The sequence below is a fragment of the Acidovorax sp. CF316 genome, assembly GCF_000276605.1.
Taxonomy (GTDB): Bacteria; Pseudomonadota; Gammaproteobacteria; order Burkholderiales; family Burkholderiaceae_C; genus Acidovorax.
Genome location: NZ_AKJX01000276.1, coordinates 1 through 45526, shown reverse-complemented (window position 1 = coordinate 45526; position 45526 = coordinate 1). Strand labels below are relative to the sequence as shown.

Here is a 45526-nt window from a genome sequence, read left to right as displayed (position 1 = left end):
TTTTTTTAATGATACGGCGACCACCGAGATCTACACTCTTTCCCTACACGACGCTCTTCCGATCTCTGCCGGTGACGGACGACACGGGCAGGCTCACCGGCTTCATCTCGCGCACCGACATCCTGCGTGCCGTGGCGGCCGACCCGCCGCTGGACCTGTGGAGCGGCCCGGCCGTGGCACTGTAGACGTTGTGAGCGCCTACTTTCCCGATGTCAATGACCGGCCGGCCCGGTTTCGGGCTGGCGCTCCTTGATCTCGAAGCCGGTGGCGGCGTCAATCTTGAGGCCCTTGGGCAGCGGGAACTTGATGGTTTCCTCGATGCCGTTCATGCTGCGCACCGACACGGCGCCGAGCGCCTTGATGCGGTCGATGACCTGCCGGACCAGGATCTCGGGCGCCGAGGCACCCGCCGTGAGGCCCACGCGCGCCACACCGGTGAACCACTCGGCCTGCAGCTCCTCGGCACTGTCGACCATGTAGGCCGTGGTGCCGAGCTTGGCCGCCAGCTCGCGCAGGCGGTTGCTGTTGGAGCTGGTGGGGCTACCGACCACGATCACCAGGTCCACCTGGGGGCTCAGCACCTTGACGGCGTCCTGCCGGTTCTGCGTGGCGTAGCAGATGTCCTGGTGCTTGGGCTCGCGCACCTGGGGAAAGCGCGCACGCACGGCGGCCGAGATCTCCGCCGCATCGTCCACGCTCAGCGTGGTCTGGGTGACCACCGCGAGCTTGGCGGTCTGCCCGGGTTGCACATGGGCCACGTCCTCCACGTCCTCCACCAGGTGGATGCCGTGGTCGAGCTGGCCCATGGTGCCTTCCACCTCGGGATGGCCCTTGTGGCCGATCATGATGAACTCGTAGCCTTCCTTGGCCAGCTTGGCCACCTCGACGTGCACCTTGCTCACCAGCGGGCAGGTGGCGTCGAAGATGGAAAAGCCGCGCGCCACGGCCTCTTCCTGCACGGCCTTGCTCACGCCGTGGGCACTGAAGACCAGGGTGGCGCCCGGAGGCACGTCGGCCAGGTCTTCGATGAAGATCGCGCCCTTTTCCTTGAGGTCGTTGACCACGTAGGTGTTGTGCACGATCTCGTGGCGCACATAGATCGGGCGGCCGAACTTCTGCAGCGCGCGCTCGACGATCTCGATGGCGCGGTCCACGCCGGCGCAGAAGCCGCGCGGCTCGGCCAGCAGGATTTCCTGGGGGGTCTGCATCAGAGGATTCCGATCACATGCACTTCGAAGGTCACGGGCTGACCGGCCAGCGGGTGGTTGAAGTCGAAGCGCACGGCGCCATCCTCGCGCACCTGCATCACCGCACCGGCATAGCTGCCCATGCCGTCGGGGGTGGGGAACTGCACCACGTCGCCGGGGCTGTATTTTTCGTCGGCACTGCCCAGGTCGCTGAGCAGCTTTTTCGCCACCCACTGCTGCATGTCGGGGTTGCGCTCGCCGAAGGCCTCGCCCGCGGCCAGCTCGAAGGTGGCGCGCGTACCCTCCACCAGGCCCAGCAAATGCTGCTCCATGGCGGGCGACAGCTCGCCCGTGCCCAGCGACAGCGTGGCCGGTTTGTCGGCAAAGGTGTTGATCACATCCCCCGCCGGACCTGCCAGGCGATAGTGCAGCGTGAGAAAGGAGCCCGGCTGTACGGTGGGAAGGGCGGTGGCGGTAGAGGTCATGAAAGTCCCGATAAACTGGCCTCTATTGTAGAAAAACGGGCAATCCCCCATGGCTGGGTGTCCGAGACCCCTTATTTCCTGCACGCCATGGCCATCAAAGACCTCCCACCCGACGCCCAGCCGCGCGAAAAACTGCTCGCGCGTGGCCCTGCTGCGCTGGCCGACGCGGAGCTGCTGGCCATCCTGCTGCGCACCGGCATCGTGGGCAAGGGCGTGCTGCAGATGGCGCAGGAACTGCTCGACCCACCGGTGCTGGACGCCGCCAGCGGCAAGGTCACGGGCGGTTTTGGCGGCATCGCCGGCCTGCTCCACGCCAGCGCGGACGATCTTTCGCGCATCAAGGGCCTGGGCCCGGCCAAGCGCGCCGAGCTGGTGGCCGTGCTGGAGCTGGCGCGCCGCGCCCTGGCCCAGCAATTGCGCGAGCGCGAGGTGTTCGACTCGCCCGACACCGTCAAGCACTACCTGCAGCTGCACCTGGCGGCCAAGGGGCACGAGGTGTTCGCCGTGCTGTTCCTGGACAACCAGAACCGCCTCTTGGCGCTCGAAGAACTGTTCCGCGGCACGCTGACCCAGGCCAGCGTGTACCCGCGCGAGGTGGTGCTGCGCGCCCTGCACCACCAGGCCGCCGCCGTGGTGCTGGCCCACAACCACCCCAGCGGCAGCGTGCAGCCCAGCCGCGCCGACGAGGCCCTGACCCAGACCTTGAAGACCACGCTGGCGTTGATCGACGTGCGCGTGCTCGACCATGTCATCGTGGCCCCGGGTCAGGCCCTGTCGATGGCCGAGAAGGGGCTGCTGTGAGCCCTGCACCGCCGGCGCGCCCGCCCTCACCCACTACACCACCCGCAGCACCCACCGCGCTGCAGACGGCACTGGCCCGCGCCGCCGACAGCGCGGGCAAGGAGGCCCTGCCCCCCGCCCTGGCAGCCGCCCTGCCCGCCCCGGTGCCACCGGTGCCCGAGCCCACGCGCGCCGCCCGGCGTGCATCGGCGGCGGCCCGCCTGGCGGCCGCCCGGCCGGCGCGCGTGCCCCGGCCGCCGGCCACCGCCCCGGCCCCTGCGGCAAAGCTCCCGCGGCGGACCGCACCCGCGCCCCGGCGCGCCGGCCAGCGCATCGCCGACCTGCAGGAGCTGGCCACGGTGGCGCGCCAGTTGCGCGAGCAGCACGAACGCGAGCAGGCCGAAGAGAAAGCCCAACGCGAAGCGGCCGCCCGGGCGGACTCGGAGCGCCAGCTGTTCAGCCGCAGCGTGGGGCCCATCACGCCCCTGCGCGTGCGCAACCTGGCGCGGCTGCAGCGCCGCCTGCCCCAGCCGCTGCCGCTGCAGCACTGGCTGGACGAGGAGCGCGTGCTGCTCGAATCCATCAGCGACGACTTCGACGTGAGCACCCTGCTGGACACCGACGACGCGCTGAGCTACCGGCGCCCCGGCATCGGCGTGCAGGTCACGCAGCGGCTGCGCTCGGGTTACTGGAGCATCCAGGGCCAGCTCGACCTGCACGGCCTGCGCGTGGACGAGGCGCGCGAGGCCCTGGGCCAGTTCATCCGCCAGTCCCACCGCAACGGGCTGCGCTGCGTGCGCGTGGTGCACGGCAAGGGCTTGGGATCGCCCGGCAGGAGCCCCGTGCTCAAGGGCCGGGTGCAGCGCTGGCTGGTGCAGAAGAACGAGGTGCTGGCCTTCGTGCAGGCCCGGCCCGTCGATGGGGGTGCAGGCGCGCTTTTGGTACTGTTGCAGCCTGCAGGACCGCGGAACGCTTAGCCGCGGGCGACGGCTTAGATCATTTGCAGCTATGCAAGTGACAAAAGGATCGTTCCTGTTTGCAAGGCGCCGCTCCAGAATCGCGGCCTTCCTCGACTCCCTTGCGAACCAGCCATGCACGCTGCTGCCTCTCTCAAATCCATCGCCGTGGCCTGGGCCACCGCATGCGTGGCCCTCACGGCCGCGGCGCAGCAGCCACCGGCCGCCAATGCGTTTCCCGCCAAGACCGTTCGCCTGACCGTGCACAACTCGCCCGGCAGCGCACCCGACGTGCTGGCACGCTACCTGTCGCAGCGCCTGGCCGAGCAGTGGAAGCAGCCCGTGGTGGTGGACAACCGCGGAGCGGCCGGCGGCATCGTCGCCGCCGATGCGCTGGCCAAGTCGCCCGCCGATGGCTACAGCCTGCTCGTGGGCGGTGACGGCCCCATCACCATCCTGCCCAACCTGCAGCACAACCTACCCTACAACGCCCAGCGCGACCTGGTGCCCGTGGTCTCGCTCGGGCATGTGGACTTCGTGCTCGTAGCCAACGCCAAGACCGGGTTCCGCGCCCTGGGCGATTTCGTGCGGGCCGCCAAGGCCGAGCCGGGCCGCTACAGCTACGCCTCGGCCGGCAACGGCAGCGCACTGCAGTTCAGCATGGAGCTGCTCAAGCAGCAGGCCGGCTTCTTCGCCACCCACATCCCCTACCGCGGCGGCCCCCTGGGCCTGCAGGACGTGGTGGCCGGCCAGGTGGAAGTGATGTTCGTGGCCCTGGGCCCTGCCCTGCCGCACATCCGCAGCGGCCGCGTGGTGGCCCTGGCCACCACGGGCGAGAAGCGCAACACGCTGCTGCCCGAGGTGCCCACGGTCGGCGAGACCTACGCCGGCTACCGCTCAGGCACCTGGTTCGGCCTGTTCGCGCCGGCAAACACGCCCCAGGCCGTGCTCGACACCATCGCCGCCGATGCCGCTCGCATCGTGCAGACGCCGGCCGCGCGGGCCGAGCTGGCGGCACAGGGCATCGACGCCACGGGCACGCCGCAGCAGCAGTTCCAGCGCCAGGTGGCGGCCGAATACGGGCGCTATGCCCAGATCGTGAAGACCGCAGGCATCAAGGCGGAGTGAAGCACCGCTGCGTCAGCCGGTGGTCGCGATGAGGTCCACCTCGACGGTCGCGTTCTTGGGCAACTGCAGCACCCCTACCGAGGTGCGGGTGTGCGCGCCCACCGGGCCGAGCACGCGGTAGAGCACTTCCGAGGCGCCATCGGCGACCTCGCTCTGCTGCGTGAAACCCGGGGCCGACTGCACGTAGACGGTGATGCGCAGCACGGCGCTGACGGCGTCGAGCGTGCCCAGCGCGCGCTGCAGCAGCGCCAGGGCGCGCATGGCGCAGACCTTGGCGGCACGCTGCGCGTCCTGCAGCGAGGCATCGGCGCCGGCCGCACCGGTGACCACCACGGTATCGCCCACGCGCGGGATCTGGCCGCTCAGGTAAAGGTGGCGGCCATCGCGCACCAGCGGCACGTAGTTGCCGCCGATCTTGATCTCGCCGTCGAAGGAGTAGCCCAGTGCCTGGGCCTCCTGTGCAAAACGTTCATCGCAGGACATGGACAGCCGTTCTCCCGTCAAAAGATTCATTCGGGCGCCACGGCGCCCTCGAAGCCCAGCGACATGGGCTGTTTGAGATCACCCGTGTTGCTCATTCCCACGGGCGCCAGGCGCAGGTTGCGCGCGGTGAAGTACAGGTAGCCATTCACCTTGGACACCGCCACGGTGCCAGCCTTGTCGCCGCTCTGCCAGCCCAGCAGCTTGCCGCCCGAGGCGTCGACCAGCGAGACCCGCACCTTCTTCTGGGCCGGGTCCGGCTTGGCCGCCACCTCGTAGGCCCCTGGTGCGGGGCGGTCGGTGCCAAAGTCCACCTCGACCAGTTGCGTCTGGGAGTTCGTGGCAAACACGAAGGCCTTGGGGGTCGAGAGGTAATTGAGACCGGTCTTGAAGGCATAGCGGCTCTTGGCCGCATTGGCCACCTCGGCCCGCACCTCGCCGAAGTTGTGCCAGCCGTTGGGCCCGGCGTAGAGCTTGCTCTTGGGGTTGGTGAAGCGGTCGTCCGATGCGGGCGGCACATTGCTCCAGGTGTCGCCAGCGGCGGGGGCCGGCTGGGCATGCGACAGGGCACAGGCCAGCAGGCTGGTGGCAAGCACAAGGGAAGGCTTCATGGCGCGGGTTCCTCGGGTGGAATGGACAGCCGCAGTATGCCTGCGGCCGCAGCCCGGGGGTTCAGGCCCGTGCGCCCCCGCGGCCGCTCACATCAGCTTCTTGGCCACCAGGGGCTGGTTGACCATCCAGTCCGCCGTGCCCGTGAAGCTTTCGCGCAGGCGCGTGCGCAGCGCCTCGGGCACGCCCGTCTCGCCCATGGCCTGGTCCATGCAGGCCACCCACTGGCGGCTCTCCTCCGGGCCAATGGCAAACGGCATGTGCCGCGCCCGCAGACGCGGGTGGCCGAACTGGTCGGTGTAGTAGGACGGCCCGCCGAGCCAGCCGCACAGGAACCAGAACAGCTTCTGCCGCGCGCTGGCGAGGTCGCTGCCATGGGCAGCACGCAGCGCGGCGTAACCCGGCTCCAGGTCCATCAGGTCGTAGAAGCGCTCGACCAGGGCGCGCACGCGCTCTTCGCCGCCGATCCAGTCGAAGGGCGTGGTGGCGGGGGTGGTGTTTTCGGGGGTGTCTTCGTCCATGGGGTAACAGTCTGCGCCAAGCACGTTTGGCGAGTTTGATTATAAGAAATGCGATGTTCATATCTCTCGGTTGGAAGCGTAGCCTTTGGGCTTCAACAAGTCTGGAGAGAGAGAAATCATGCGCATCCGTTTCATTGCATCCCTGGTCGCCGCCGCGTCTGCCGTGTCGGGCATCGCCCACGCCGATCAGCTGGCCGACATCAAGAAGAAGGGCGAGCTGGTCGTCGGCGTGCTGGGCACCGACGAGCCCAACAGCTTCATCGACCCCAAGACGCGCGAGCTGATCGGCTACGACGTGGACCTGGGCAAGGCCATCGCCAAAAAGATCGGCGTCAAGCCCGTGTTCAAGCAACTGGCCGTGGCCGCGCGCATCCCCGAGCTGCAGCAGGGCCATGTGGACATCCTGGCCGCTTCGCTCACCCACAACAAGGAGCGCGAGGCGCAGATCGACTTCTCGCTGACCACCTTCGTCACGGGCCAGAAGGTGCTGGTCAAGAAGGCCAGCGGCATCAAGGACGTGGCCGACCTGGCCGGCAAGCGCGTGGTCACCGTCAAGGGTGGCACGCAGGAACCCAATGTGCGCAAGGCCGTGCCCACCGTGGAGGTCGTGACCTTCGAGACCACGCAGCAGGCCTTCCTGGCGCTGCAGCAGGGCAAGGGCGTGGGCTACGTGAACGACGAGTCCTCGCTGATCGACGACTTCGGCAAGCTCGGCGAGCGCAACAAGGACTACGCCATCCTGCCCACCAACCTGAGCGTGGAGCCGCTGGCCCTGGGCATCAAGAAGGGCGAGACCGCCGTGAAATCCATTGTGGACGACACGCTGCGCGAACTCGAGAAGTCGGGCGATGCCGAGAAGATCTTCTTCAAGTGGTACGGCCCCCAAACCAAGATCAAGTTCACCACCCGCCCCTTCAAGTTCGAGTCGGACAAGATCGACGGTTGATGGATGGAGAACCCACGGCGGCGTGATCGCCGGGGCTGGGACGGGGATGGCGCGCGGGCCATTGGTGCACGCGCTACGCCGCTTCCCCGTGCCTCCCGGCTGGCATGCCGCCGCGCACGCCTGCCGCGTGCCGCTTTTCTGAACGACTGGCATGCATGCCCCTGTTTGACTATTCCCTGCTGCTGAGCGGCAAGTACCACCTGATGATGGTGGGGGGTCTGCTGCTGTCGCTGCAGTTGCTGGCCGCCGCGCTGCTCGCGGCCCTGCCCATCGCGCTGGTGGTGGCGCTGCTGCGCCTGGCACCGGCGGCCCCTTTGCGCTGGGCCGGTTTCGCCTTCGTCGAAGGCATTCGCAACGTGCCGTTGCTGGCGCACATGCTGTTCTGGTACTTCGGCGCGCCCGAGCTGCTGCCAGAGGCGGCCAAGCAATGGCTCTACGACAGCGGCCATGCCGAGGCCGCGGCCGCCATCGTGGCGCTCGCGCTCTACACCGCGGCCTTCATGGCCGAGGACATCCGCAGCGGCATCCGCTCGATTCCCACGGTGCAGATGGAGGCGGGCCGCGCCCTGGGCTTCGGCTTCCTGGCCACCATGCGCCGCGTGGTGCTGCCGCAGGCACTGCGCGTGACCGTGCCGCCGCTGATCTCGCAGGCACTGAACCTCTGGAAGAACACCTCGATCGCCACCGTGATCGGCGTGGCCGAGCTGATGTACCAAGCCGCCAAGGTGGAGAGTGCCACCTTCCGCAGCATCGAGGCCTTTGCCTTCGCGAGCGCGGCCTACCTCACGGTGTCACTGCTCATCACCGCCTTGGCCAGCTGGTACCACCACCGTTACCCCGTACGCACGATCTGATCCCCTGGCATGCTGGAACTCATAGACACCTACTGGCTGTACTTCCTGGTCGGCCAATACCCCAATGGCCCCCTCGGCGGGCTGGCGCTCACGCTGCTGCTGGCGGCCGGTGCCCTGCTGCTGGCGCTGCCGCTGGGCGTGCTCTTCGGCCTGGCGCGCGTGAGCCCCTGGCGCGCCCTGCGCTGGCCTGTCACGGGCATCGTCTTCGTGGTGCGCGGCACGCCGCTGCTGATGGTGATCTTCTGGGCCTATTTCTTCCTGCCCAGCGTGACGGGGGTGAAGACCGGCCAGTTCACCACCATGCTGCTGGCCCTGGTCATCTTCAACGCGGCCTACCTGGCCGAGATCGTGCGCGCCGGCATCCTGGGCGTGCCGCGCGGGCAAATGGAGTGCGCGCGCGCCCTGGGCCTGTCCTACCCGCGCGCCATGCGCCTGGTGGTGCTGCCGCAGGCGCTGCGCAGCATGCTGCCTTCGCTGGTCAACCAGTTCGTCTCGACCATCAAGGAGACCTCGCTGGGCTACATCATCGGCCTGACCGAGGTGTCCTTCATCGCCACCCAGATCAACAGCCAAGTCTTCATCCGGCCCGCCGAGGTCTTCGGCATCCTGGGCTTCACCTATTTCGTGCTGTGCTTCGGCCTGTCGCGCCTGGCCTACGCGCTCGAGCGCCGGCTGGCGCGGCGCGGCGCAGCGCCATCGGCCCCCTCCGCCTCTTCCTCCACCACCCAGCCCCTCGCAACATGATCGAACTGCACGACGTCAACAAGTGGTACGGCAGCTACCACGCCCTGGTGGACGTGACCGAAACCATCGAGCAGGGCGAGGTGGTGGTGGTCTGCGGGCCCTCGGGCTCGGGCAAGTCCACGCTGATCCGCACGCTCAACCGGCTCGAACCCATCCAGGGCGGGCGCATCCTGATCGACGGGCACCACATCTACGGGCCGGGCGTGAACGTGAACACGCTGCGCTCGCGCATCGGCTTCGTGTTCCAGCAGTTCAACCTGTTCCCGCACCTGTCGGTGCTGGACAACTGCACGCTGGCCCCGATCCAGCTGCGCGGCCTGTCGCGCCCGCAGGCCGAGCAGCGCGCCCTGGCCCTGCTCGAGCGCGTGGGCCTGGCGCACAAGGCCCATGCCTGGCCCAGCGAGCTCTCGGGCGGGCAGCAGCAGCGCGTGGCGATTGCCCGCGCCCTGGCCATGGAGCCGCCGCTGATGCTGTTCGACGAGCCCACGAGCGCCCTGGACCCCGAGATGGTGGGGGAGGTGCTGGTGGTCATGCGCGACCTGGCCCGCGACGGCATGACCATGGTCTGCGTGACGCACGAGATGGGCTTCGCCCGCGAGGTGGCCGACCGCGTGCTCTTCATGGACGAGGGCCGCGTGCTGGAACGCGCCACGCCCGGCGAGTTCTTCAACCGCCCGCAGCACCCGCGCGCGCAGCAGTTCCTCTCGGACATCCGCACGCCCTTCGCCAAGGCGGCATAAGCCGCCTTGGCGGCCTTACTCCGAGGCGCGGCGCAGCGTTTCCACCACGGGTCGGCGCAGCACGTCGCGCAGCCCCCACCAGCCCGCAGCCAGCGCCAGCACGGCACCGGCGACGGCACCGGCCAGCGGCACCCAGGGCGATGCCGTCCAGGTGAAGTCGAACACGAAGCGCGCCAAGGCCCAGCCCACGACCACGGCCACCGTGCTGGCCAGGAAGCCCGCGAGCAGGCCCACGCCCATGAGCTCGGCGCGCTGCACCTGGCGCAACAGGCTGGCGCGGGCGCCCACGGCGCGCATGATGGCGAACTCGCGCGCGCGCTCCTCGCGCGTGGCGGTGACGGCCGCGAACAGCACCACCAGGCCGGCAGCCAGGGTGAAGGCGAACAGGAACTCCACCGCGCGGATCACCTGGTCGAGCACGCGCTGCACCTGAGTGATGGTGGCACCCATGTCCACGTTGGTGATGTTGGGGAACTGGCGCACCAGCGCATTGTCGAAGCCTGCCTTGTCGGGCGCACGGTAGGCCGCCAGGTAGGTCACGGCCACGCCTTCGAGGTGGTCCACCGGGTACATCACGAAGAAGTTGGCGCGCATGGAGCCCCAGTCCACCTTGCGCAGGCTGGTGATTCGCGCCTCGTTCTGCACGCCGCCGATGTCGAACTGCAGCGTGTCGCCCATCTTCAGGCCCAGGGTTTCGGCAATGCCTTCTTCCACGCTGATGGTGCCCTGCTCGTTCTCGGTCCATTTGCCGGCCACGACCTGGTTGTGGGGCGGTTGCTGCACGGCGGTGGACAGGTTGAACTCGCGGTCCACCAGGCGCTTGGCGCGGTCGTCGGCATAGTCGGCCGGGCCCACGGCCTTGCCGTTCACGGCCAGCAGGCGGCCGCGGATCATGGGGTACCAGTCGTAGCGCTTGACGCCGCCATCCTTGAGGCTCTGCTGGAAGGCGTCGGCCTGCTCGGGCATGACGTTGATCACGAAGCGGTTGGGCGCATCGGGCGGCGTGGCCTGGCGCCAGCTGCTGATGAGGTCGGTGCGCAGCAGCACCAGCAGCACCAGCGCCAGCAGGCCCACGGCCAGGCTGCTGACCTGCACCACGGCATAGGCCGGGCGCGCGGAGATCTGGCGCGTGGCCAGCACCAGCCAGCGCGGTGCGGTGGCCTCGTTGACGCTGCGGCGCAAAAGTTTGACGGCAACCCAGCTCAGGCCCGCGAACAGCGCCACGGCACCGGCAAAGCCGCCCACCGCGATCAGGCCCAGCTTGATGTCGCTGCTCACGGCCAGCAGCAGGGCCGCAAAGCCGGCCACGCCCACGCCCAGCACGGCCATGGAGGCCGGCTTGAGCCCGCCCACGTCGCGCCGGATCACGCGCAGCGGCGGCACCTGGGCCAGCTGCAGCACGGGCGGCAGGCCGAAGGCGAACAGCAGGGTGAGCCCCATGCCCAGGCCGAAGGCCACGGGCCACAGGCTGGCGGCGGGCAGGGTCGATTCCACCAGGCCCGCCAGCAGCAGCACGAAGACGTAGTGCACCAGGTAGCCCACGGCCACGCCCAGGGCACTGGCGAACAGCCCGATCAGTGCGAACTCGGTGGTATAGGCCCCGGCGATGGTGCGCTGGCTCTGCCCCAGCACGCGCAGCATGGCCGAGGCATCGAGGTGGTCGGTGGCGAAGCCGCGCGCGGCCAGCGCCACGGCCACGGCCGAGAGCAGCGCGGCCAGCAGGGCCACGAGGCTCAGGAACTTCTGCGCCCGGTCCAGCGTCTGGCGCATCTCGGGGCGGCCGCTTTCGAGCGACTCGACGCGCACGCCGTGCTGCTCGGGCTTCTTGGCCTCGTCCGCGGCCCATTGGCTGAAGGCCTTGACCGCGGCGGCCGGCCCGGCCACGGCAAAGCGGTAGGTCAGCCGGCTGGCGGGTTGAACCAGGCCGGTGGCCGGCACGTCGGCCGCGTTGAGCATGACGCGCGGCGCAAAGCTCATGAAGCCGGCACCCCGGTCGGGCTCGATGACGATGATGCGGGCGATGCGCAACTGCGAATCGCCGAGCAGCAGCATGTCGCCCATGGCCAGACCCAGCGATTCGAGCAGCGGTGCATCGACCCAGACCTCGCCGCGCGCCGGGATGTCGCGCGTGGTCTGCTCGGCCGCGCCCGGGCCCACGGCCACGGTGAGGGTGCCGCGCAGCGGGTAGCCGGGCTGCACGCTTTTCAAGGCCACCAGCTTGCTGGCGCCGCCCTTGTCGTCGCTGGCCCGCCCCATGGTGGGGAAGCCCATGGTCGTCACGCTCTGCAGGCCCAGGGCCTTGGCGCGCTCGGCGAACACCGCGGGCGTGGGGTTGTCGCTGGCCACTACGGCGTCGCCGCCCAGCAGTTGCAGGGCATCGCGCTGCAGGCCGCCCTGCAGGCGGTCGGCAAAGAAGCCCACGGAGGTGAGCGCGGCGACGGCCAGGGTCACGGCCACGACCAGCAGGCGCAGCTCGCCCGCGCGCAGGTCGCGCAGCAGGGTGCGCCAGCCCAGGCGGATAAAAGAGAGGTTCATGGGCGTGACATTAGCGCAAAAGGGCGCCAAACCACGGCAATGAAACATTTCCAGCCGGCGCGCAGGCCCTTTCGGGCCGGCGGGCTCAGCGTGGCGCGGTGGTGAGGCGCTCTTCCAGCCCCTTGAGCACCGGCCCGATCTCGGCCCCCACACGGATCTGCGGGTTCGAGAAGCCATCGGTCTTGCCGGCCTCGACCTCGCGCTGCTGGATCAGCGGCAAGGCTTTTTTGAACGCCTCCTCGAAGGAATGCGTGCTGCGCAGCTGTTCGTCGAACACCGCCCGGCCGAAGAAGGTCAGCTCCGACAACGCGCCGCAGCCATACGAGGTGTGGGTGGCATCGGCCGCCGTCATGATCAGCGTTGAGGGCGTGGCCAGGGTGTCGATCCAGCCGCCGGAGTAGCAGGCCGAGATGGCGATCACCCGGTGGCGGATGCCCGCCGCGTCCAGCACTTGGCGCAGCATTTCGGGGCTGATGGGCGGCACCTCCAGCGGCCAGTGCGAGGCCGCGAGCTGGTGGTTCCTGGCGCCGTGCGAGGTCATGTAGACCATGAGCACGTCGTTCTCCTTGTCCATGCGCTCGGCCAGGGCGTGCACGGCACGCGTGAGGTTCTCGGGCGTGGCCCAGACATGGGTGTCGGCAGTTTCGGCATGGTTGAGCAGGTGCAGCACCCGGCCCTGCGCGTCGAAGCGCTCCTGCAGGACCTGGCTGACCATGGTGCTCTCGCGGCGGAACACGTTCTCGCGGGCGTAGGGGGCGAACACCAGGGCGTAGACGTCGGTCACGCCGGGGCGCTCGGCCACCAGGGCATCGGCCTGCTGCTGCATCAGGTCCTGCTGCGACTCGAACAGCGACTGGGACAGGTGCAGGCGGGCAGGCTCGGGGGTATCGTCATCCGCAGGGGCCGGCACCCAGGACCGGCTGGACGCATACTGCATGCCCCCCACCAGCACGCCCACCAACAACAGCCCGTAAACCCCCGTGCGCAGGGGTGAGCGCACGAACCGGGACAACACCCGGACATCGGCCGCCAGCATCCACAGCACCGTGGCGACGTAGAGGACCCAGAAGACCATGGGGCCGCGCCCGGTGGACCAGCGATCGGGCTGGTGCGCGCCCCAGGCCATCAGCGCATAGGCCAGGGCAGAAGCAGGCAACACGGCCACGCTGGTGAGCGCAAGCCAGGCGGCCAGGCCACCGGTCACCGGCGCTGGCGCGCCCTGCCCCCGGGGGGCCGACATGGCCCACCAGGCACACCAACCCAGCAGTGGCAGCGACCACCAGGTGAGCAGCCAGCCACGCAGGTTGAAGGTGGCTGGCCCCGCCACGTGCAGGCGCTCCAGCCCCAGCAGGACCGCGCTGGCCAGCAGCACCAGCACGATCAGCTGCAGCGGTGCGGGCACGGCGGCGCCGGTGCGCGGCACCTTGAGCACCGACGCGCGCAGCCCCTCCTGCAGCCACCGGCCCAACGGCAGGCGCTGCGGTTGCGGCAGCACGTGCGTGGCGCCGGCCTCTGCAGCGGGTGCCGGGGCCGCAGGCTCGCCCGGTGCCTGCGGCGAGGGCGTGCGATGGGTTTCCGGCACCTCGTCGAGGTCATAGGGGCCAAACTGGCTGGGCAGCGTGTCCGGCCATGTGTGGGTGGATTTCTGGTCGCGCATCACCCAATCATGCCATCGCCGTGCGGCGGCCCGGTGTCAGCTCGAAGAGGAAGCAGCAGTTGCCTGCGCCAGTTCGGGCTGCAGCACCAGCCGCTGCACGCCGCTGTAGCAGACGAAGCGCCGGTTGGTGGCGCGGCCGATGGCGCACAGGCCCAGTTGCTCGGCCACGGCGTGCCCCATCTGCGTCATGCCGCTGCGCGAGACCACGATGGGCACGCCCATCTGGGCGGACTTGATGACCATCTCGCTGGTCAGCCGGCCCGTGGTGTAGAACACTTTGTCGGCGCCCGCCATCGGTGCCGCGTCACCCGCGGCCATCCACATCCACCCCGCGATGGTGTCGATGGCATTGTGGCGGCCCACGTCCTCGACGAAGACCAGCAGCTCCTCGCCCTGGAACAGCGCGCAGCCGTGCACCGAGCCGGCCGACTTGTAGGTGCTCTCCTTGAGGCGGATGGCGTTGACGATACCGTAGAGCTGGCCCTGCGTGAGCCGAGCCTCGGGAAGCACGATGCGGTCCACCTCGTCCATCAGGCCGCCGAACACGCTGCCCTGGCCGCAGCCGGTGGTGACCACCTTGCTGGCCGTGCGCTCCTCGATGCGCGCGATGCCGTGGCGCGTGCGCACGGCAGCGGCGTTGACCTCCCAGTCCACGGTGATCGATTCGATGTCCTGCACCGACTCCACCAGGCGCTGGTTGCGCAAGTAGCCCAGCACCAGCAGCTCGGGGTGCGCGCCCAGGGTCATCAGCGTGACGAGCTCGCGGTTGTCGACATACACGGTCAGCGGCCGCTCGGCGGGGATGGACAGCTCTTCGCGCTCGCCGTGTTCGTTAACCACCTCGACGCGGTGGGTCAGCGGCGCCCGTGCCTGGGTCAGGCGCGGCAGGCGAAGGTCGGTGGCAGGCAGGGGCGTGCTCATGGGCACAGCGTACCCCATCCCCGCAGGGTGCAGCGGGGGCATGCACGCCGATGCCGTGCGGTGCTCAGGACTTGGGGGCCGAAGCGGCCGCCGCGGGTGTCTGGGTACTGGGCGGGCTGCTGGCCGTGCCCGGTGGCGAGTGCGCCCCCGCCGCCTCGATGGGCTTGGCTTCGGGCGGTGTGTAGGCGAACGGGCCGGGGTCCGCACAGGCCGCGCCCGTAGCGGCAGGCTTGGCGGCGGGATTGGTCTTGCGGTAGTGGGCCGCGACCTTGTCCTGCGACTGGCACAGCTTGTAGTTGTCGACCTTGCCGGCCCAGGCGGCCTTGGCGGCGGCTTCGGCCGCCTTGGCTGCCGCCTCGGGCGGTGGCGGCGGCAATTTGGCCAGCGCGGCACTGCAGGCGCAGGCGGCGGAAAGGGCCAGCAGCAAAGTGCGGGGGAGGTGGTTCATCGTCATGGGGGACCTCATGCCTGAACGGGCTTGGCAGCAGTGGCCTCGCCCGCGGGCTCGGCACTGCTGCTGCGTTGCGAGGGAATCTTGCCGGCCTGGATGTCTTCGTACCAGAGCTGGTGGTGCTCCTTCGCCCAGGTCTCGTCCACGTAGCCGGTCTTCATGGCCTTGTAGGCGCCCTGCATGCCGATGGTGCCCAGGTAGATGTGGCCCATGAACATCACCATCATGACCACCGTGGCCACGGCGTGGACCATGTGCGCGATCTGCATGGTGCCGCGCTCGTAGATGAGCCCGGGCACGAGCTTGTCCAGCACCAGGCCCGAGGCCACGACGATGGCGCCCAGGAACAGCACCCCGCCCCAGAAGATCAGCTTCTCGCCGGCATTGAAGCGGTGCGATGGCACCTCCTGGCCCGAGAGCATGCCGCCGCCCTTGAGCAGCCAGGTGAGGTCGCCGCGGCGCGGGAAATTGTCCTTGACGAAGGTGAGGAACACGATGAGCAGCGACACCGCGAACAGCGGCCCGGCGAAGTTGTGCACGTTCTTGAGCACATAGGCCAGCCAGCCGAACAGCGTGCCGCCCAGGATGGGCAGCAGGAAGAACTTGCCGAAGGCCATCACCAGGCCCGAGATGGCCAGCGCCACGAAGGCGATGGCATTGGCCCAGTGGGCGGAGCGCTCGAACGGTGTGAAGCGCTCGATCTTGCGGCCCGTCTCGGCGCCGTGCAGGTGCATGGTGCCCTTGCGCCAGTAGAACAGCGCGATGGCGCCCGCCACGATGAGCAGCAGCGAGCCGCCGTAGGGGATGATCCACTGGTTGCGCACCTGGCGCCAGGCCTCGCCCGCATTGGTCACGCGCGATCCGGGGTACTGCACGAAGGGCTGTATCAGGTTGCCGGCCTCGGGCGCCTGGCTCTTGGGCAGGCTGCTGTAGCCCGTGACCCCCTCGCCCACCTGGCGCCACATCGGTGCGTTGTTGCCCGGCTGCACCTTGGCGCGCTCACCGTTGCTCTGCTGGGCATAGCCCGGCTCCTCGCTGGCATCGGGCTTGACCTGGAAGATGTTCTGGCTCTGGATACCGCCTGGCGCGGGCGCAACGGCGGCGGCCGGCGTGGCCGCAGAGGCCGCATCGGCCGGCGCCTGGGCGGCCGCCGTGCCCCAGGCCAGTCCGGCACACAGGGCCATGCTGCACAGGATGGTTTTCATGGCAGGCCTCGCTCTAGCGGGTGCTACGGGTGTATTCGTTCTGGCCGTACTGCTGGCGCGCCTTGAGCTGCTGCTCCCAGCCGGCCTTGTCGCCGGCCTTCCAGCCGGGCTGGGTGAAGTTGCTGCCCGTGCCGGCATAGGGCGGCGCATCGACGCGCACGCCGCCGCCGGTCTGCGGCTTCTCGGTGCAGGCCGCCAGCACCAGCAGCCCGCAGGCTGCACAGAGGATCAGCGCGCTGCGCCCGGTCATGACTTGGCTCCCGGTGTGGGTTGGCCGGCCTGCTTGGAGCCGTAGGCCGTGCCCCAGCCCCAGACCTCGGCACCCTTGCCGCGCTGCACCACGCGGTTGCGGAAGATGTCCGCCACCACGTCGCCATCGCCGGCCAGGAGGGCCTTGGTGGAACACATCTCGGCGCAGGCCGGCAGCTTGCCCTCGGCCAGGCGGTTGCGGCCGTACTTGTCGAACTCGGCCTGGCTGCCATGGGTCTCGGGGCCGCCGGCGCAGAAGGTGCACTTGTCCATCTTGCCGCGCACGCCGAAGGTGCCCTGCGAGGGGAACTGGGGTGCGCCGAACGGGCAGGCATAGCTGCAATAGCCGCAGCCGATGCACACGTCCTTGTCGTGCAGCACCACGCCCTCGTCGGTGCGGTAAAAGCAGTTCACCGGGCACACGGCCATGCAGGGCGCATCGCTGCAGTGCATGCAGGCCACCGAGATGGATTTTTCGCCCGGCACGCCGTCGTTGAGGGTGACCACACGGCGGCGGTTCACGCCCCAGGGCACTTCGTGCTCGTTCTTGCAGGCGGTGACGCAGCCGTTGCATTCGATGCAGCGTTCTGCATCGCAGATGAATTTCATTCGTGCCATGGGGTGTCTCCTGGTCGCTGCTTGTGCTGCGTGCTCACGCGCGTTCCACGTTGCAGACCGTGGTCTTGGTTTCCTGCATCATGGTCACGCTGTCGTAGCCATAGGTGGTGGCGGTGTTCACGGCCTCGCCGCGCACGACCGGGGCCGCGCCCTTGGGGTAGTGGGCCAACATGTCCGCGCCCTGCCAGTGGCCCGAGAAGTGGAACGGCATCCACACCGTGTCGGGTGCCACGCGTTCGGTCACCATCGCCTGCACGTTGATACGGGCGCCTGTGGGCGAACTAAGCCACACCCGCTCGCCGTTGCGCACGCCGCGCTCGCCGGCGGTCTTGGGGTTGATTTCCACGAACGACTCCTGCTGCAGCTCGGCCAGCCAGGGGTTGGAGCGGGTTTCCTCGCCGCCGCCCTCGTACTCGACCAGGCGGCCCGAGGTCAGGATCAGCGGGAACTTCTCGTGCACCTTGTCGGCGATGTTCTTGTCCTGCACGCTCTTGTAGAGCGTGGGCAGGCGCCAGAAGGCCTTCTTGTCGTCGTGCGTGGGGTACTTGGCCATCAGGTCGGGCCGGGTGCCGTACAGCGGCTCGCGGTGCTGCGGGATGGCATCGGGGAAGTTCCACACCACGGCGCGCGCCTTGGCATTGCCGAAGGGGTGGCAGCCATGGTTCTTCATGGTCACGCGGATGATGGCGCCCGTGGGGTCGGTCTTCCAGTTCTTGCCCTCGGCGGCCTTCTTCTCGGCATCGGTGAGTTCATCCCACCAGCCCAGCTTCTTGAGCAGCACGTGGTCGAACTCGGGGTAGCCGGTGGTGATGTCGGAGCCCAGCGAGTACGAGCCGTCCTCGGCCAGCAGGTTCTGGCCGTCCTTTTCCACGCCGAAGTTGGCGCGAAAACACCCGCCGCCATCCATGACATGTTTGGAATTGTCATAGAGGTTGGACGAGCCGGGGTGCTTGAGTTCGGGCGTGCCGTAGCAGGGCCAGGGCAGGCCGAAGTAGTCGCCCGTGAAGTCGTAGCCGGTCTCCTTGTCCTTGCCGCCCTTGGCCTTCAGGGTCTTCACGTCGAACAGGTGCATGTTCTTCATGTGCGCCTTCAGGCGCTCGGGGCTCTGGCCGGTGTAGCCGATGGTCCAGACGCTGCGGTTGATCTCGCGCAGGATGTCCTCGATCACGGGCTCGTCCATGCCCTGCACCTTCTGCAGCTTGTAGTTCTTGACCAGTTCCTTGTCGAAGCCCAGCTTCTGCGCGAACTGGTACATGATCATGTGGTCGGAGCGGCTCTCCCACAGCGGCTCGATCACCTTCTCGCGCCATTGCAGCGAGCGGTTGGAAGCGGTGCATGAACCGCTGGTTTCGAATTGAGTGGCCGCAGGCAGCAAATAGACCGCGCGGTTCGGATTCAGGTCCTCGGCCCTGCCGGGCATGGCGGCCATGGCCGCGGTGGCCGAGGGGTAGGGATCGACCACGACGAGCAGGTCGAGCTTGTCCATGGCGCGCTTCATCTCCAGGCCCCGGGTCTGGGAGTTGGGCGCATGGCCCCAGAAGAACACGCCGCGCAGGTTGGCGTCCTGGTCGATCAGCTCGTTCTTCTCGAGCACGCCGTCGATCCAGCGCGAGACCGTGAGGCCCGACTTGGTCATCATCGCCGGGCTCGCATAGCGGGCCTTGATCCACTCGAAGTCCACGCCCCAGACCGCGGCGAAGTGCTTCCAGGCGCCTTCGGCGATGCCGTAGTAGCCGGGCAGCGAGTCGGGGTTGGGGCCCACGTCGGTGGCGCCCTGCACGTTGTCATGCCCGCGGAAGATGTTGGTGCCGCCGCCGGACTTGCCCACGTTGCCCAGCGCCAGCTGCAGGATGCACGAGGCGCGCACGATGGCGTTGCCGATGGTGTGCTGGGTCTGGCCCATGCACCAGACCACGGTGCCGGGGCGGTGGGCGTTGAGCAGGCTGGCCACCTTGAAGACCTGCTCCTCCTTGACGCCGCAGGCCTCCTCGACCTTGTCGGGCGTCCACTTGGCCAGGATCTCCTCGCGCACCTTGTCCATGCCGTAGACACGGTCGTTGATGTACTGCTTGTCTTCCCAGCCGTTCTTGAAGATGTGGTACAGCAGGCCGAACAGGAAGGGGATGTCGGTGCCCGAGCGGATGCGCACGTACTCGTCGGCCTTGGCCGCCGTGCGGGTGAAGCGCGGGTCCACCACGATCATCTTGCAGCCGGTCTCCTTGGCATGCAGCATGTGCAGCATGCTCACCGGGTGGGCCTCGGCCGCGTTGGAGCCGATGTACATGGCGACCTTGCTGTTCTGCATGTCGTTGTACGAATTCGTCATGGCCCCGTAGCCCCAGGTGTTGGCCACCCCGGCCACCGTGGTGGAGTGGCAGATGCGCGCCTGGTGGTCGCAGTTGTTGGTGCCCCAGAAGCTCACGAACTTGCGCAGCAGGTAGGCCTGCTCGTTGTTGTGCTTGGACGAACCCACGAAGTACACGCTGTCGGGCCCGCTGGCCTTGCGCAGATCCTGCATGCGGGCCGTGATCTCATTGAGCGCCGTGTCCCAGCTGATGCGCTCGTACTTGCCGTTGACCAGCTTCATCGGGTAGCGCAGGCGGTACTCGCCATGGCCGTGCTCGCGCAGCGCAGCGCCCTTGGCGCAGTGGGCGCCCAGGTTGATGGGCGAGTCGAACACCGGCTCCTGGCGCACCCAGACGCCGTTCTCGACCACGGCATCCACCGCGCAGCCGACCGAGCAGTGGGTGCAGATGGTGCGGCGCACCTCGATCTTGCTGTCGCCCAGGCCGACCTTGGCGCCCTCGGCGGCGCTGGACTTCTTGACCAGCGCGAGCTGCGAGGCGGCGATGCCCACGCCGACGCCCAGGCCCGAGCGGCGCAGGAAGGCGCGCCGGTCCATGGTGGGCAGGGCCTTGGCCAGGCCGCGCTGCAGGCTGTGGACAAAGGGGGAGGACGAGGAGGAGGCCGCAGCGCCCTCCCGGCCGTGGGAAGACTTCTTGGTGAGCAACATGGTGCGCCCCGCGGTCAGAGTTGGGTGGTCTTGTAGTACTGCTGGACGTGCGCCGAGAGGCGGTAGCCGCCACCGCGCTCGGGTGGGGCCGGTACCGGCTCGGCCACGGCAGTGGCATCGGGCGCGGTGATGTGCGGCAAGGCCGCGACGGCTGCGGCAGCAGCCCCTGCGGTGGCGGCCCCCGCAAAGAAGCGGCGGCGGGAAGATTGGGGCTGGCTGTCCTGCATCGTTGTCTCCAGGAGGGCTTGCGGCTATGCAATGTCGTTCATACAGTCTATGCGAGTGTCCGGCCCGCTGCAATCGGGTGTGGCCACCCCACAGGATTGCGCTCGGGTTTGGCGCGCCCTTGCAGGCGCCCGCAGCGGCTCATTCCAGCATGTCGAAACCCTGGGTTTCCACAGCCGCAAAGGCCCGTGTGAAGCGGGCCAGCGCGCCATAGAAGGGTGCAGCGGGGTGGGCCTCGAGCACGTCGCACAGGGCCGGCAGCCAGGGCTGCAGGTGGGCGGCAAAAAAGTCCCGTTGGGTCGCAAGGTTGCACACCGCCATGTCGTCACCGGCGATCAGGTAGCGCATGGCTTCGCAGAGGTAGGCGATATGGTCCTCGGTCTCGGGCATGGCCTCGCTGCGGGCCAGGCCCAGCGCGCCGAGGTCGCTGCGCAGGCGCGCCAGCGGCTTCTCGTTGAGAAAGCCGCTCAGGTAGTGCGATCCGTACAGGAAGACCTCGGGCTTGCCCACGCCGCCGAACAGGCGCTCGAACTCGGCGGCGATGGCCGCATCGCCCTGCGCCCGGGCCGCCCCCACCAGCTGCTGCCAGGGGTCCTCGAGCGCACCGCCTTGCGCAGGCGCTTCGGTCACGGCCACGCGCAGCAGGGCCAGCAGCTCCGGGGGCGGCGCGCTGTAGTACAGCTGCGCCAGCAGGCCATAGAGTTCGGCGCGCGCGGTTTCCTCGTCGAGGGCAGCGCTGGACGCCATGGTCAGGGGGGCGGTGGCGCTCACAGGTCCGTCACTTTCGCTTCGCTTTGGGAAGAATACAGGTCGATCACGCGGCAGTCGCTGCACATCTTGAGGCGCTCCAGCGCCTCGCCCTGGAACATGGCGTGGCCCGCGAGCCGCTCCAGCATGGCCTCGATGGCCTTGAGCGTGCCGAAGGGTTTGCTGCAGCGCACACAGGCCCAGGGCTGGGTCTCGGCGAGCACGCGCAGCTGCGTGCGCTCGGGCGTGAGCAACAGGCGCGGCTGCAGGGCGATGGCGTCCTCGGGGCAGGTGGTGGCGCACAGGCCGCACTGCACGCAGTTCTTTTCGAGAAAGCGCAGCTGCGGCAGCTGCGGGTTGTCCTGAAGCGCCCCCGCGGGGCAGGCGCTCACGCAGCTCAGGCACAGCGTACAGCGGTCCTTGGCGACCGTGATGGCCCCGAGCGGCGCGCCGGCTGCCGGCAGCGCGATGGCCTCGGGCAGGCCGTCTTTCAGCAGCGGCGCATGGGCGGTGAAGTGGTCCAGCGCCATCTCCAGCGTGGCGCGCTTTTCCTGGGCCACACCATGGCGCGCGGCCACGGGCGGCAGCAGCTGGCGCGTATGGCGCAGGGACTGCAGGCCTGCATCGAGCGCTGCCGCGTCGTCCGCGCGCAGCAGCCGCAGGTGGCTGCCGGTGTAGCCCAGCCCGTGCAGGATGGCCTGGGCCACGTCCATCTGCTCCTGCAGGCCGGCGAGGTACTGGGGTGCCTCCTCGTGCGTGGCCAGCACCACCACCTGCGAGGCACCATAGGCCAGCGCGCTGAGCCACAGGTCCACGCCGGTGCTGGCCGTGTGCCACAGCGGCACCGGGATCACCTGGGCCGGCACGCCCTGGGCGCGCCGCAGCTGGGCGGCGCGGCCCAGCGCATCGACCAGGGCCTGGCCGCGCTCCTGGCTGTGCAGCAGCAGCACGGCATCCTTGCCGCCTGCGGCCGCGTAGGTGGACAACAGGGCCTTGAAGCGCGCGCCCTGCTCCGTGGCACCTGGGTAGGCAAACGACAGCGCTCCGGTGGGGCACACCGTGCTGCAGGCGCCGCAGCCCACGCACAGGTGGGGGTTGACCTTGATCTGCTGGCGGCCCTTGTCGCTGGAAATGGCCTCGGCAGAACAGACCTCGATGCAGGCATTGCAGCCCACGGTCTCGTTGCGGCTGTGGGCGCAGAGCTTTTGCTTGTAGGCGAAGAAGCGGGGCTTGTCGAACTCGCCCACCAGCTCGCGCAGCTTGAGCAGCACGGCCATGTCGCGCCCGTCGCTGCGGAAATAGCCTTGCGGCGACGCATGCTGGGTGAAGGTCGGCTCGGCCGTGGCCGAGCGCAGGTCCAGCACCAGGTCGAAGCGCTCCTGCTGCACGCCGGCCTCGCGGCCGAAGTCGATGGCGCCGGCCACCTGGCAGGCGCGCACGCAGGCGCGGTTGGCATCGCAGGCCGACCGATCCACCTGGTAGTCCAGGCCGATGGCGTTCTCGGGGCAGGCCACGATGCAGGCATTGCAGCGCGTGCACAGGTCCAGGTCGATGGGGTTGTCGGCAGACCACTGCACGTCGAAGGCCCCGAGCCAGCCCGACAGCCCCGTGAGGCGCCCCGCGAGCACGGGAAAGCGCCGCGCCTGGGCGCCGCCGGCCTGGCCCGGGCCCTGCGCGAACAGGGTCACGTCGAGCACGTCGGCCACCAGCGCCGCGGCCTGCTCGGCCGCGTCGAGCGGGCCGATGACCAGCAGGCGGCCCGTGCTCTTGTAGGTGACGGTGGCCACCGGCGGCGGCTCGGGCAGGCGCGCGGCGGCCAGCAGCGCAGCGATCTTGGGGCCCGCCTCGCGGGCATCGCGGCTCCAGCCCCCGGTCTCGCGGATGTTCACGAAGCGGATTGGCGAGACCGCGCCTTCGGTCTGCGCGCCGAGTTCGCCGAACAGGCGCTGCTCCTGGGTGCAGGCCACCACCACCTCCTGGCCGGTGCGGATGGCGCCCTGGAAGGCGCCGGCCTCGCGCCGGCACAGCGTGGAGTGGAGCGTCAGATCCTCATGCAGGGCCGCGCCCAACGCCTTCGCGTCGAGGGGCATCGTCTGGTTGCAGTCGCAGATCAGCGTGGTCATGTTCGGTATGGCTGGCTACCCTGGCCGCTGCGTCCCCTTGCGGGGGCGTGGCGGCCAGTACTGGCGAGCTAGGAATGGCGGTGCATACCTCGGACTGTGCCACGTCTGGCGGCACAGCCGACTCCGCATCATCCCGAGGCTGAGCATCCTGCTGGGCCATTGCCGGCGCGGGCGTGCCGGCGGCCTCCTTTTCATGGTCGAAGAAGCCCATGAAATGGGCGCTGGCCATCTGGCGCAGCATGCCTTCGGGCAGCGGGTCGGGCTTGGAATAGTCATCGATGTAGATGTCCAGGCCGTCCATGGCGTTGAAGTGGGGGTCGGCAAACAGCTTCTTCATGGCCGTGTTGCGCACGTCGGGCGCCACGCCACGGCCCATGAAGGGCTTGAAGTCGGATTCGGGCGTCAGCGCCTGGGCATCGGCCAGGGTGGGCGGTTCGGGCTCCACGGCGGCGGGCAAGGGCGGCTGCTCTGCGGCAGGGGTGGCCACCGGCGATGCCAGCAGCTCGGGCGCGGGCGGGAGTTCCGGCTCCTGCACGGGCCGGCCTGCCGCCACCTCCTGCTTGCGGCGCGACCAGCGCGAGAGAAAGCCGTCAGCCATGGTGCTGGCCGCCCCGGCCACCGCGCTGCTTGTCGGTGGAGACCGATGCCGGATTGCCGAAGCGGTCGGTGAGCGACTGGAAGCTGTCGGGCCGCCGGCGGCGCTTGGGCTCGGGCGCATAGTGCTCGTCGACAAAGGCCTGCAGCAAGGCCAGAACCTCTGGCGGCGCGGGCACCTGCTCCACCGTTTCCTGCGCATCGAGCCAGCGGCCGGCATCGTGGTAGCTCAGGCTCACGGCCACGGGGCGCGCCAGCGGCTCGGCAACGCTGCCCTCCTCGTCCATGCGCCAGAGCACGAACCAGCAGGGCGCGGGTGCCGACAGGTTCAGGTGGTAGCCCTCGCCATCGTCCTTGAACAGCTCGACCGCAAAGCCCGGGAACAGCCACAGGGCCTGGTCCGCGTCCTCGCGCAGCAGGCGCGGCACGTCGCCGAAGGCGGCTTCGCCGGGCACCACGCCGTCGAGCACCCAGCGCCAGGGCTGCCAGCGGTTGTCCAGGCGCTCGCGGCGCATGGTGACGGCGACTTCGAGGGTGGGGCGCTGGGACATGGCCCGACTGTACTGCGCAAGCCGGTACTGCCTGCGGCGGCGAGGGTTTTCCCCTGTCGCTCAGGTCACCGTCTGCGCCCCAGGTGCATACAGCACCGCGCGCGGCGCGCGGCACAGGCCCCACAGGCGCAGCCCGGCGAGTTCGGCCACCTGCACGCCGGTGGCGGTGGGTGCCGAAATCGTGGCCAGTGCCGACAGGCCCACGCGCGCGCACTTGCGCACCAGCTCGTGGCTGCCCCGGCTGCTGAGCACGACGAAGCCGGGCTCGGCCAGGCGAGCACTGCGCGACAGCCAGCCGATGAGCTTGTCCAGGGCGTTGTGCCGGCCCACGTCTTCGCAGACCTGGGCCAGGCGCCCGTCCAGCGTGGCCCAACCGGCGGCATGCAGCGAGCCCGACTGCGCGTTGTGCGGCTGCAGCGCCTTGAAGTCGGCAAAGGCGCGCAGCACCGTGGGCAGGTCCACGCGCCCGATCCAGTCGCGCACCGGCAGGCGCTCGGGCGCCAGGTCGAGCGCGGCAAAGCTTTCCACGCCGCACACACCGCAGCCCGTGCGGCCGGCCATGCTGCGGCGCCGGTCCTTGAGGCGCTCGAAGCTGCGCGCCGAGATCTCCAGGTGCACCTCGACCCCCGGCACGCCGGGCGGCAGGTGCGCCGCACGGGCATCCGCGAGCTGCAGCGTGCTGCCGCGGCAGTCCTGCGCCTGGTCGAGGATGCCTTCGCTGAGCGCAAAGCCGAGCGCAAAATCTTCGAGGTGCTCGGGCGTGGCCATCATCACCGCGTGCGAGACGCCGTTGAACACCAGCGCTACGGGAATCTCCGCCGCCAGGGTATCGGAGCGCAGGGCCCCGTCCTGCGGCACGCCCGCCTCGCCGAACACCCGCACGGGCCGCTGGGCCAGCGCCGGCAGTTCCAGCGCCGCATCGGCCTCGCCGTCGGGCAGGGAGAACGGCTGCGCGCTCATGGGGCCTCCCCCGCGGCCGGCAACTCCCGCGCCACGGCGCGGCCGGCGTCGGTCAGGTGGGCCACCCAGCGCTCGCCCACCTGGTCCACGCGCACCCAGCCGGGGCCACGCTGGCCGCCCATGGCGGCACCGCTCATCAGCGTGAGCTCGCGCAGGAGCACGCTCACGCCCTGCCCCAGGCGCTTACCCAGGCGCGGCAGCGACACGCCGGGCGCCGCCGCCCCATCCTGGCCGCGGGACTCTTCGGCCAGCGCACGCAGGATGGCGCAGGCCAGGGTTTCCTCCTGGGCGGTCATGGCGCCTCGGCCTGCGCCGGCACGGCGGCGCCCGCCAGGGTCGCCGCGCCCGGCCCATGCGGCAGCAGCAGCACCGGGATGGACTTGGAGGTGGGCGTGCCCGCCGTATCGGCCACGGCCGACAGCGGCACCAGCGGATTCGTCTCGGGGTAATAGGCAGCGAGGTTGCCGCGCGGGATGTCGTAGGCCACCAGCTTGAAGCGGTCCGCGCGGCGCTCCTGGCCATCGCTCCACACGGTCTGGATGTCGACCCAGTCGCCGTCCTGCATGCCCAGGGCGCGGATGTCCTTGTCGTTGATGAACACCACGCGGCGCTGGCCGTAGACGCCGCGGTAGCGGTCGTCCATGCCGTAGATGGTGGTGTTGTACTGGTCGTGCGAGCGCGTGGTCAGCAGCGTGAAGACCACCGCATCCTTGTAGCGTTCGCGCGCGATGTGCGAGGGCGTGTCGCGCGGCACGGCGTGGGCATGGAAGCTGGCCTTGCCCGAGGCCGTGGCCCACACGCGCTCGCTGGCCGTGTTGCGCAACCGGAACCCGCCGGGCACGGCCACGCGCTGGTTGAAGTCCTTGAAGTCGGGGAACACTTTCTCGATCTGGTCGCGGATGCGCGCATAGTCCTCCACCAGCCACATCCAGGGAACAGTGCTGCGCCCGGCCAGCGTGGCCGCGGCGAGCCGCGCGACGATGGCCGGCTCGGACAGCAGGTGCTCGGAAGCCGGCGGGTTGATGCCCACCGAGATGTGCACCATGCTCATCGAATCCTCCACCGTCACGCCCTGCGGGCCGCCGGCCTGCACGTCGATCTCGGTGCGGCCCAGGCAGGGCAGGATCAGCGCCTCCTTGCCATGCACGATGTGGCTGCGGTTGAGCTTGGTGGTCACGTGCACCGTGAGGTCGCAGCGCTGCAGCGCCTTCCAGGTCTCGTAGGTGTCGGGGGTGGCGGCGGCGAAATTGCCGCCCAGGGCGAAGAACACCTTGCCCTTGCCGTCCAGCATGTGGCGGATGGCCTCCACCGTGTCCACGCCGTTCTCGCGCGGCGGCTCGAAGCCGAACACGTCGCGCAGCCGGTCGAGCAGCGCCGCCGGGGGCTTCTCCCAGATGCCCATGGTGCGGTCGCCCTGCACGTTGCTGTGGCCGCGCACCGGGCAGGGGCCCGCGCCCTCGCGGCCGATGTTGCCGCGCATCAAGAGCAGGCTGACGATGCCCTGGATCGTGGCCACCGCGTACTTGTGCTGGGTGATGCCCATGCCCCAGCAGGCGATCACGCTCTTGGCGCCGATGTAGATGTCGGCCGCGGAGCGCATCTGTTCCTCGGTCAGGCCCGACTCCTGCTCCAGCAGCTCCCAGGACTCGGCGCGCAGGTCCGCCGCCAGGGCGTCGAAGCCCGTGGTGTGCTCGGCGATGAAGGCGTGGTCGAGCACGCCGCCGCGGGCGTCCTCCTGGTCCAGCACATGCTTCATCATGCCCTTGACGGCCGGCAGGTCGCCGCCCACGCGCAGCTGGAAGTAGTGCGTGCTGATGGGCGTGGAGCCGAAGGTGGCCATCTCCAGCTTGTCCTGCGGGTCGGCAAAGCGCTCCAGCCCGCGCTCGCGCAGGGGGTTGAAGCTCACGATGCGCGCGCCGCGCTTGTGCGCCTCGCGCAGCTCGCCGAGCATGCGCGGGTGGTTGGTGCCCGGGTTCTGGCCGAAGATGAAGATCGCGTCGGCGCACTCGAAGTCGTGCAGGGTCACCGTGCCCTTGCCCACGCCGATCTGCGGGCGCATGCCGCTGCCGCTGGGCTCGTGGCACATGTTCGAGCAGTCGGGGAAGTTGTTCGTGCCGTACTGGCGCACGAACAGCTGGTACAGGAAGGCGGCCTCGTTGCTGGCCCGGCCCGAGGTGTAGAAGATGGCCTGGTTCGGATCGGGCAGCGCGTTCAGGTGGCGCGCGATCAGCGCGAAGGCATCGTCCCAGGAGATCGGGCGGTACTGGTCGCTGGGCGCATGGTAGGCCATGGGCTGCGTGAGCCGGCCCTGGTCTTCGAGCCAGAAATCGCTCTGCTCGGCCAGCTCGGCCACGGTGTACTGGGCGAACAGGCTGGGGCCGGCGCGCCGGGCCGTGGCCTCGGCAGCCACGGCCTTGACGCCGTTCTCGCAGAACTCGAAGGTGGAGGCATGGTTGCGGTCGGGCCAGGCACAGCCCGGGCAGTCGAAGCCATCGGGCTGGTTGGCCGAGAGCAACGTCTTGGCGCCCTTCAGGGGAATGTCCTGGCGCAGCAGCGCATTCTTGACGCTGTTGAGCGCGCCCCAGCCGCCGGCCGGGCCTTTGTAGAACTCGATCTTTTCTTGCTTCATCATGGTCTCCTGGACGGGCGCCCCTGCTTGGACTGTGCCATGCGCCGGGCGTTCCCGGCCCCCTGCCCTGCAGGGGGCATGGTCATGGCGGCCCGGGGCGCTTCGTGCCGCCCCCGGCCCCGTGCCATCCGCTTCCTTACTGGAAAAACTTGGCGGCGCTCACCAGGGTCTTGTAGATGCCCCAGATGAGCGGCAGGCCCACTGCCAGCCAGGCGAAGGCCACCACCGCGGGGCTGGTCGTGCCGCCGCTGCCGGGGCCGCCGCCGACTTCGGCCGCCACGCTCTTTTCGTGGGCCAGCTTCTTCTCGTGGGCCAGCTCCTCGTCGCTCATGAACCATTTGTCGGCCAGCGGGCGTACCAGGAGGTTGGCGATGAGGCCGATGACCAGCATGCCCACCAGGATGTACATGGTCTGGTTGTACACCTGTTCGCGCGGCAGGCCCAGGCCCAGTTGGTATTCGCGCATGTAGTTCACGACTACCGGGCCCAGGATGCCGGCCGTGGCCCAGGCCGTCAGCAGGCGGCCGTGGATGGCGCCCACGAACTGCGTGCCGAACAGGTCGGCCAGGTAGGCCGGCACCGTGGCGAAGCCGCCGCCGTACATCGACAGGATCACGCAGAAGGCGCCCACGAACAACAGCTTGCTGCCGGCACCGGCCGAGCTCGGGATGCTGGCGTACATCAGGCCGCCGAGCACGAAGAAGATCACATAGGTCATCTTGCGGCCGAACTTGTCGGACAGGCTGGCCCAGAAGAAGCGGCCGCCGATGTTGAACAGCGACAGCAGCGCCGTGAAGCCGCCGGCCACGGCCGCGATGGCGGCCAGCTGGGCCTTGTCGAGCTCACCGAACTTCTGCGACACGCCGATCAGGCCGCCGCCGAAGACTTCCTGCAGCATGGGCGAGGCCATGCCGATCACGCCGATGCCGGCGCTCACGTTCATGCACAGCACGACCCAGATGAGCCAGAACTGGGGGATGCCCCAGACGCGCTTCACGTGCACGTGGCGCTGGGTGATCATGGCGTTGGCCGAGGGGGGTGGCGGCGTCCAGCCGGCGGGCTTCCAGCCCGTGGGCGGCACGCGGTAGCCCAGTGCACCGGCCATCATGAACACGAAGTACACCAGCGCCATGACCACGAAGGTCTGCATCACGCCCACGTCGGTGGGGCTGGAGAAGTTCTTCATCAGGTCCACCGCCAGGGGCGAGCCGATCATCGCGCCGCCGCCAAAGCCCATGATGGCCATGCCGGTGGCCATGCCGCGCCGGTCGGGGAACCACTTGATCAGCGTGGACACGGGGGAGATGTAACCGAGCCCCAGCCCGATGCCCCCGATCACGCCCGAGCCCAGGATCATGAGCCAGAACTGGTGCAGGTGGATGCCCAGCGCCGACAGCAGCATGCCGCCGCACCAGCACACGGCCGAGACCACGCCGGCCTTGCGCGGGCCGGCACGCTCCAGCCAGCCGCCCCAGATGGCGGCCGAGCAGCCCAGGAAGACGAAGAACAGGGTGTACATCCAGCCCAGCGTGGCCACACGCCAGTCGCAGCCGGAGGCGAACAGCTCGGCGAAGAAGCTCATGTCCTTGGGGCAGGCCGCGCCCGCGCCCGCCGTGCTCAGTGCCTTGGACAGGGGCAGCCAGAAGACCGAGAAGCCATAGGCCATGCCGATACACAGGTGGATCGCCAGGGCAGCCGGCGGCACCAGCCACCGGTTGAAGCCAGGCCCCGCAATGATGCGCTCCTTGTCCAGAAAACCAGGAGCCGCGAAGGACTCAGGCATGGTCGCGGTGCCTGCCGATGATGCATTCATATGTTCTCTCTCCTGTGATGTTGCGCAAGCGCTTTTCTTATTGACGCAGGTCAATGCGCCGAGCGGAGTGTCTGAACAGGATCCCTGGTGCGTCAAATTGAATCGGCACATGGTGCGATTCAGCAGTTGAATGAACGCGAATGGAAATCGCTCGCATATGCAGCACATTGCATATGTCGCGCAATCAGCCCGCACGGCCCAACTCGCAGCCCCGCGCAAGGATTGCCTCGCCGGGCTGGGCCGTCCGTCTTGGGGGATGCGCCCCCGGGGGATTTGGCTAAGACTTCAACTCGCCGCAGTGCTCTGCCACGTGCTCGCGCCAGGCGGGCAGGTCCAGCAGTTCGAGCGCGGCTTCGAGCGCCCGGGACACGCGCGGACCGCGCTGGGTCATGAAGCCGATGGGGGTGCGCACGTCGGGATCGACCAGGGGCAGGGCCTCCAGGCCGCGCTCGCTGCGCGCGGCGGCCACCATGGCGCCCGGCAGCACGCTGCAGACCTCGCCCGACAGCACGGACAGCACCAGTGTCAGCACCGAGTTGGTCTCGATGGCCGGCGGCACCGGCGCGCCCGCCTCGCGCAGGGCCTCGTCGATGATGAAGCGGTTGTGCATGTCGGGGGTGAGCAGGCACAGCGGCAGCTGGCCGGCGTCCTTCCAGCGCATGGGGGGGCCGATGCGCAGGCGGTCCGGGTCGGGCGTGCGTGCGCGGCGCAGCAGGTAGTAGTGCTCGTTGCACTGCGGCCAGGAGCGCAGGTTCACGCGCTTGGCCTGCATGCGCTCGCTGTAGCCCACGGCCAGGTCCAGCGACAGGTCTTCGAGCCGCTGCTCGAGCTCCTGCGAGCTCATGGACAGCACCACGGGCAGGATGCCCGGGTGGCGCGCCTGCAGCAGGGCGGCAAAGCGCGAGAGGATGGGCACTGCCGTGGGCGTGGACGCCATGCGCAGGCGCCCCTGCGGCGCGATCTCGGTGCTGCGCAGCTCCTGGCGCAGGACCTCGTTGTCGCGCAGCATGCGCTGCGCCGTGGCCAGCACGGCCTCGCCCTCGTGGGTCAGGCCCACGTAGGAGCGTGCCCGCTGCACGATGACGACGCCGAACTCCTCCTCCAGCGCCCGCAGCGCGTTCGACAGCGCTGGCTGGGTGATGTGGCAGGCCTGCGCCGCCCGGCCGAAATGGCGGTGCTCGTCCAGCGAGACGAGGTAGCGCATGGCGGCCAGCAGGTTCATCGCCGCGCCGCCCTTTCACCACCCGGCTGCCAGGCCTTGCGCAGGCGCACGCTCAGGTGTCCTTGCTGACCGAGATGGTCGGGAACTTGGATGAGAAGTCCTTGGCCTGCTGGGCGATCTTCACGGCCACGGTGCGCGCCACCCTCTTGTAGATCTGCGCCACGTCACCATCGGGGTCGGCCACCACGGTGGGTTTGCCGCTGTCGGCCTGCAGGCGGATCTGCATGTCCAGCGGCAGCGCGCCCAGGTAGTCCATGCCGTAGTCGGCCGCCATCTTCTTGCCGCCATCGGCGCCGAAGATGTGCTCCACGTGGCCGCAGTTGCTGCACACGTGCACGGCCATGTTCTCGACGATGCCCAGGATGGGCACGCCCACCTTCTCGAACATCTTGATGCCCTTCTTGGCATCCAGCAGGGCGATGTCCTGCGGCGTGGTGACGATCACCGCGCCGGTCATGGGCACGCGCTGGGACAGCGTGAGCTGGATGTCGCCGGTGCCGGGCGGCATGTCGATGATCAGGTAATCGAGGTCCTTCCAGTTGGTCTGGCGCAGCAGCTGCTCCAGCGCCTGCGTGGCCATGGGGCCGCGCCAGATCATGGCTTCGTCCTGGTCGACCAGGAAGCCGATGGACATGACCTGCACGCCGTAGTTCTCCAGCGGCTCCATGGTCTTGCCGTCCTCGCTCTCGGGGCGGCGGCTGATGCCCAGCATCATCGGCTGGCTCGGGCCGTAGATGTCGGCGTCGAGCACGCCGACGCTGGCGCCCTCGGCCGCCAGGGCCAGGGCCAGGTTGGCCGCCGTGGTGCTCTTGCCCACCCCACCCTTGCCCGAGGCCACGGCAATGATGTTCTTCACCTGGGGCAGCAGCTGCACGCCACGCTGCACGGCGTGGGCCAGCACCTTGGTGGTGATGTTGACCGAGACGTTGTCCACCCCGGCCACGCCCTTGGCCGCGGCCACCAGGCTGCGGCGCAGCTCGGGGACCAGGCTCCTGGCCGGGTAGCCGAGTTCCACCTCGAAGGCCACGTCGCCGCCGCTGATCTGCACATTGCGCAGCGCACGCGTGCTGACATAGTCCTTGCCCGTGTGCGGGTCTTGTACGCTGGAAAGTGCGGCCAGAAGGCCCTGTTCGGTGACTGCCATGCAATTAACTCCTGTGGGGGAGGTAGTCTATCGAAGAGGAACTTCCCCGATCCAAGTGCGGGACAATGCGCGTCTTCCCCCCTTCTGTCACCGACTCCCGAAAGCCCCCCGTGAAATTCAAGATGGCCGAGAAATCCCTGTTTGCTGTGCTGCTGCGCTCGCCCTGGTGGGTCAGCTTCCTGGTGGTGGGGGTGATCGCACTGGGCGCCGGCGCCCTGCTGCCGCGCGAGTACGCCTATGTCGGCGCCGTGGGCACGCTGCCGATCTTCGTCGTGGGCTGCATTGCGGCCTGGCGCCAGCTGCGGGCGCCGAGCCCCGCCAAGGTCGAGGAAATGCTGGGCGCCGTGAACAGCATGCCCTGGCGCCAGTTTGCCGATGCGCTGGAGGCCGCCTGGGTGCGCGATGGCTGCACGGTGGAAAAGCCCAAGGCAGGCCCCGTGGACCTGCGCGTCGTGGCCAAGGGCGGCCAGGCCACCCTGGTCAGTGCCAAACGCTGGAAGGCCGCCACCCATGGCATCGAGCCGGTGCGCGAGCTGCATGCCGCCATGCAGGCCGAGGGGGCCTCCAGCGGCATCTACGTGATGACCCAGGGCCAGCTCTCCGACAACGCCCGCCTCTTCGCGCGCGACAACGGCATCACCGTGCTGCAGGGCCCGGGCGTCGCCTCCCTCCTTCTCGCCAAGGCCTGACCCGCCCCCCGCCATGCGGGTTTCCCCATGTGGCGGGCTGCCCGCAACGCAGCACACTTGGCACTGCCGATAAAGCCCCCACGCACGCGCCGATGCACCCACCCGACAGCCCTGCCCCACCAGCCCCTCCCACCACGGGCCTTCTGCTGACGGGCGGCGGCGCCCGGGCGGCCTACCAGGTGGGCGTGCTCGAAGCCATTGCCGACCTGCGCCTGGCCTGTGGCGCGGGCAATGAGCCCAACCCCTTTCCCATCATCACCGGCACCTCGGCCGGCGCCATCAATGCGGCGGCGCTGGCCTGCGGGGCCGACCATTTCGACCGCGCTGTGCGCCGCATCGCGCGCGTCTGGCGCGACTTCCATGCGCACCAGGTGTACCGGGCGGACTCGCTGAGCGTGCTGCGCAGCGGTGCACGCTGGCTGTCGCTGCTGTCGCTGGGCTGGGCCCTGGCGCGCTGGCGGCGCATGCGCCCGCGCTCGCTGCTGGACAATGCGCCGCTCGAAAAACTGCTGGTCAAGATGGTGCCGCTGGTGCGCCTGCCGCGCCTGCTGAAGAAGGGCCACCTCAAGGCCCTGGCCGTCACGGCGTCGAGCTACAGCTCGGGGGAGCACGTGACCTTCTTCGAGAGCGACGCCCCGCTGCAGCCCTGGGTGCGCTCGCAGCGCAAGGCGGCCCGCGACCGCATCACGCACGAGCACCTGCTGGCCTCCTCGGCGATTCCCTTCGTGTTCCCGGCCAAGGCCATCAGCATGGGGGACCACATGGAGTTCTTCGGCGACGGCTCCATGCGCCAGTCGGCACCGATCGCGCCGGCCATCCACCTGGGGGCCGAGCGCATCCTGGTGGTGGGCGCCGGCCGCATGCACGAACCCAAGGGCGATGCCTCGGCCAACCCCACGCCGACCTACCCCTCGTTGGCGCAGATCGCCGGGCACGCGCTGTCCAACATCTTCCTCGACGCGCTCTCGGTGGACGTGGAGCGCGTGCAGCGCGTGAACCAGACGCTCTCGCTGATCCCGCCCGAGGTGCGCGCCAAGAGCGCGCTGCGCCCCATCGAGCTCTTGGTGATCGCCCCCTCGCAGCGCCTGGACGCCGTGGCCGCGCGCCACGTGGGCAACCTGCCCACCCCCGTGCGCGCCATGCTCGGCGCCCTGGGCGTCACCTCCAACATGGCCGACGTGCGCGGTGCGGCCCTGGCCAGCTACCTGCTGTTCGAGTCGGGCTATACGCGCGAACTCATGGCCCTGGGCCGCGAGGACACGCTGGCCATGCGCGCCGAGGTGTGCAAGTTCTTCGGCTGGACCGACACAGGCGCCGAGGTGACGACGCTCATGCACAGCTGATGCCCGCGGGGCGGCAGGCGCCTCCCCCGCCGATCCGCTACGGCGCCTTGAGCACGTCCCTGGGCAGCCAGCCAAGGCCGTGCGCGTGCAGGCTCTGCACATACAGCCGGTCCGCCGTTTCGGTGATGGCCGTGGTCTCGGGGTAGGCGCCCGCCGGGTCCTGCAGGTCGGCCACGACCTGGCCCTCGTCGGTGAAGGCGATCACATGGCCATAGGGCTTGGGAATGGGCCACAGCGCACGCGGCAGGCGCAGGGTCAGGCTGCGCAGCCAGGGCTTGCCGGCCATGTTGTCGATGGCGGCGCCGCGCGGCTTGGCAAAGCCCAGCCAGATCCGCCCGTCCCGCCCGCGCATGAGGTTGTCGGGGTAGCCGGGCAGGTTGTCGAGCAGCACCCGGGCCTGCGGGCCCGGCTGGGCACTGCCGATGTCCAGCCCGTTGGCATCCACGGCGATCTTCCACACCCGGTACTTGCCGGTTTCGTTGACGAACAGGCTTTTTTCGTCCTGGCTCAGCGCCACGCCGTTGGCAAAGCTGATGCCCCGGGCCACCACGCGCGTGGCGCGCGTGGCGGGGTCGTATTCGAGCACGCGGCCGGTGCTGGCCTGCTCCAGGATGTCGAGCACGCTGGCCTCGAAGGTGCCGCCCCAGTCCCTGGGCGCAAAGCGGGTCGAGGCATCGCTCAGGTACATCTTGCCGCTTTGGGCCACCACCACGCCGTCGGCATAGCGGATGGGGTCGCCGGGGGCCACCTGGTCGGTGAGCAGGCTGACTTTGCCATCGGGGGCGATGGACAGCAGGCCCTTGACCGCATCGGCCGCCACCAGGTTGCCCGCCGCGTCGAAATCAAAGCCCAGCACGCGCCCGCCGGTGTTGGCGAAGACCTGCTGGTCCGTTCCGTCGGGGTTCATGCGCAGGATGTTGCCGCTCAGCACCGTGGTGTAGAGCCTGCCGTCCTTGCCCAGCGCAATGTGCTCGGGGCCGATCTCGCCTTTCAGGTCGATCATGCGCAGCCCGGCCAGGCGCTGGTTGGGCGCATGCACGCCCTGGTAGCCGGGCGCGGCAGGCGCGCTCCAGGCCACCGGCGCGATCGGCACCGGCCACCAGGCCAGGTAGGCCGCCCCCGCCAGCACGGCAATTGCCACCCCTGCTCCCCACCTGCCCCAGCGCACTTTGGCCATGCTGTCCCCCTGTTGTTCTGGATGGCGCGCATTGTGGCATCTGCCCCTGCCGGAGCAAAGGATGGCTCCGAGCGCCTAAAATCGCGGGTTCCGCCTGAGAAAGTACGACCCATGACGTCATCCGCACGCAAGCTCTTCGTCACCACCGCCCTGCCCTATGCCAATGGCAACTTCCACATCGGCCACATCATGGAGTACATCCAGGCCGACATCTGGGTGCGGTTCCAGCGCATGCAGGGCAACGCGGTCAACTTCGTCGGTGCCGACGATACGCACGGCGCGCCGATCATGATCGCGGCCGAGAAGGCCGGCAAGACGCCCCAGCAGTTCGTGGCCGACATCGCCGCCGGCCGCAAGCAGTACCTGGACGGCTTTCACATCAGCTTCGACAACTGGCACAGCACCGATGGCCCGGAAAACCACGACCTGGCGCGCCAGATCTACCGCGACCTGCGCGACCGGGCCGACGGCTCGCTGATCGAGACTCGCACCATCGAGCAGTTCTTCGACCCCGAGAAGAACATGTTCCTGCCCGACCGTTTCATCAAGGGCGAGTGCCCCAAGTGCCGCGCCAAGGACCAGTACGGCGACAACTGCGAGGTCTGCGGCTCGGTCTACGCGCCCACCGACCTGATCAACCCGTTCTCGGCCCTGTCGGGCGTCAAGCCCGAGCTCAAGAGTTCGGAGCACTTCTTCTTCAAGCTCTCGGACCCGCGCTGCGTGGAGTTCCTCGAAAACTGGACCCAGGACGGCAAGCTGCAGCCCGAGGTGGCCAACAAGATCAAGGAGTGGTTCACCGTCCGCACCAACCCGGACGGCACCACCAGCGAAGGCCTGGGCGACTGGGACATCTCGCGCGATGCGCCCTACTTCGGCATCGAGATCCCCGACGCACCGGGCAAGTACTTCTATGTCTGGCTCGACGCACCCGTGGGCTACCTGGCATCGCTCAAGAACTGGTTCGACAAGGGCGGCCCCAAGGAGAAGCACGGGGACACCCGCAGCTTCGACGAATACATGGCGGCGCCCGACACCGAGCAGTACCACTTCATCGGCAAGGACATCGTGACCTTCCACACGCTGTTCTGGCCCGCGATGCTGCACTTTTCCGGCCGCAAGACGCCCGACAACGTGTTCGTGCACGGCTTCCTCACCGTCAACAACGGCGAGAAGATGAGCAAGAGCCGCGGCACCGGGCTGGACCCGCTCAAGTACCTGGGCCTGGGCATGAACCCCGAGTGGCTGCGCTACTACCTGGCGGCCAAGCTGTCCAACCGCAACGAGGACATCGACTTCAACGCCGATGACTTCATGGCGCGCGTGAACAGCGACCTGATCGGCAAGTTCGTCAACATCGCCAGCCGCGCGGCGGGCTTTTTGACCAAGCGCTTCGACGGCAAGCTCACCACGCAGTTCGGCGTCGACGGCGCGGCCCTGCTGGCCGAGGTGCGCAGCGCAGGCGACGGCCTGGCACAGCTGTACGAGGCGCGCGAGTTCGGCAAGGCCACGCGCGAGATCATGCTGCTGGCCGACAAGGTGAATGCCTATGTGGACCAGAACAAGCCCTGGGACCTGGCCAAGGACGCCGCCAACAACGAGGCCCTGCACCAGGTGTGCTCGGTGCTGATCAACACCTTTGCGGTGCTCACGCGCTACCTGGCGCCCGTGCTGCCGGGCCTGGCCCGCGCGGTGGAAGGCTTTGTCGGCAGCGACATGCAGCGCTGGGCCGTGGCCGGCGACGTGCAGGCCATCGCCCCCTACCAGCACCTGATGCAGCGCGTGGCGCCCGAGCAGCTCGATGCGCTGTTCGAAGCCCCGGCCCAGCCGGAAGCCGCAGCCCCCGAAGTGGCGGCCCCCGGCGGCGAAGAGCTGGCGCCGACCATCGGCATCGACGACTTCACCAAGATCGACCTGCGCATCGCGCTGATCGTGAACTGCGAGCCCGTCGAAGGCTCGACCAAGCTGCTGCGCCTGACGCTGGACGTGGGCGAGGGCCGCACGCGCAATGTCTTCAGCGGCATCGCCAGCGCCTACCAGCCGGCCGAGCTGATCGGCAAGCACACGGTGATGGTGGCCAACCTGGCACCGCGCAAGATGAAGTTCGGTGTCTCCGAAGGCATGGTGCTGGCCGCCAGCCATGGCGACGAGAAAGCCCACCCCGGCATCTACGTGCTCAACCCCTGGCCGGGCGCCACGCCGGGCATGCGCGTGCGCTGAGCCTTACTGGAACTGCAGCGCCTGCGGGCGCTGCGCCCCGCCTTTGCGCCGCAGGTACCACTCGGCCACGAGCGCATTGGGCACCCAGCACAGCCAGGCGATGAAGGGGTAGGACAGCGCTTCGTCCACCTGGGCCGCCATGCTGGCACCCAGGTAGATGCGCAGCGTGATGGCGGCTGCCGTGAGCGCAAAGCTGCGCACCATCCAGCGCCGGTGCTCGGCAAAGCGCCGCTGCAGCGCGCGCGCCAGGCCCATGCCGGTCGTCACCATCCACGCCAGGCCCAGCGCAATGAAGCCGGTGGCGGCCACCGCGCCCGTCATGGCGTTCACGGCCAGCGGCAGCGACGACAGCCAGGCCACGGCAATCGACAGCACATAGGCACGCCCCACCCAGCGGTGCAGGGCCGGAAAGCGCGAGCGCCAGGCCGGCACGAACTGCAGCGGCCCGAGCACCAGCGCCAGCGAGGCGCTGACCGCATGCACGACGAAAGGCCGGGGCGACAGGGCGAGGCTGGGCAGGTCCGACGGCAAGGGCATGCCGGGCAGCGCATAGCGCAGCGAAAAGAGGCCGATGGCCAGCGCCGACAGCGCCAGCAGGGCCCAGGACCAGGCCAGGGCGGGGGAGGAAAAGAGGCGTGTCTTCATCGCGAGAACCTTGAAGGGATGGGAGTCCATCCACTCTAGGCAGCGCGACTCAGGCCCGTATTAGCCCTGGCTTACACCCGCATGAGCAAGGTGCACCCTGGCCACCAGGCCCCCCAGCCCGTCGTCCCGCGCCCGCAGCTCCACCCGCAGCCCATGGCGCAGCGCCGCGGCCCGGGTGATGGCCAGGCCCAGGCCGCTGCCGTCGGCGGCAGCACCGGGCACGCGAAAGAAGCGGTCGAACACCCGCTCCAGCAGCTCGGGCGGTATGCCGGGCCCGGTGTCGACGATGTCCACCACCGGGCCACCCGCCAGCGGGTGCAGCCGCACCTCGACGCTACCGCCCTCGGGCGTGTAGCGCAGCGCGTTGTCCAGCAGGTTGTCGAACACGCTGCGCAGGTCGCTAGCCACGGCATCGACACGCACGGCGCAGGCACCGCTGAAGCCCACCTCGATGCGCCGCTGGTCCGCCAGCGGCATGAGCTGGCCCACGCTTTCGCGCAGCAGGGCCGTGATGTCCACCGGCTCGGCCGCCAGCCCCATGGACGCCGGCGCCTCCTGGCGCGAGAGCCGCAGCAGCTGGCCGATCAGGTGCCGGGCGCGGCGCATGCCGGCATCGAGCTGGGCGAACTGCTGCCGTGCCTCGCCCTCAGGCAGCAGCGGCTGCAGGTTCTCCATCTGCAGCGCCATGGCGGCCATGGGGGTGCGCAGCTCGTGCGCGGCGTCCTGCACGAAGCGGCGCTGGGCGGCAAAGGCCTCGTCCAGCCGCTCCAGCAGGGCATTGAACGAGCCGACCAGCGGCACGATCTCCTCGGGCACGCGGCCCATGGGAATGGCGCCCAGGCTGCGGTCGTTGCGCTGTGCCACCTCGTCGGCCACGGTGCGCAGCGAGCGCGACGCACGCCCCACAACCCGCCACAGCGTGAACAGCAGCGCGGGCACCAGCAGGGCCAGGGGCACGATGGCGTACAGGGTGCGCACGGCCACCTCTTCCTGCAGGAACTGCTCGCTTTGCAGCACCTGCACGCGGTGCAGGTGCTGCCCGGCCGCGGGGGTGGAGTAGACACGCCACCCCGGCGCCCAGGCATCGCTGGTGCGCAGGCGCTGGTGGCCGGGCGCGGCCTGCAGGGGCACGCCGATGTCGGGGCCGGAAGTGGCGAGCAGGAGCCCGTCGGCCGACCAGACCTGCACCACGAAGGCACCCCATTCGACGATGTTGGTGCGGCTGAGCAGGGGCAGCGGCTCGACCGCAGCCTCCGCCGGGCCTGCCCGCACCGGCCCGCCGGCCAGGTGCGAGCGCGCCAGTATCTCCATCTGGTACTGCATGAAGGTGTGGATCAGCGCGCTGTAGCTGGCCCAGAAGGCCCCGCCCGCCACCACGGCGCCCGCCAGGATCCAGGGCGCCAGCCACAGCACGATCTGCCCGCGCAGCGAGCGCGGGCGGTACCAGCGGGGCACCTCCTCGGGCACGGCGCCCTTCATGGCGCCGCCACCCGCCAGCCCAGGCCGCGCACGTTGCGGATGGCGTCGGGCCCGAGCTTGCGGCGCATGCCGTGGATCAGCACGTCCACGGCATTGCTGCTGACCTCCTCACCCCAGCCGTAGATGCGGTTCTCGAGCTGCTCGCGCGAAAGGATGGCCCCGGGCCGCTCGAGCAGCGCATGCAAGAGCGCGAATTCGCGCGCCGTGAGCGCGCCGCGCACGCCATCCTGCAGCACCTCGCGCGTGGCCAGGTCCAGCTGCACGGCACCGTTGCCCAGCAGCGACTGGGCGGCGCCGCTGCGCCGGCGCACCACGGCGCGCATGCGCGCCAGCAGCTCGGTCATCTCGAAGGGCTTGAGCAGGTAGTCGTCGGCCCCGGTATCGAGCCCGAGCACGCGGTCCTCGACCCCATCGCGCGCCGTGAGCACCACCACCGGCGTGAGGTCGCCGCGCGAGCGCGCGCGGCGCAGCACCTCGGTGCCGTCCAGCCCGGGCAAGCCCAGGTCCAGCAGCACGCAGCTGTAGTCGCCATCGGCCAGGGCGCTGTGGGCCAGTTCGCCATTGCGCACCCAGTCCACCGACCAGCCCGCGCCCTTGAGGGCGTGCGTGAGGCCGCGCCCGATCATGTCGTCGTCTTCCACCAGCAATGCGCGCAACGGGGTCTCCTCGGGAAATGGGGCAGCGCAAGCCTAGCGCGGGATTCTTAGCCGGCCGTGAGCAGCGCCATGCAGGGTGGCTAACGGCAGGCTAAGAAAGCCTTCCTACAGTCCACCGGCCTGCCGCGGCAAAGCTACCACCGCGACGGCCCCCTGTCCACGCAGGTCCGCCCTGCCCCGCATCCCTTTCTTCTTGTGGAAATTGAGACCATGACGATTCGCCTCCCGCATTCATCGATCCGCCTCCTGGCGGCACTGGCCGCCACGCTGCCCTTGCTGGCGCCAGCCAGCGCCCAGGCGCAGGAGGCAGGCGCCTCCAGCTGGGGCCTGGGCCTGGCCGTCAGCGCCGACCGCAAGCCCTACCGCGATTTCGACGACAAGCTGCAACCCCTGCCCCTGCTGACCTACGAGAACCGCTGGATCCACATCGCGGGTCCCGGGGTGGATTTCAAGCTGCCCTCGCTGGGCCCGGTGGGCCTGCGGCTGCGCTCGCGCTTCGGTTTCGAGGGCTACGAGGCCGAGGACTCACCCTGGCTGGCCGGCATGCACGAGCGCAAGGGCAGCCTGTGGCTGGGCGCCGCCGCGACCTGGGACACCGGGCCGGCGCAGCTCTCGGCCGAACTGCTGGCCGATGCCTCGGGCCACAGCAAGGGGCGCCAGTTCACGCTCAAGGCGGAGCGCCGCTTCCAGCTCGGCGCCTGGGATGTGACGCCGCGCCTGGCGCTGCAGCAGCAGGACCGCAAGACCGTGGACTACTACTACGGCGTGCAGGCCAGCGAGGCCCGCCTGGGCCGCCCGGCCTACGAGGGCAGCTCGGCCGTGAACCTGCAGGCCGGCGTGCGCGTGGGCTATACGCTGGCGCCGCGGCAATGGGTGTTCGTGGACGTGGGCGTCACGCGCCTGGGCAGCGCCATCAAGGACAGCCCGCTGGTCGACCGGTCCAGCCAGCCGGCCGTGACGGCGGGCTACCTGTACCGGTTCTGATCGCGAACAGGTTCTCAGTGCCCGACGTAGCGGCCTGGCCGGTGGCTGATCCACAAAAAGCCGCTCATCACCAGCACCGCGAGCACCGAGTACGCGACCCGCTCCGGCGGCACGATGAACAGCGCCATCAGCACCACGGCGCCGTCGATGCCCATCTGCACCTTGCCGGCGCGCACGCCGTAGCGGTCCTGCATGTACAGCGAGAGCACCGTGGCGCCACCCAGGCTGGAGCGGTGGCGCGCCAGGAACAGGCAGCCCGTGCCCAGCAGCAGCCCGCCGAGCAGCGAGGCGAACAGCGGGTTGAGGTAGTCCACGTGCATGACGTGCGGGAACAGCTCGGTCAGGCCCGACAGCAGCGCCACCGAGACAAAGGTCTTGAGCGTGAACTCGCGCCCCATGCGCGTCCAGGCGAACCAGTAGAACGGCAGGTTCACGAGGAAGAACAGCTTGCCGAACGACACCCCGGTGATGTAGTGCACCAGGAAGGCGATGCCTGCCGTGCCGCCCACCAGCAGGCCGGCCTGGTTGAACAGCATGAGCGCCATGGCCACGAACAGCGTGCCCGCGAAGATGGCCTGGGCGTCCTCGTAGGTGCCGTGGCGCAGCGACTCGGGCGTGTCGGGGTCGAGGAGGGGTGAAGGGGAAGGATCGGGCATGGGTCGGTCCATCAGCATACAGCGGTCATCGGACAGTGGAGATGGCACGAGAACAAGCAAGCACTGCGCCAGAACCGCACCATGCCAGGGGCCGGCACAGGAAATGCTTGCATTCCCGGCACCTTCCATCCCTCTGCGGCACCGTGGTCCGGTATTGCGCCTGCGGTGCCCGGGAATACACTGGTGCCCTCCTTGCCATGCAGCTGTCCTTCGCCTTCCACCCGCGGCTGATCGATGCCCTGAGCGGCTACAACCGCAGCCGCTGCCTGGCCGATGTCGGCGCGGGCATCACCGTGGGCATCGTGGCCCTGCCCCTGGCGATGGCCTTTGCGATCGCCAGCGGCCTGCCACCGGGCGCGGGGCTGTGGACGGCCATCATCGCCGGCTTCCTGATCTCGGCGCTGGGCGGCACCAACGCGCAGATCGGCGGGCCGGCGGGGGCCTTCATCGTCATCGTCTACGGCATCGTCGAGCGCTATGGCGTGGCCAACCTGCTCATTTCCACCGCCTGCGCGGGCGTGCTGCTGGTGCTGCTGGGCCTGTTCCGGCTGGGCACGCTGGTGCGCTTCGTGCCCGTGAGCATCGTCATCGGCTTCACCAACGGCATCGCCGTGCTGATCGCGCTCTCGCAGCTCAAGGACTGGCTGGGCCTGTCCATCGCGCGCATGCCGGGCGACTTCTTCTCGCAGGTGGCCACGCTGGCGCGCCACATCGACAGCTTCAACCCCTATGCCTTCGGCCTGGGCGCCGTGTGCGTGGTGGGCCTGTTCGTGTGGCCACGGCTGTTCATGAAGGGCTCGCCTGTGGTGCGGCTCATGGATGGCTACAGCGTGCACAGCTTTGCGCGCGTGCCCGCGCCCGTGGTGGCCCTGGTCACGCTGAGCCTGCTGGCCTGGGCGCTCGAATTCCCGGTGGAGACCATCGGCTCGCGCTTTGGCGGCATTCCGCAGGGCCTGCCGGCCTTCGAGCTGCCCGACTTCTCGTGGGAGACGGTGCGCCTCCTGGTCACGCCCACGCTCACCATCGCCCTGCTGGGCGCCATCGAATCACTGCTGTGCGCGCGCGTGGCCGACCAGCTGGCCACCGACAGCCACCACCGCAAGCACGACCCCAACCAGGAGCTCATGGCCCAGGGTGTGGCCAACCTGGTCGTGCCCTTCTTCGGCGGCATGCCGGCCACGGGCACCATTGCGCGCACGGTGACCAACATCCGCTCGGGCGCTACCTCACCCATCGCCGGCATCGTGCATGCCGCCACGCTGGCGCTGATCGTGCTGGCCGCGGCCCCGCTGGCACTGCACATCCCGCTGGCAGTGCTGGCGGGCATCTTGCTGTTCGTGGCCTGGAACATGGGCGAGTGGCACGAGTTCGTGCGCCTGCGCCAGTTCAGCAACCACTACCGGCTGCTGATGCTGGGCACCTTCTTCCTCACTGTCGTGTTCGACCTCACGGTGGCGGTCGAGGTGGGCCTGTTCATGGCCTGCGCCCTGTTCGTGCGGCGCATGAGCGGGCTGTTCAAGGCCGAACTGCAACCGCCTGCTGCCGCGACCACGCCGGGGCGGGCGCCCCAGACCTGGCGGCTGCACGGCGCCCTGTTCTTCGGCGCGGCTGCCAAGATCGACCCCATCGTGCAGGCGGTGGAGGCTGGCCCCGCGGGCGTGGACCTGGTGCTGGACGCGAGCGAGCTGGTGGCGCTCGACACCACCGGCCTGGATGCCCTCGGCCAGGTGCTCAAGGCGGTGGAGCAGCGCGGCGGAACCCTGCACATCGTGCACCTGCACGAACAGCCGCGCTCGCTGATGGAGCGCTCGGGCTTCGCCGACCGGCTGGCCGCACAGCCCGGCGCACAGCAATAGCAGCTACTTACTTTCCGCCCTTCAGCTCCGGTGCATCCAGATCAGGCCCGGTCTCGGTACGCAGCACCTTCGCGCCCGGCCCCTGGACCACGGTGAACACCTGCGACTCGTTGCGCGCGTTGGCAAAGCGCCACTGCACATGGATCTCGTCCTTGAGCGGGTACGGCGACACCTTGGCGGCCTTGCCCAGCAGGCGGCGCACGGCGTCCATGCCCATGCCGGGCTGCACCCGGGCGAAGTTCTCGGGCGTGAGCACCTGGCGCACGGCGATCAGCTTGCCGTCCGCCCCGATGGCGATCATGTAGTTGACCTGGCCGGCCGGCTGGCGGTTGTATTCGAAGGTGCGGCTGCCGTCGGCCTCGTTCCAGGTGTTTTCGGGCACGCCGAAGCGGTCGCGCACGTCCGCCTCGGTGGACACGCCGGGCTGCAGCTCGCTGATGCGCTGGGGGTCGCAGCCGGCGGCGGCGAGCAGCGCCAGGGTGGTGATGGCAGCTGCCAGGGCACGAAAAAATGGTGGCATGGGGTCATCCCGGTAAAATCAGGGAAAAGAGGTTACCAGTCCATGTCCATTTTCCGCCGCCCCGATTACCAATCCGACACCACGCAGTTCATCAACCAGCTCAAGGCGAGCCGGCCCGAGCTCGACGCCCAGCAGGTGGCAGGCCGCGCCCTGCTGTGGGACAAGCAGGTGGACCGCAAGATCTGGGGCGAGTACCGCGAAGGCCAGGTCGAGCAAAAGCCCTACGTCTACCAGACCAACGCCGACTGAGCGGGTTATCGGCATGAAAACGGCCTCAAACGCTTTTTCACAAAGCGTTTGAAGCTATTTATTTCATAGCAATTGATGAGCAGCAGCGCGAGCGAAGCCGATGCCGCGGTCCAGGACCAGGGCATGCCCGACGTGGTGGACCAGGTTGCCCTGGCGCGCCTGTACGGCGAGCCGCTGTTCGCCCTGCCCAACGACCTGTACATCCCGCCGGACGCGCTCGAGGTCTTCCTCGAAGCCTTCGAAGGGCCGCTGGACCTGCTGCTGTACCTGATCCGCAAGCAGAACTTCAACATCCTGGACATCCCCATGGTGGGGGTGACCAAGCAGTACCTGGCGTATGTGGACGAGATCCGCAGCCGCAACCTGGAGCTGGCCGCCGAGTACCTGCTGATGGCGGCGATGCTGATCGAGATCAAGTCGCGCATGCTGCTGCCGCCCAAGAAGCAGGCCGAGGGCGAAGAGCCTGTGGACCCCCGGGCCGAGCTGGTGCGCCGCCTGCTTGAGTACGAGCAGATGAAGATGGCCGGCATGCGCCTGTCGCAGCTGCCGCAGTACGGGCGCGACTTCCTCAAGGCCCAGGTCTACATCGAGCAGAGCCTGCAGCCGCGCTTTCCCGACGTGCACGTGGTGGAGCTGCAGGAGGCCTGGCGCGACATCATGAAGCGTGCCAAGCTGGTGCAGCACCACAAGATCACGCGCGAGGAACTCTCGGTGCGCGAGTACATGAGCATGGTGCTCAAGACGCTGCAGGGCCGCCGCTTCGTGGAGTTCGAAGAGCTTTTCGAGCCAGAGCGCGGCAGCACCGTGCTGGTGGTGACCTTCATCGCCTTGCTGGAGCTCGCCAAGGAAACCCTGATCGAGATCACCCAGGCCGAGGCCTTCGCGCCCATCTACGTGCGCCTGGCGTACACCCCCGCCTGACGACGACCACCGCCTGATTTCGGCCATGGCGGGGGGCCATGGCCTCC

Annotated in this window: 44 protein-coding genes and 1 pseudogene; 15 read left to right on the top strand and 30 right to left on the bottom strand. The window is 69.2% G+C overall.

Features of this window, described 5'->3' with window-relative positions:
* Window positions 1–65: 65 nt before the first annotated feature.
* Window positions 66–185, top strand: a pseudogene (locus PMI14_RS35710) (CBS domain-containing protein); the annotation flags it as partial.
* 27 nt (window positions 186–212) lie between these two features.
* Here the strand turns inward: PMI14_RS35710 and ispH are convergent.
* Window positions 213–1208, bottom strand: a complete 996-nt coding sequence (gene ispH, locus PMI14_RS31085) for a 4-hydroxy-3-methylbut-2-enyl diphosphate reductase (RefSeq protein ID WP_007861331.1) — start codon at window positions 1206–1208, stop codon at window positions 213–215.
* Entirely contained in the window at window positions 1208–1672 is a 465-nt protein-coding gene (locus tag PMI14_RS31080) for a peptidylprolyl isomerase (RefSeq protein WP_007861329.1), read from the bottom strand. Before PMI14_RS31080 ends, ispH begins: the two co-directional genes overlap by 1 nt.
* Window positions 1673–1759: 87 nt before the next feature.
* On the opposite strand from PMI14_RS31080, the gene radC reads away from it, so the two are divergent.
* The 3 genes from radC to PMI14_RS31065 all read left to right on the top strand — a co-directional run bounded on the left by radC (window position 1760) and on the right by PMI14_RS31065 (window position 4536).
* Entirely contained in the window at window positions 1760–2473 is a 714-nt protein-coding gene (radC, locus tag PMI14_RS31075) for a DNA repair protein RadC (protein WP_007861327.1), read from the top strand.
* Between the two features lie 311 nt (window positions 2474–2784).
* Window positions 2785–3429 (top strand): Smr/MutS family protein, encoded by a 645-nt coding sequence (locus PMI14_RS31070; protein ID WP_035206379.1) that lies wholly within the window; start codon window positions 2785–2787, stop codon window positions 3427–3429.
* A gap of 114 nt (window positions 3430–3543) precedes the next feature.
* Window positions 3544–4536 carry a tripartite tricarboxylate transporter substrate binding protein gene (locus tag PMI14_RS31065; RefSeq protein WP_007861325.1) on the top strand — a complete coding sequence of 331 codons (993 nt, stop codon included), beginning with the start codon at window positions 3544–3546 and terminating at the stop codon, window positions 4534–4536.
* Window positions 4537–4548: 12 nt separating this feature from the next.
* Here PMI14_RS31065 and PMI14_RS31060 read toward each other — a convergent pair whose 3' ends face one another.
* From PMI14_RS31060 to PMI14_RS31050, 3 genes are all read right to left on the bottom strand, one after another.
* On the bottom strand, window positions 4549–5019 hold the full coding sequence (locus tag PMI14_RS31060) for a RidA family protein (RefSeq protein ID WP_035206374.1): 471 nt from the start codon (window positions 5017–5019) through the stop codon (window positions 4549–4551).
* A 26-nt stretch (window positions 5020–5045) separates the two neighbouring features.
* Window positions 5046–5627: a hypothetical protein gene (locus PMI14_RS31055; RefSeq protein WP_007861323.1), complete on the bottom strand. Its 582-nt coding sequence runs from the start codon at window positions 5625–5627 to the stop codon at window positions 5046–5048.
* Between the two features lie 87 nt (window positions 5628–5714).
* Window positions 5715–6146 (bottom strand): group II truncated hemoglobin, encoded by a 432-nt coding sequence (locus tag PMI14_RS31050; RefSeq protein WP_007861322.1) that lies wholly within the window; start codon window positions 6144–6146, stop codon window positions 5715–5717.
* 118 nt (window positions 6147–6264) lie between these two features.
* Between PMI14_RS31050 and PMI14_RS31045 the strand changes: the two genes are divergently transcribed.
* From PMI14_RS31045 to PMI14_RS31030, 4 genes are all read left to right on the top strand, one after another.
* Window positions 6265–7092: an ABC transporter substrate-binding protein gene (locus PMI14_RS31045; RefSeq protein ID WP_007861321.1), complete on the top strand. Its 828-nt coding sequence runs from the start codon at window positions 6265–6267 to the stop codon at window positions 7090–7092.
* A 155-nt stretch (window positions 7093–7247) separates the two neighbouring features.
* A complete protein-coding gene (locus tag PMI14_RS31040; RefSeq protein WP_007861320.1) occupies window positions 7248–7946 on the top strand; it encodes an amino acid ABC transporter permease in 699 nt (232 codons plus the stop codon).
* 9 nt (window positions 7947–7955) lie between these two features.
* Window positions 7956–8690 (top strand): amino acid ABC transporter permease, encoded by a 735-nt coding sequence (locus PMI14_RS31035; RefSeq protein WP_007861318.1) that lies wholly within the window; start codon window positions 7956–7958, stop codon window positions 8688–8690.
* Window positions 8687–9430, top strand: coding sequence for an amino acid ABC transporter ATP-binding protein (locus tag PMI14_RS31030; protein WP_007861317.1), 744 nt, complete (start codon window positions 8687–8689; stop codon window positions 9428–9430). The genes PMI14_RS31035 and PMI14_RS31030 overlap by 4 nt, the downstream gene beginning before the upstream one ends.
* 15 nt (window positions 9431–9445) lie before the next feature.
* Here the strand turns inward: PMI14_RS31030 and PMI14_RS31025 are convergent, their stop codons facing one another.
* The 19 genes from PMI14_RS31025 to apbC form a co-directional block, all read right to left on the bottom strand.
* Complete coding sequence (locus PMI14_RS31025) at window positions 9446–11965, bottom strand: ABC transporter permease (protein WP_007861316.1); 2520 nt, start codon at window positions 11963–11965, stop codon at window positions 9446–9448.
* A gap of 85 nt (window positions 11966–12050) precedes the next feature.
* Window positions 12051–13622 (bottom strand): C13 family peptidase, encoded by a 1572-nt coding sequence (locus tag PMI14_RS31020; RefSeq protein WP_007861315.1) that lies wholly within the window; start codon window positions 13620–13622, stop codon window positions 12051–12053.
* 36 nt (window positions 13623–13658) lie between these two features.
* Window positions 13659–14543 (bottom strand): formate dehydrogenase accessory sulfurtransferase FdhD, encoded by an 885-nt coding sequence (locus PMI14_RS31015; protein ID WP_035206378.1) that lies wholly within the window; start codon window positions 14541–14543, stop codon window positions 13659–13661.
* 64 nt (window positions 14544–14607) lie between these two features.
* On the bottom strand, window positions 14608–14991 hold the full coding sequence (locus tag PMI14_RS31010) for a hypothetical protein (protein ID WP_052024556.1): 384 nt from the start codon (window positions 14989–14991) through the stop codon (window positions 14608–14610).
* Between the two features lie 14 nt (window positions 14992–15005).
* Window positions 15006–16199, bottom strand: coding sequence for a formate dehydrogenase subunit gamma (locus tag PMI14_RS31005; RefSeq protein ID WP_007861302.1), 1194 nt, complete (start codon window positions 16197–16199; stop codon window positions 15006–15008).
* Between the two features lie 13 nt (window positions 16200–16212).
* Window positions 16213–16449: a hypothetical protein gene (locus PMI14_RS31000; RefSeq protein ID WP_007861301.1), complete on the bottom strand. Its 237-nt coding sequence runs from the start codon at window positions 16447–16449 to the stop codon at window positions 16213–16215.
* A complete protein-coding gene (gene fdh3B / locus PMI14_RS30995; RefSeq protein ID WP_007861300.1) occupies window positions 16446–17066 on the bottom strand; it encodes a formate dehydrogenase FDH3 subunit beta in 621 nt (206 codons plus the stop codon). Before fdh3B ends, PMI14_RS31000 begins: the two co-directional genes overlap by 4 nt.
* 34 nt (window positions 17067–17100) lie before the next feature.
* Window positions 17101–20079 carry a formate dehydrogenase subunit alpha gene (locus PMI14_RS30990; protein ID WP_007861298.1) on the bottom strand — a complete coding sequence of 993 codons (2979 nt, stop codon included), beginning with the start codon at window positions 20077–20079 and terminating at the stop codon, window positions 17101–17103.
* 14 nt (window positions 20080–20093) lie between these two features.
* Window positions 20094–20306, bottom strand: coding sequence for a formate dehydrogenase (locus PMI14_RS30985; RefSeq protein WP_007861290.1), 213 nt, complete (start codon window positions 20304–20306; stop codon window positions 20094–20096).
* A gap of 139 nt (window positions 20307–20445) precedes the next feature.
* Complete coding sequence (locus PMI14_RS30980) at window positions 20446–21051, bottom strand: molecular chaperone (protein WP_052024555.1); 606 nt, start codon at window positions 21049–21051, stop codon at window positions 20446–20448.
* Between the two features lie 20 nt (window positions 21052–21071).
* Window positions 21072–23141: a 4Fe-4S binding protein gene (locus PMI14_RS30975; protein ID WP_007861286.1), complete on the bottom strand. Its 2070-nt coding sequence runs from the start codon at window positions 23139–23141 to the stop codon at window positions 21072–21074.
* Window positions 23101–23772 (bottom strand): DUF3306 domain-containing protein, encoded by a 672-nt coding sequence (locus PMI14_RS30970; RefSeq protein ID WP_007861283.1) that lies wholly within the window; start codon window positions 23770–23772, stop codon window positions 23101–23103. Before PMI14_RS30970 ends, PMI14_RS30975 begins: the two co-directional genes overlap by 41 nt.
* Window positions 23765–24319, bottom strand: coding sequence for a DUF3305 domain-containing protein (locus tag PMI14_RS30965; RefSeq protein WP_007861281.1), 555 nt, complete (start codon window positions 24317–24319; stop codon window positions 23765–23767). Before PMI14_RS30965 ends, PMI14_RS30970 begins: the two co-directional genes overlap by 8 nt.
* Window positions 24320–24379: 60 nt before the next feature.
* Window positions 24380–25279 (bottom strand): formate dehydrogenase accessory sulfurtransferase FdhD, encoded by a 900-nt coding sequence (fdhD, locus tag PMI14_RS30960; protein ID WP_007861279.1) that lies wholly within the window; start codon window positions 25277–25279, stop codon window positions 24380–24382.
* Window positions 25276–25575 (bottom strand): hypothetical protein, encoded by a 300-nt coding sequence (locus PMI14_RS30955; RefSeq protein WP_007861277.1) that lies wholly within the window; start codon window positions 25573–25575, stop codon window positions 25276–25278. The genes fdhD and PMI14_RS30955 overlap by 4 nt, the downstream gene beginning before the upstream one ends.
* Window positions 25572–27908 (bottom strand): FdhF/YdeP family oxidoreductase, encoded by a 2337-nt coding sequence (locus PMI14_RS30950; protein WP_007861275.1) that lies wholly within the window; start codon window positions 27906–27908, stop codon window positions 25572–25574. The genes PMI14_RS30955 and PMI14_RS30950 overlap by 4 nt, the downstream gene beginning before the upstream one ends.
* Window positions 27909–28044: 136 nt before the next feature.
* On the bottom strand, window positions 28045–29721 hold the full coding sequence (locus PMI14_RS30945; RefSeq protein ID WP_007861273.1) for an OFA family MFS transporter: 1677 nt from the start codon (window positions 29719–29721) through the stop codon (window positions 28045–28047).
* Between the two features lie 277 nt (window positions 29722–29998).
* Window positions 29999–30943, bottom strand: a complete 945-nt coding sequence (locus tag PMI14_RS30940) for a LysR substrate-binding domain-containing protein (RefSeq protein WP_007861268.1) — start codon at window positions 30941–30943, stop codon at window positions 29999–30001.
* Between the two features lie 52 nt (window positions 30944–30995).
* On the bottom strand, window positions 30996–32087 hold the full coding sequence (gene apbC, locus PMI14_RS30935; RefSeq protein ID WP_007861267.1) for an iron-sulfur cluster carrier protein ApbC: 1092 nt from the start codon (window positions 32085–32087) through the stop codon (window positions 30996–30998).
* Between the two features lie 122 nt (window positions 32088–32209).
* Here apbC and PMI14_RS30930 point away from each other — a divergent pair, with 122 nt between their 5' ends.
* A complete protein-coding gene (locus tag PMI14_RS30930; protein WP_035206375.1) occupies window positions 32210–32776 on the top strand; it encodes a restriction endonuclease in 567 nt (188 codons plus the stop codon).
* 92 nt (window positions 32777–32868) lie between these two features.
* Window positions 32869–34119 carry a patatin-like phospholipase family protein gene (locus PMI14_RS30925; RefSeq protein ID WP_007861264.1) on the top strand — a complete coding sequence of 417 codons (1251 nt, stop codon included), beginning with the start codon at window positions 32869–32871 and terminating at the stop codon, window positions 34117–34119.
* 37 nt (window positions 34120–34156) lie between these two features.
* On the opposite strand, the gene PMI14_RS30920 is transcribed toward PMI14_RS30925, so the two are convergent.
* Window positions 34157–35296: an SMP-30/gluconolactonase/LRE family protein gene (locus tag PMI14_RS30920; RefSeq protein WP_007861261.1), complete on the bottom strand. Its 1140-nt coding sequence runs from the start codon at window positions 35294–35296 to the stop codon at window positions 34157–34159.
* A 111-nt stretch (window positions 35297–35407) separates the two neighbouring features.
* On the opposite strand from PMI14_RS30920, the gene metG reads away from it, so the two are divergent.
* Entirely contained in the window at window positions 35408–37513 is a 2106-nt protein-coding gene (gene metG / locus PMI14_RS30915; RefSeq protein WP_007861259.1) for a methionine--tRNA ligase, read from the top strand.
* Window positions 37514–37516: 3 nt separating this feature from the next.
* On the opposite strand, the gene PMI14_RS30910 is transcribed toward metG, so the two are convergent.
* From PMI14_RS30910 to PMI14_RS30900, 3 genes are read right to left on the bottom strand one after another with little or no spacing between them, the layout of a single operon-like run.
* Window positions 37517–38158 carry a DUF2306 domain-containing protein gene (locus PMI14_RS30910; protein ID WP_007861258.1) on the bottom strand — a complete coding sequence of 214 codons (642 nt, stop codon included), beginning with the start codon at window positions 38156–38158 and terminating at the stop codon, window positions 37517–37519.
* A 60-nt stretch (window positions 38159–38218) separates the two neighbouring features.
* Window positions 38219–39637, bottom strand: a complete 1419-nt coding sequence (locus PMI14_RS30905) for a HAMP domain-containing sensor histidine kinase (protein WP_007861257.1) — start codon at window positions 39635–39637, stop codon at window positions 38219–38221.
* Window positions 39634–40293, bottom strand: a complete 660-nt coding sequence (locus tag PMI14_RS30900) for a response regulator (RefSeq protein WP_007861256.1) — start codon at window positions 40291–40293, stop codon at window positions 39634–39636. Before PMI14_RS30900 ends, PMI14_RS30905 begins: the two co-directional genes overlap by 4 nt.
* A gap of 210 nt (window positions 40294–40503) precedes the next feature.
* Here PMI14_RS30900 and PMI14_RS30895 point away from each other — a divergent pair, with 210 nt between their 5' ends.
* Window positions 40504–41277, top strand: coding sequence for a MipA/OmpV family protein (locus PMI14_RS30895; RefSeq protein WP_007861255.1), 774 nt, complete (start codon window positions 40504–40506; stop codon window positions 41275–41277).
* 14 nt (window positions 41278–41291) lie between these two features.
* Here the strand turns inward: PMI14_RS30895 and PMI14_RS30890 are convergent, their stop codons facing one another.
* Window positions 41292–41933: a YitT family protein gene (locus tag PMI14_RS30890; protein ID WP_007861252.1), complete on the bottom strand. Its 642-nt coding sequence runs from the start codon at window positions 41931–41933 to the stop codon at window positions 41292–41294.
* 197 nt (window positions 41934–42130) lie between these two features.
* Here PMI14_RS30890 and PMI14_RS30885 point away from each other — a divergent pair, with 197 nt between their 5' ends.
* Window positions 42131–43789, top strand: a complete 1659-nt coding sequence (locus PMI14_RS30885) for a SulP family inorganic anion transporter (RefSeq protein WP_007861249.1) — start codon at window positions 42131–42133, stop codon at window positions 43787–43789.
* A 7-nt stretch (window positions 43790–43796) separates the two neighbouring features.
* Here the strand turns inward: PMI14_RS30885 and PMI14_RS30880 are convergent, their stop codons facing one another.
* Window positions 43797–44309, bottom strand: coding sequence for a hypothetical protein (locus tag PMI14_RS30880; protein ID WP_007861248.1), 513 nt, complete (start codon window positions 44307–44309; stop codon window positions 43797–43799).
* 42 nt (window positions 44310–44351) lie between these two features.
* Here PMI14_RS30880 and PMI14_RS30875 point away from each other — a divergent pair, with 42 nt between their 5' ends.
* Both PMI14_RS30875 and PMI14_RS30870 read left to right on the top strand, forming a co-directional pair.
* On the top strand, window positions 44352–44558 hold the full coding sequence (locus PMI14_RS30875; RefSeq protein WP_007861239.1) for a DUF3460 family protein: 207 nt from the start codon (window positions 44352–44354) through the stop codon (window positions 44556–44558).
* Between the two features lie 75 nt (window positions 44559–44633).
* The gene (locus PMI14_RS30870; protein WP_007861234.1) at window positions 44634–45479 is read left to right on the top strand and encodes a ScpA family protein; all 846 of its coding nucleotides are present in this window, start codon (window positions 44634–44636) and stop codon (window positions 45477–45479) included.
* The last annotated feature ends 47 nt before the right edge of the window (window positions 45480–45526 follow it).

What these genes read in the sequence shown, in the direction of transcription:
- apbC (WP_007861267.1), bottom strand. Translation starts at nt 32,087, where the DNA reads ATGGCAGTCACCGAACAGGGCCTTCTGGCCGCACTTTCCAGCGTACAA.
- ispH (WP_007861331.1), bottom strand. Translation starts at nt 1,208, where the DNA reads ATGCAGACCCCCCAGGAAATCCTGCTGGCCGAGCCGCGCGGCTTCTGC.
- PMI14_RS30880 (WP_007861248.1), bottom strand. Translation starts at nt 44,309, where the DNA reads ATGCCACCATTTTTTCGTGCCCTGGCAGCTGCCATCACCACCCTGGCG.
- PMI14_RS31025 (WP_007861316.1), bottom strand. Translation starts at nt 11,965, where the DNA reads ATGAACCTCTCTTTTATCCGCCTGGGCTGGCGCACCCTGCTGCGCGAC.
- PMI14_RS31080 (WP_007861329.1), bottom strand. Translation starts at nt 1,672, where the DNA reads ATGACCTCTACCGCCACCGCCCTTCCCACCGTACAGCCGGGCTCCTTT.
- PMI14_RS31060 (WP_035206374.1), bottom strand. Translation starts at nt 5,019, where the DNA reads ATGTCCTGCGATGAACGTTTTGCACAGGAGGCCCAGGCACTGGGCTAC.
- PMI14_RS30965 (WP_007861281.1), bottom strand. Translation starts at nt 24,319, where the DNA reads ATGTCCCAGCGCCCCACCCTCGAAGTCGCCGTCACCATGCGCCGCGAG.
- PMI14_RS30980 (WP_052024555.1), bottom strand. Translation starts at nt 21,051, where the DNA reads ATGGCGTCCAGCGCTGCCCTCGACGAGGAAACCGCGCGCGCCGAACTC.
- PMI14_RS30930 (WP_035206375.1), top strand. Translation starts at nt 32,210, where the DNA reads ATGGCCGAGAAATCCCTGTTTGCTGTGCTGCTGCGCTCGCCCTGGTGG.
- PMI14_RS30950 (WP_007861275.1), bottom strand. Translation starts at nt 27,908, where the DNA reads ATGAAGCAAGAAAAGATCGAGTTCTACAAAGGCCCGGCCGGCGGCTGG.
- PMI14_RS30990 (WP_007861298.1), bottom strand. Translation starts at nt 20,079, where the DNA reads ATGTTGCTCACCAAGAAGTCTTCCCACGGCCGGGAGGGCGCTGCGGCC.
- PMI14_RS30870 (WP_007861234.1), top strand. Translation starts at nt 44,634, where the DNA reads ATGAGCAGCAGCGCGAGCGAAGCCGATGCCGCGGTCCAGGACCAGGGC.
- PMI14_RS30905 (WP_007861257.1), bottom strand. Translation starts at nt 39,637, where the DNA reads ATGAAGGGCGCCGTGCCCGAGGAGGTGCCCCGCTGGTACCGCCCGCGC.
- PMI14_RS31030 (WP_007861317.1), top strand. Translation starts at nt 8,687, where the DNA reads ATGATCGAACTGCACGACGTCAACAAGTGGTACGGCAGCTACCACGCC.
- PMI14_RS31010 (WP_052024556.1), bottom strand. Translation starts at nt 14,991, where the DNA reads ATGAACCACCTCCCCCGCACTTTGCTGCTGGCCCTTTCCGCCGCCTGC.
- PMI14_RS30875 (WP_007861239.1), top strand. Translation starts at nt 44,352, where the DNA reads ATGTCCATTTTCCGCCGCCCCGATTACCAATCCGACACCACGCAGTTC.
- PMI14_RS30895 (WP_007861255.1), top strand. Translation starts at nt 40,504, where the DNA reads ATGACGATTCGCCTCCCGCATTCATCGATCCGCCTCCTGGCGGCACTG.
- PMI14_RS31000 (WP_007861301.1), bottom strand. Translation starts at nt 16,449, where the DNA reads ATGACCGGGCGCAGCGCGCTGATCCTCTGTGCAGCCTGCGGGCTGCTG.
- PMI14_RS31050 (WP_007861322.1), bottom strand. Translation starts at nt 6,146, where the DNA reads ATGGACGAAGACACCCCCGAAAACACCACCCCCGCCACCACGCCCTTC.
- PMI14_RS30910 (WP_007861258.1), bottom strand. Translation starts at nt 38,158, where the DNA reads ATGAAGACACGCCTCTTTTCCTCCCCCGCCCTGGCCTGGTCCTGGGCC.
- PMI14_RS30885 (WP_007861249.1), top strand. Translation starts at nt 42,131, where the DNA reads ATGCAGCTGTCCTTCGCCTTCCACCCGCGGCTGATCGATGCCCTGAGC.
- radC (WP_007861327.1), top strand. Translation starts at nt 1,760, where the DNA reads ATGGCCATCAAAGACCTCCCACCCGACGCCCAGCCGCGCGAAAAACTG.
- metG (WP_007861259.1), top strand. Translation starts at nt 35,408, where the DNA reads ATGACGTCATCCGCACGCAAGCTCTTCGTCACCACCGCCCTGCCCTAT.
- PMI14_RS30945 (WP_007861273.1), bottom strand. Translation starts at nt 29,721, where the DNA reads ATGAATGCATCATCGGCAGGCACCGCGACCATGCCTGAGTCCTTCGCG.
- PMI14_RS31020 (WP_007861315.1), bottom strand. Translation starts at nt 13,622, where the DNA reads ATGCGCGACCAGAAATCCACCCACACATGGCCGGACACGCTGCCCAGC.
- PMI14_RS30970 (WP_007861283.1), bottom strand. Translation starts at nt 23,772, where the DNA reads ATGGCTGACGGCTTTCTCTCGCGCTGGTCGCGCCGCAAGCAGGAGGTG.
- PMI14_RS31055 (WP_007861323.1), bottom strand. Translation starts at nt 5,627, where the DNA reads ATGAAGCCTTCCCTTGTGCTTGCCACCAGCCTGCTGGCCTGTGCCCTG.
- PMI14_RS31005 (WP_007861302.1), bottom strand. Translation starts at nt 16,199, where the DNA reads ATGAAAACCATCCTGTGCAGCATGGCCCTGTGTGCCGGACTGGCCTGG.
- PMI14_RS30955 (WP_007861277.1), bottom strand. Translation starts at nt 25,575, where the DNA reads ATGACCGCCCAGGAGGAAACCCTGGCCTGCGCCATCCTGCGTGCGCTG.
- PMI14_RS31035 (WP_007861318.1), top strand. Translation starts at nt 7,956, where the DNA reads ATGCTGGAACTCATAGACACCTACTGGCTGTACTTCCTGGTCGGCCAA.
- fdhD (WP_007861279.1), bottom strand. Translation starts at nt 25,279, where the DNA reads ATGAGCGCGCAGCCGTTCTCCCTGCCCGACGGCGAGGCCGATGCGGCG.
- PMI14_RS31040 (WP_007861320.1), top strand. Translation starts at nt 7,248, where the DNA reads ATGCCCCTGTTTGACTATTCCCTGCTGCTGAGCGGCAAGTACCACCTG.
- PMI14_RS30925 (WP_007861264.1), top strand. Translation starts at nt 32,869, where the DNA reads ATGCACCCACCCGACAGCCCTGCCCCACCAGCCCCTCCCACCACGGGC.
- PMI14_RS30940 (WP_007861268.1), bottom strand. Translation starts at nt 30,943, where the DNA reads ATGAACCTGCTGGCCGCCATGCGCTACCTCGTCTCGCTGGACGAGCAC.
- PMI14_RS31045 (WP_007861321.1), top strand. Translation starts at nt 6,265, where the DNA reads ATGCGCATCCGTTTCATTGCATCCCTGGTCGCCGCCGCGTCTGCCGTG.
- PMI14_RS30985 (WP_007861290.1), bottom strand. Translation starts at nt 20,306, where the DNA reads ATGCAGGACAGCCAGCCCCAATCTTCCCGCCGCCGCTTCTTTGCGGGG.
- PMI14_RS30890 (WP_007861252.1), bottom strand. Translation starts at nt 41,933, where the DNA reads ATGCCCGATCCTTCCCCTTCACCCCTCCTCGACCCCGACACGCCCGAG.
- PMI14_RS30975 (WP_007861286.1), bottom strand. Translation starts at nt 23,141, where the DNA reads ATGCCCCTCGACGCGAAGGCGTTGGGCGCGGCCCTGCATGAGGATCTG.
- PMI14_RS31065 (WP_007861325.1), top strand. Translation starts at nt 3,544, where the DNA reads ATGCACGCTGCTGCCTCTCTCAAATCCATCGCCGTGGCCTGGGCCACC.
- PMI14_RS30920 (WP_007861261.1), bottom strand. Translation starts at nt 35,296, where the DNA reads ATGGCCAAAGTGCGCTGGGGCAGGTGGGGAGCAGGGGTGGCAATTGCC.
- PMI14_RS31015 (WP_035206378.1), bottom strand. Translation starts at nt 14,543, where the DNA reads ATGAGCACGCCCCTGCCTGCCACCGACCTTCGCCTGCCGCGCCTGACC.
- fdh3B (WP_007861300.1), bottom strand. Translation starts at nt 17,066, where the DNA reads ATGGCACGAATGAAATTCATCTGCGATGCAGAACGCTGCATCGAATGC.